The sequence below is a fragment of the Pollutimonas bauzanensis genome (genome assembly GCF_900129885.1).
Classification (GTDB): Bacteria; Pseudomonadota; Gammaproteobacteria; order Burkholderiales; family Burkholderiaceae_B; genus Pollutimonas; species Pollutimonas bauzanensis.
The window spans coordinates 114406-172076 of record NZ_FQXE01000011.1; the positions used below are offsets into that span (position 1 = coordinate 114406).

At 63.4% G+C, this 57671-nt stretch carries 46 protein-coding genes and 3 pseudogenes (2 of these 49 only partly in view); 29 read left to right on the forward strand and 20 right to left on the reverse strand.

Annotation, left to right across the window (positions count from 1 at the left end; translation table 11 throughout):
• The 7 genes from fba to BUB23_RS18505 all read right to left on the reverse strand — a co-directional run.
• A protein-coding gene (fba, locus tag BUB23_RS18475) for a class II fructose-bisphosphate aldolase (RefSeq protein WP_073105908.1) crosses the window boundary here: on the reverse strand, positions 1-180 show its 5' end (the start). The gene continues 888 nt to the left of window position 1, outside the view; only the first 180 of its 1068 coding nucleotides appear in the window; it begins with the start codon at positions 178-180; the stop codon falls past the left edge of the window.
• Positions 181-191: 11 nt separating this feature from the next.
• The gene (tkt, locus tag BUB23_RS18480) at positions 192-2246 is read right to left on the reverse strand and encodes a transketolase (protein ID WP_073105910.1); all 2055 of its coding nucleotides are present in this window, start codon (positions 2244-2246) and stop codon (positions 192-194) included.
• Positions 2246-3142 carry a phosphoribulokinase gene (locus BUB23_RS18485; protein ID WP_073105912.1) on the reverse strand — a complete coding sequence of 299 codons (897 nt, stop codon included), beginning with the start codon at positions 3140-3142 and terminating at the stop codon, positions 2246-2248. The genes tkt and BUB23_RS18485 overlap by 1 nt, the downstream gene beginning before the upstream one ends.
• Before the next feature lie 51 nt (positions 3143-3193).
• Positions 3194-4276: a class 1 fructose-bisphosphatase gene (locus BUB23_RS18490; RefSeq protein WP_073105914.1), complete on the reverse strand. Its 1083-nt coding sequence runs from the start codon at positions 4274-4276 to the stop codon at positions 3194-3196.
• Positions 4277-4295: 19 nt separating this feature from the next.
• Positions 4296-5210 (reverse strand): CbbX protein, encoded by a 915-nt coding sequence (gene cbbX / locus BUB23_RS18495; RefSeq protein ID WP_084136119.1) that lies wholly within the window; start codon positions 5208-5210, stop codon positions 4296-4298.
• Positions 5211-5271: 61 nt separating this feature from the next.
• The gene (locus BUB23_RS18500; protein ID WP_073105916.1) at positions 5272-5691 is read right to left on the reverse strand and encodes a ribulose bisphosphate carboxylase small subunit; all 420 of its coding nucleotides are present in this window, start codon (positions 5689-5691) and stop codon (positions 5272-5274) included.
• Positions 5692-5733: 42 nt separating this feature from the next.
• A complete protein-coding gene (locus BUB23_RS18505) occupies positions 5734-7197 on the reverse strand; it encodes a form I ribulose bisphosphate carboxylase large subunit (protein ID WP_073105918.1) in 1464 nt (487 codons plus the stop codon).
• A 153-nt stretch (positions 7198-7350) separates the two neighbouring features.
• On the opposite strand from BUB23_RS18505, the gene BUB23_RS18510 reads away from it, so the two are divergent.
• A complete protein-coding gene (locus BUB23_RS18510) occupies positions 7351-8262 on the forward strand; it encodes a LysR family transcriptional regulator (RefSeq protein WP_073105921.1) in 912 nt (303 codons plus the stop codon).
• On the opposite strand, the gene ligD is transcribed toward BUB23_RS18510, so the two are convergent.
• The 4 genes from ligD to BUB23_RS18530 form a co-directional block, all read right to left on the reverse strand.
• Complete coding sequence (gene ligD / locus BUB23_RS18515) at positions 8246-10843, reverse strand: DNA ligase D (protein WP_073105923.1); 2598 nt, start codon at positions 10841-10843, stop codon at positions 8246-8248. The two genes, BUB23_RS18510 and ligD, sit on opposite strands and share 17 nt — an antisense overlap.
• Positions 10844-10846: 3 nt before the next feature.
• Positions 10847-11887 (reverse strand): non-homologous end joining protein Ku, encoded by a 1041-nt coding sequence (ku, locus tag BUB23_RS18520; RefSeq protein ID WP_073105925.1) that lies wholly within the window; start codon positions 11885-11887, stop codon positions 10847-10849.
• A gap of 88 nt (positions 11888-11975) precedes the next feature.
• Positions 11976-12887, reverse strand: coding sequence for a 5-dehydro-4-deoxyglucarate dehydratase (gene kdgD, locus BUB23_RS18525; protein WP_073105927.1), 912 nt, complete (start codon positions 12885-12887; stop codon positions 11976-11978).
• 79 nt (positions 12888-12966) lie between these two features.
• The gene (locus BUB23_RS18530) at positions 12967-13707 is read right to left on the reverse strand and encodes a FadR/GntR family transcriptional regulator (protein ID WP_073105929.1); all 741 of its coding nucleotides are present in this window, start codon (positions 13705-13707) and stop codon (positions 12967-12969) included.
• A gap of 327 nt (positions 13708-14034) precedes the next feature.
• Here BUB23_RS18530 and BUB23_RS18535 point away from each other — a divergent pair, with 327 nt between their 5' ends.
• From BUB23_RS18535 to BUB23_RS27865, 3 genes and pseudogenes are all read left to right on the forward strand, one after another.
• The gene (locus BUB23_RS18535) at positions 14035-15330 is read left to right on the forward strand and encodes an imelysin family protein (RefSeq protein WP_073105931.1); all 1296 of its coding nucleotides are present in this window, start codon (positions 14035-14037) and stop codon (positions 15328-15330) included.
• A gap of 30 nt (positions 15331-15360) precedes the next feature.
• Positions 15361-16848, forward strand: a complete 1488-nt coding sequence (locus BUB23_RS18540; protein WP_073105933.1) for a di-heme oxidoreductase family protein — start codon at positions 15361-15363, stop codon at positions 16846-16848.
• 352 nt (positions 16849-17200) lie between these two features.
• Positions 17201-17554: pseudogene (locus BUB23_RS27865) on the forward strand (imelysin family protein); the annotation flags it as partial.
• Here BUB23_RS27865 and BUB23_RS27870 read toward each other — a convergent pair.
• Entirely contained in the window at positions 17447-17977 is a 531-nt protein-coding gene (locus BUB23_RS27870; protein ID WP_178372344.1) for a pentapeptide repeat-containing protein, read from the reverse strand. The pseudogene BUB23_RS27865 and the gene BUB23_RS27870 sit on opposite strands and share 108 nt — an antisense overlap.
• Between BUB23_RS27870 and BUB23_RS27875 the strand changes: the two are divergent.
• The 19 genes and pseudogenes from BUB23_RS27875 to BUB23_RS27695 all read left to right on the forward strand — a co-directional run.
• Positions 17861-18517, forward strand: a pseudogene (locus BUB23_RS27875) (imelysin family protein); the annotation flags it as partial. The gene BUB23_RS27870 and the pseudogene BUB23_RS27875 overlap by 117 nt on opposite strands.
• Entirely contained in the window at positions 18507-19718 is a 1212-nt protein-coding gene (locus BUB23_RS18550) for a DUF1513 domain-containing protein (protein ID WP_084136124.1), read from the forward strand. The pseudogene BUB23_RS27875 and the gene BUB23_RS18550, both read left to right, overlap by 11 nt.
• A 488-nt stretch (positions 19719-20206) precedes the next feature.
• Positions 20207-21418 carry a porin gene (locus tag BUB23_RS18555; protein ID WP_073105937.1) on the forward strand — a complete coding sequence of 404 codons (1212 nt, stop codon included), beginning with the start codon at positions 20207-20209 and terminating at the stop codon, positions 21416-21418.
• A gap of 453 nt (positions 21419-21871) precedes the next feature.
• Entirely contained in the window at positions 21872-22231 is a 360-nt protein-coding gene (locus BUB23_RS18560) for an NADH-quinone oxidoreductase subunit A (protein WP_073105939.1), read from the forward strand.
• Positions 22232-22298: 67 nt separating this feature from the next.
• Positions 22299-22775 (forward strand): NuoB/complex I 20 kDa subunit family protein, encoded by a 477-nt coding sequence (locus BUB23_RS18565; RefSeq protein WP_073105941.1) that lies wholly within the window; start codon positions 22299-22301, stop codon positions 22773-22775.
• A gap of 41 nt (positions 22776-22816) precedes the next feature.
• Positions 22817-23428 carry an NADH-quinone oxidoreductase subunit C gene (locus BUB23_RS18570; RefSeq protein ID WP_073105943.1) on the forward strand — a complete coding sequence of 204 codons (612 nt, stop codon included), beginning with the start codon at positions 22817-22819 and terminating at the stop codon, positions 23426-23428.
• A gap of 2 nt (positions 23429-23430) precedes the next feature.
• On the forward strand, positions 23431-24687 hold the full coding sequence (locus BUB23_RS18575; RefSeq protein ID WP_073105945.1) for an NADH-quinone oxidoreductase subunit D: 1257 nt from the start codon (positions 23431-23433) through the stop codon (positions 24685-24687).
• Positions 24688-24722: 35 nt separating this feature from the next.
• On the forward strand, positions 24723-25217 hold the full coding sequence (nuoE, locus tag BUB23_RS18580) for an NADH-quinone oxidoreductase subunit NuoE (RefSeq protein WP_073105949.1): 495 nt from the start codon (positions 24723-24725) through the stop codon (positions 25215-25217).
• Positions 25214-26581 (forward strand): NADH-quinone oxidoreductase subunit NuoF, encoded by a 1368-nt coding sequence (gene nuoF, locus BUB23_RS18585; protein WP_073105953.1) that lies wholly within the window; start codon positions 25214-25216, stop codon positions 26579-26581. The genes nuoE and nuoF overlap by 4 nt, the downstream gene beginning before the upstream one ends.
• A gap of 15 nt (positions 26582-26596) precedes the next feature.
• The gene (nuoG, locus tag BUB23_RS18590; protein ID WP_073105958.1) at positions 26597-28924 is read left to right on the forward strand and encodes an NADH-quinone oxidoreductase subunit NuoG; all 2328 of its coding nucleotides are present in this window, start codon (positions 26597-26599) and stop codon (positions 28922-28924) included.
• A complete protein-coding gene (gene nuoH / locus BUB23_RS18595; RefSeq protein WP_073105963.1) occupies positions 28925-29998 on the forward strand; it encodes an NADH-quinone oxidoreductase subunit NuoH in 1074 nt (357 codons plus the stop codon).
• A 17-nt stretch (positions 29999-30015) separates the two neighbouring features.
• The gene (nuoI, locus tag BUB23_RS18600) at positions 30016-30504 is read left to right on the forward strand and encodes an NADH-quinone oxidoreductase subunit NuoI (protein WP_073105970.1); all 489 of its coding nucleotides are present in this window, start codon (positions 30016-30018) and stop codon (positions 30502-30504) included.
• An 18-nt stretch (positions 30505-30522) separates the two neighbouring features.
• On the forward strand, positions 30523-31152 hold the full coding sequence (locus BUB23_RS18605) for an NADH-quinone oxidoreductase subunit J (RefSeq protein WP_073105975.1): 630 nt from the start codon (positions 30523-30525) through the stop codon (positions 31150-31152).
• Complete coding sequence (nuoK, locus tag BUB23_RS18610; RefSeq protein WP_073105980.1) at positions 31149-31457, forward strand: NADH-quinone oxidoreductase subunit NuoK; 309 nt, start codon at positions 31149-31151, stop codon at positions 31455-31457. Before BUB23_RS18605 ends, nuoK begins: the two co-directional genes overlap by 4 nt.
• A 16-nt stretch (positions 31458-31473) precedes the next feature.
• On the forward strand, positions 31474-33474 hold the full coding sequence (gene nuoL / locus BUB23_RS18615) for an NADH-quinone oxidoreductase subunit L (RefSeq protein WP_073105984.1): 2001 nt from the start codon (positions 31474-31476) through the stop codon (positions 33472-33474).
• Positions 33471-34973, forward strand: a complete 1503-nt coding sequence (locus BUB23_RS18620) for an NADH-quinone oxidoreductase subunit M (protein ID WP_178372348.1) — start codon at positions 33471-33473, stop codon at positions 34971-34973. Before nuoL ends, BUB23_RS18620 begins: the two co-directional genes overlap by 4 nt.
• Positions 34974-34982: 9 nt before the next feature.
• Positions 34983-36470: an NADH-quinone oxidoreductase subunit NuoN gene (nuoN, locus tag BUB23_RS18625; protein ID WP_073105994.1), complete on the forward strand. Its 1488-nt coding sequence runs from the start codon at positions 34983-34985 to the stop codon at positions 36468-36470.
• Positions 36471-36624: 154 nt separating this feature from the next.
• Positions 36625-36714, forward strand: a pseudogene (locus tag BUB23_RS27690) (DUF2818 family protein); the annotation flags it as partial.
• 186 nt (positions 36715-36900) lie between these two features.
• A complete protein-coding gene (locus tag BUB23_RS27695) occupies positions 36901-37158 on the forward strand; it encodes a DUF2818 family protein (RefSeq protein WP_425439560.1) in 258 nt (85 codons plus the stop codon).
• Here the strand turns inward: BUB23_RS27695 and BUB23_RS18635 are convergent.
• The gene (locus tag BUB23_RS18635; RefSeq protein WP_084136120.1) at positions 37088-39592 is read right to left on the reverse strand and encodes a DUF3772 domain-containing protein; all 2505 of its coding nucleotides are present in this window, start codon (positions 39590-39592) and stop codon (positions 37088-37090) included. The genes BUB23_RS27695 and BUB23_RS18635 overlap by 71 nt on opposite strands.
• Before the next feature lie 159 nt (positions 39593-39751).
• On the opposite strand from BUB23_RS18635, the gene serB reads away from it, so the two are divergent.
• A complete protein-coding gene (gene serB, locus BUB23_RS18640) occupies positions 39752-40603 on the forward strand; it encodes a phosphoserine phosphatase SerB (protein WP_073106005.1) in 852 nt (283 codons plus the stop codon).
• A 72-nt stretch (positions 40604-40675) separates the two neighbouring features.
• Here serB and BUB23_RS18645 read toward each other — a convergent pair whose 3' ends face one another.
• Together BUB23_RS18645 and mfd are read right to left on the reverse strand one after the other, a co-directional pair.
• Positions 40676-42922: a TonB-dependent receptor gene (locus BUB23_RS18645; protein WP_073106008.1), complete on the reverse strand. Its 2247-nt coding sequence runs from the start codon at positions 42920-42922 to the stop codon at positions 40676-40678.
• Between the two features lie 251 nt (positions 42923-43173).
• Positions 43174-46632 carry a transcription-repair coupling factor gene (gene mfd / locus BUB23_RS18650; protein WP_143161040.1) on the reverse strand — a complete coding sequence of 1153 codons (3459 nt, stop codon included), beginning with the start codon at positions 46630-46632 and terminating at the stop codon, positions 43174-43176.
• A 29-nt stretch (positions 46633-46661) separates the two neighbouring features.
• Between mfd and BUB23_RS18655 the strand changes: the two genes are divergently transcribed.
• Together BUB23_RS18655 and ispF are read left to right on the forward strand one after the other, a co-directional pair.
• The gene (locus BUB23_RS18655) at positions 46662-47429 is read left to right on the forward strand and encodes an IspD/TarI family cytidylyltransferase (RefSeq protein ID WP_073106014.1); all 768 of its coding nucleotides are present in this window, start codon (positions 46662-46664) and stop codon (positions 47427-47429) included.
• On the forward strand, positions 47426-47911 hold the full coding sequence (ispF, locus tag BUB23_RS18660; protein WP_073106017.1) for a 2-C-methyl-D-erythritol 2,4-cyclodiphosphate synthase: 486 nt from the start codon (positions 47426-47428) through the stop codon (positions 47909-47911). The genes BUB23_RS18655 and ispF overlap by 4 nt, the downstream gene beginning before the upstream one ends.
• A 13-nt stretch (positions 47912-47924) precedes the next feature.
• Here the strand turns inward: ispF and BUB23_RS18665 are convergent, their stop codons facing one another.
• From BUB23_RS18665 to ompR, 4 genes are all read right to left on the reverse strand, one after another.
• A complete protein-coding gene (locus tag BUB23_RS18665; protein ID WP_073106020.1) occupies positions 47925-48443 on the reverse strand; it encodes a carboxymuconolactone decarboxylase family protein in 519 nt (172 codons plus the stop codon).
• A 72-nt stretch (positions 48444-48515) separates the two neighbouring features.
• Complete coding sequence (locus BUB23_RS18670; RefSeq protein ID WP_073106023.1) at positions 48516-49064, reverse strand: peroxiredoxin; 549 nt, start codon at positions 49062-49064, stop codon at positions 48516-48518.
• A 75-nt stretch (positions 49065-49139) separates the two neighbouring features.
• Complete coding sequence (locus BUB23_RS18675; RefSeq protein WP_073106025.1) at positions 49140-50537, reverse strand: sensor histidine kinase; 1398 nt, start codon at positions 50535-50537, stop codon at positions 49140-49142.
• A gap of 33 nt (positions 50538-50570) precedes the next feature.
• A complete protein-coding gene (gene ompR, locus BUB23_RS18680; protein WP_073106027.1) occupies positions 50571-51305 on the reverse strand; it encodes an osmolarity response regulator transcription factor OmpR in 735 nt (244 codons plus the stop codon).
• Between the two features lie 258 nt (positions 51306-51563).
• On the opposite strand from ompR, the gene tsaB reads away from it, so the two are divergent.
• A complete protein-coding gene (gene tsaB, locus BUB23_RS18685) occupies positions 51564-52808 on the forward strand; it encodes a tRNA (adenosine(37)-N6)-threonylcarbamoyltransferase complex dimerization subunit type 1 TsaB (protein WP_073106030.1) in 1245 nt (414 codons plus the stop codon).
• 8 nt (positions 52809-52816) lie between these two features.
• Positions 52817-53713 carry a uracil-DNA glycosylase gene (locus BUB23_RS18690; protein ID WP_143161041.1) on the forward strand — a complete coding sequence of 299 codons (897 nt, stop codon included), beginning with the start codon at positions 52817-52819 and terminating at the stop codon, positions 53711-53713.
• Positions 53714-53757: 44 nt separating this feature from the next.
• Here BUB23_RS18690 and lplT read toward each other — a convergent pair whose 3' ends face one another.
• Entirely contained in the window at positions 53758-55074 is a 1317-nt protein-coding gene (gene lplT, locus BUB23_RS18695) for a lysophospholipid transporter LplT (RefSeq protein ID WP_073106036.1), read from the reverse strand.
• A gap of 258 nt (positions 55075-55332) precedes the next feature.
• On the opposite strand from lplT, the gene smc reads away from it, so the two are divergent.
• Positions 55333-57671: the 5' portion of a chromosome segregation protein SMC gene (smc, locus tag BUB23_RS18700; RefSeq protein ID WP_073106039.1), read on the forward strand. The gene runs 1186 nt beyond the window's last position; only the first 2339 of its 3525 coding nucleotides appear in the window; its start codon is at positions 55333-55335; its stop codon lies off the right edge, out of view.

Genomic DNA, 57671 nt, shown 5'->3' on the forward strand with positions numbered 1-57671 from the left:
AGCTTCGCCCGCATAGCTGCGCGCGCCGGCCGATGCCTGCAGGATCACCGGGCTGTCCGTGCCTTTGGCCGCCCGCATGATGGCCTGGATCTGTTCCAGGTTGTTGACGTTGAATGCCGGAATGCCGTACTGGAATTCCGCCGCGTGGTCGAGCAGCTGCCGCAATGATACGAGGGCCATGAGAGCTTCCTTCAGGAGGTTGGTAAAGCGCGTGAATGCGGGTCCGGCAGGGCGGCGCGCAAGCGCATGCCGGCATCGGCCACGGCTTGCGGCGTGAGCTGGAAATGGGCGTACAGCTGGCCGGCCGGCGCCGATGCGCCGAAGCTGTCGATGCCCAGCGCAATGCCTTGGTCGCCGACCACGCCGCGCCAGAACCAGCTGACTCCGGCTTCGATGCTTATCCGCGGCAGGCCCGGCGGCAATACCCTGTCGCGATAGGCCTGGTCCTGCGCATGGAACAGTTCCACGCAAGGCATGGAGACCACGCGCGCATGCACGCCGCGCTCGGCCAGCAATTGCGCGGCCGCCGACGCGATGGCCACTTCCGAGCCGGTCGCGATCAGAACCAGTTGCGGGGCGCCGGTCTGCTCCAGCACATAGCCGCCGAGCGCGATCTGCTCCTGCTGCAGCGTGGTGCGCTGATAGGGCGTCAAGGCCTGGCGCGACAGCATCAGGCAGGTGGGGCCATCCGCCCGCCGCAGGGCCGCTTGCCAGGCAACCGCCGTTTCCACGCCGTCGCAAGGCCGCCAAAGCCGGTTGTTGGGAATCATGCGCAGGCTGGCGGCATGTTCTATGGGCTGATGGGTAGGGCCGTCTTCGCCCAAGCCTATGGAATCGTGCGTCAATACATGGATGACGCGCTGGCCCATCAGGGCCGCCATGCGGATGGCGTTGCGCGAATAATCGGAAAACGCCAGGAAGGTGCCGCCATACGGGATAAAGCCGCCATGCAGCGCCATCCCGTTCATCATTGCCGCCATGGCGAATTCGCGCACGCCATAGTTCAGGTAGTTGCCGGCGCCGTGGTGATTGACCCAGACCGATGCCTTTACGCTGGTCAGGTTGGAGCCGCTCAGGTCGGCCGACCCGCCGAAGAACTCCGGCAGGGCCGGGCTGATCGCCTCGAGCACGAGTTGCGATGCCTTGCGGGAGGCGATAGGCTGGTCCAGGCTCCCGTCGGCCAGCAGGCGGGCGAACGCGGCGGCCAGCGCCGGCGGCAGCTCGCCGCGGCTGCGGCGCAGGAGCTCGCGGGCCTCTTCGGGATAATCGGCCTGGTAGGCTGCGAAGCCCGCCTCCCATTGCCGCTGCAGCGCGGCGCCCCGCTCCCGGGCATTCCAGGCTTGGGCCATGTCCGCGGGCACTTCAAACGGCCCGGCCCGCCATTGCCTGGCGGCGCGCATCGCATCGATTTCGGCCTGGCCCAGCGGCGCGCCATGGACCTCATGGCTGCCGGACTTGCCGGGCGCGCCGTGGCCGATACGGGTCTTGCAGCAGATCAGGGTGGGCCCGGGCCGCCGCGCGTCCCGCGCCTTGGCCTGGCGGATGGCGGCGTCGATGGCCGCCGGGTCGTGGCCGTCGATGTCGCGGATCACATTCCAGCGATAGGCTTCGAAACGCTTGGGGGTGTCGTCGCTGAACCAGCCGGCGACATCGCCGTCGATCGAAATGCCGTTGTCGTCGTAAAAGCAGATCAGCTTGTCCAGGCCCAGCGTGCCGGCCAGCGAGCAGGCCTCGTGGCTGATGCCTTCCATCAGGCAGCCGTCGCCGGCAAACACATAGGTGTGGTGGTCGATGACGGTATGTCCCGGCCGGTTGAATTGCGCGGCCAGCAGCTTTTCGGCCAGGGCCATGCCGACGGCGTTGGCCAGGCCCTGGCCCAGCGGGCCGGTGGTGGTCTCCACTCCCGGCGTGAGATGGACTTCGGGATGGCCGGGAGTCCTCGAATGCAGCTGGCGGAACCTTTTGAGTTCATCGATAGGCAGGTCATAGCCGGTCAGGTGCAGCAGGGCGTACAACAGCATGGACCCATGGCCGTTGGACAGCACATAGCGGTCGCGGTCTATCCATTGCGGATCGGCGGGATTGTGGCGCAGGTGCCCGCGCCACAGCGCCGCGGCGATATCGGCCATGCCCAGGGGGGCGCCGGGATGGCCGGACTGCGCCTTTTCGACGGCGTCGGCGGCCAGGAAGCGTATGGCGTCGGCATAGGCGGGCGCGGCGCCCTGGATGGTTTCAGGCGCATTCATCAGGCTATCTCCAGGCTGGCTTGCGCCGCGCGTCTTTTCCGTTCCATCATGCGCCAGATGAATGGCGTGAAAATCAGCTGCATCGCCAATTCCATTTTTCCGCCGGGCACCACGATGGTGTTGGCCCGCGACATGAAGGAATCATTGATCATGTTCAGCAGATACTGGAAATCGATGCCCTTGGGGTTGGCGAAGCGGATCACCACAAAGCTTTCATCCGGCGCGGGAATATCGCGCGCGATAAAAGGATTGGAAGTGTCGACGCAGGGCACGCGCTGGAAATTGACGTGGGTGAGGGCGAATTGCGGGCATATGTAATTGACGTAGTCCGGCATGCGGCGCAGGATGGTGTCGGTCACCGCCTCGGTCGAATAGCCGCGCTTGGACTTGTCGCGCCACAGCTTTTGTATCCATTCCAGGTTTATGACCGGCACCACGCCTATCAACAGGTCGGGATGCTGCGCGATGTCGATGGCGCCGTGCGCCACGGCGCCATGCAGCCCCTCGTAGAACAATAGGTCGGTGTCTTGCGGCAGGCTTTCCCAAGGCGTGAAAGTCCCGGCTTCCTGCTGGTACAGCGCCGCTTCGTCCTGGTCGTGCAGATACTTGCGGCGCATGCCTGTGCCGGATGCGCCATAGCTGCGAAACAGCGCTTCGAGCTCGGCGAACAGATTGGTGCTGGGGCCGAAATGGCTGAAGCTGGTGTTGTGTTCTCGTTCGGCGGCGGCAAGGCGCTTATTCATTTCCTTGCGATCGTAGCGGTGGAAGCTGTCGCCCTCGACGATGGCCGCGGTGACTTTTTCGCGCCGGAAGATGTTTTCGAAAGTGCGGGTCACCGACGTCGTGCCGGCCCCGGACGAACCCGTGATGGCGATGATGGGAAAGCGTTCTGACATAGATAGAAGCCTCGTGGATTGAACAGGAATCGGGCGGCGGCCGGGCGGGCTTTACGCCCGGCTTTCGGTCGCGCGGAACAGGCTGCGCTCGTGGAATAGCGGGTCGGACGAGCGCCTGTCCAGCGGATGGTGGTGGTAGCGCTCGATCAGCTCGACCTCGTTCCTGGAGCCGAAAACCAGGCCGACGCGCTGGTGCAGCGCCGCCGGCTTTACCGTCATCACGGGGCGCGCGCCGCAGCTGGCGCGGCCGCCGGCCTGCTCGATGATGAAGCCTATGGAGTTGGCTTCGTACAATAGGCGCAAGCGGCCGGCCTTGGCGGGGTCCTTGTTGTCGCGCGGATAAAGGTAGACCCCGCCGCGCATCAGGATGCGGTGGGCGTCGGCCACCATCGAGGCTATCCAGCGCATATTGAAATCCTTGCCGCGCGCGCCGGTCTTGCCCGCCAGGCATTCATCCACATAGCGGCGCACCGGGTCGTCCCAGAAGCGGCTGTTGGAGGCGTTGATCGCAAACTCCTGTGTGTCGGCGGGCACTTTCAAGTCGTGGTGCGTGAGCATGAACTCGCCCAGCTGCGGGCATAGCGTAAAGCCGTGCACGCCGCTGCCTACGGTAAGCACGAACATGGTGGCCGGGCCGTAAAGCGCATAGCCGGCCGCGACCTGATTCACGCCCGGCTGCAGGAAGTCGTCGACTGTCACCGGACGGTCGGGCTCCGGCGCGCGCAATACGGAAAAAATGCTGCCTATCGAGACGTTGATGTCGATATTCGACGAGCCGTCGAGGGGATCGAACAACAGCAGATAGGGCCCTCTCGCATAGCTGTCGGGGATCTGGTAGGGATCTTCCATTTCTTCGGAAACCATGCCGGCGAGGTAGCCGCCCCAGTTGTTGCCCTCGAGGAAAAGCTCATTGCTCGCCACATCGAGCTTCTTCTGGTCCTCGCCCTGTATGTTGACCGCCGCCGCGCTGCCCATCAGGCCGCCGAGCTCCCCGGCGGCCACGTGGCGGGCGATGCGTTTGCACACCAGGGCGACATTCAGGATCAGGCTGTTGAAGTCGCCCGCGGCCAGCGGAAAGCGGCGCCGCTCTTCGATCAGGAACTGGGTCAGCGTGAGGCGTGTCGCGGGGTTCATTTGATGTCTCCATGCTTTTTTATAGATTCGATCGTTCCGGGCCGCCGCCGAACACGCGGCTGGCCAGCAGGTCGCCGGCCTCGATGGTGAGCAGGGCGTCGTCGCCGATGGCGTCTTGCGCGGACAGCAGGCGCGAAGCATGCCGCAGCCGGGCGCGATCCAGCGCGTTGCGCACGCTGCGGGCATTGGCGAAGTGCGGCAGGGCCATGCGGCGGGTGATGTAATCGGCAAAGACTTTTTCCGCCTGTTCGTCGAAGCGGTATTGCATCGCGCCCAGCATCAACCGGGCGATCTGCTGCAATTCGGCCGGCTGGTAGTCGGGAAAGTCGATGTGATGCGCGACCCGCGAGGACATGCCGGGATTGGAATTGAAAAAACTGTCCATCCGGTTCTTGTAGCCGGCAAAGATGACGACCAGGTCGTCGCGCTGGTTTTCCATGACCTGCAGCAGGATTTCTATGGCTTCCTGGCCGTAGTCGCGCTCGTTTTCCGGGCGATAAAGGTAGTATGCCTCGTCGATGAACAGCACGCCCCCCATCGCCTTCTTGAGTATTTCCTTGGTTTTGGGCGCGGTATGGCCTATGTATTGGCCGACCAGGTCATCGCGCGTGACCGCCACGAGATGGCCGCGGCGCAGGTAGCCCAGCCGCTGCAGGATTTCGGCCATGCGCATGGCGACAGTGGTTTTGCCCGTCCCGGGATTGCCGGTAAAGCTCATGTGCAGGCTGGGCGCGCCCGTGCTGTAGCCGCGTTCGGCCCGCAGCTTGTCGACCAGCAGCAGCGCCGCGACATCGCGTATGCGCGACTTGACGGGCGCCAGGCCTATCAGTTCGCGGTCGAGCTGGGCCAGCAGCCCGGCTATGCCGGATTCGACCAGCGCGGCGGCTACCGGGTTGGCGCAAGGGCGGGGCGGGTCGGGCAGGGCGTCTGGCATATGCGTCTCCTCGGTCTGGCCTGTTTGGGGCCGATGGCGCTCGGGCGGGAATGCCGCCGGCTCAGTAGCGCTGGCCTTCGGGCGCCCGGCTGGCCGCATAGCTTTCGATGCCATAGCGCATTCTGCGGCCGTCGGTTTCCTGCCGCAGCAGCCGGAAGCCGGGCTCGTCGCCGGGGCGGTTGACCAGGAACGAGATCACCACCGATTCCACCGTATGGGTCGAGTCAAAGGCCATGACGCGGATGTAATGCTGCGGGAAGGTGTTGCGGGCGTTTTCGATTTCGCGCAGGATGCCGGCGGCGTCGCGCAGGTCGAACATCGGCGCGCCGAACATTTCCCAATAGGTATTGCGGGGATGCGGATCGTCGGTGTATTCGATGCCGACCGCCCAGCCGTGGTCGAGGCAATACTGCAGCTGGCTGCTGATCTGGGCGTTGCTCAGGTCGGGCAGGAAAGAAAAAGTGCCTTGCGTGATGCGCATGATGGTCTCCTGGATGCGTTGCGGCGGGGAAAGGGCGCGGGTTCAGGCCAGCGATGGCAGCGGCGTGAAGTCCGAGGTATCCGTGGACTGGTAGTTGAAGCTGACCTCGCCCCAGGTATCGAGCGCGGCGCGCAAGGGGCTGCACCATTTGGCCGCGTCGCGCAGGATTTGCGGGCCTTCATTCTTGATGTCGCGCCCTTCGTTGCGCGCCAGGACCATGGCTTCCAGGGCGACGCGGTTGGCTGTCGCGCCGGCCTGTATTCCTTCGGGGTGGCCTATGGTGCCGCCGCCGAACTGCAGGATGGCGTCGTCGCCGAACAGGTCCAGCAGCTGGTGCATCTGGCCGGCGTGGATGCCGCCCGAGGCCACCGGCATCACCTTGCGCAGCGCGCCCCAGTCCTGGTCGAAGAAAATGCCGCGCGGCAGGTCGGCCACGGTCTGCGCATCGCGGCAAATGTTGTAATAGCCCTGCACCGTCATCGGGTCGCCTTCCAGCTTGCCCACCGCCGTGCCGGCATGCAGGTGGTCGACCCCGCACAGGCGCAGCCATTTGGCGATGACGCGGAATGAAATGCCGTGGTTTTTCTGGCGCGTGTAGGTGCCGTGGCCGGCGCGGTGCATATGCAGGATCATGTCGTTCTGCCGGCACCAGAACGACATGGACTGGATGGCGGTCCAGCCCACGACCAGGTCGACCATGATGACTACCGAGCCCAATTCCTTGGCGAATTCGGCGCGCCGGTACATTTCTTCCATGGTGCCGGCCGTCACGTTCAGATAGCTGCCTTTGACTTCGCCGCTTGCGGCCGAGGCCTTGTTGACGGCGTCCATGACGAACAGGAAGCGATCGCGCCAGTGCATGAATGGCTGCGAATTGATGTTTTCGTCGTCCTTCATGAAATCCAGCCCGCCTTTCAGCCCTTCGTAGACCACGCGGCCGTAGTTGCGGCCCGACAGGCCCAGCTTGGGCTTGGTCGTGGCGCCCAGCAGGGGGCGGCCGAACTTGTCCAGGCGCTCGCGTTCGACGATGATGCCGGTGGGCGGGCCGGCGAAAGTCTTGACGTAGGCGACGGGAAACCTCATGTCTTCCAGCCGCGCCGCCTTCAAGGGCTTGAAGCTGAACACATTGCCGATAAGGGAGGCCGCCACGTTGGCAATCGAGCCTTCTTCGAATAGCGACAGGTCGTAGGCGATATAGCAGAAATACTGGCCCGGATTATTGGGCACCGGATCGATGCGGTAGGCCTTGGCGCGATACATGTCGCAAGCGGTGAGGCGATCGGTCCACACCACGGTCCAGGTCGCGGTCGAGGATTCGCCCGCCACCGCCGCGGCCGCTTCGACCGGATCCACGCCGTCCTGCGGGGTGATCCTGAACAGGGCGAGGATGTCGGTCGCCCTGGGTTCGTAGTCGCCGTTCCAGTAGCCCATCTGGGCGTATTTCAATACGCCCGCGGCGTAGCGTTTTTTCTGGTCCGTGACCTGGACTGCGTCGATATCGCTCATGGCTTGGTCTCCTTTTGCCGCGCTCCGCATTCTTGGCATGGCCCGGCGCGCTGGCGGGGTCTGGGCGGGCATGGGTAAACTATACAAACGTAGATAGATAAGATCTAATAAGAAATCATCGTTTTCGTATCAGTTTCTGCTTATGGAAATGCCATGCGCCGATATACCGTTCGCCAGCTGGATACTTTCCTGGAAATCGCCCGCGCCGGTTCGGTGTCCAAAGCGGCCGCCAGGCTGCACGTGACCCAGCCCGCGGTATCGATGCAGTTGCGCCAGCTGGAAGAGGCGCTGGGCGTGCCTCTGGTCGAGACCGTCGGGCGCAATATCCGCCTGACGGACGCCGGCCGCGAGGTGGAGCAGATCGCCCTCGCCGCCGTCGCGCAATTGCGCCAGCTCGACGATACCGCGGCCGATTTGCGCGGCCTGCGGCGCGGCAAGATAGACTTGGGCATCGTGGGCACCGCCAAATATTTCGTGCCCATGCTGCTGGTGCACTTCCGCAAGCATTACCCGGGCATAGACATCGCTTTGCAGATACACAACCGCGAGCACATGCTGAACCTTTTGCAGCGCAACGAGCTGGACCTGGTCATCATGGGCAGCGTGCCCGCCACGCTGGATTGCGTGTCGGCGGTATTTGCCACCAATCCCCTGGGCATAGTCAGCGCGCCGGGCCATGTCCTGTCGCGGCGCAAGCAAGCGCCGCTGGACATCCTCAACGATGTCGATTTCGTCGTTCGCGAAAAGGGCTCGGGCACCCGGGTCGCCATGGAGCGCCTGCTCGCGGACAACCATATAACGCCGCGCATCGTGATGGAAATGCCCAGCAATGAATCCATCAAGCAGGCGGTCATGGCGGGCATGGGGCTGACCTTCCTGTCGCTGCGCACCGTGCGCCGCGAGCTGGCGGCGGGGCATCTGGCTTTGCTGGACATCAAAGGCCTGCCTCTGGTGCGCAACTGGCATGTCGCGCACTTGCGCTCCAAGCGGCTGGCGCCGGCCGCGCTGATGTTCAAGGAGTTCCTGGTTTCCAGCGCCGCGCCCCTGATCAATACTTGGGCTTGAACCCCAAGGCCTTCATGGCGCCGCCCAGGCTTTGCGCGGATGGCCCGTACTCTTTCCATGGCTCGTTGCCCTGGTCCAGGCGCTCGTGGATATTGCCCACATGCCATTGCGCCGAGCTTTTCAGGCTGTCGATTTCTTCCCATGAAACCGGCACGGACACACCCATGCCGGGGCGCGCGCGGGCCGACCAGGCGGCAACCGTGGTGGCGCCGAAGCCATTGCGCAGATAGTCGATGAAGATTTTCCCTATCCGGTTGCGTGGGCCGCTTTTCGCGGCATAGCGCTTGGGCAGGGTTTGGGCCAGGTGCAGGACGATGGCGTGCGAGAAATCCTTGACCGTGTCCCAGTCGTGGCGCCGCTTGAGCGGCACGACCACATGCAAGCCCTTGCCGCCGCTGGTTTTCGCGAACCCGACCAGGCCGAGCTCTTTCAGGAAAGCCCGCATGACCAGCGCCGCCTCCTGCATCGCGGGCCATTCGACGCCTTTGCCCGGGTCCAGGTCGAAGGTCATGCGGTCCGGCTTGCCTATGGACGTCTTGACGGCGTTCCAGGTGTGGAATTCGATGACATTCATCTGCGCGGCGCTCAGCAGGCCCTGGGCGCTGGCCACTTCCATCAAGGGCTCATGGCCAGGATCGAGTTCGGCCGGCAATAACCTGACTCCCGTCATTTTTGCCGTCTCCAGATGCTTCTGAAAGAATATCTGCCCCTTGACGCCATCGGGCGCGCGCACCAGCGACACGGGCCGGCCTTTCAGGTGTTCCAGCATCAGCGGCGCAACCAGGGCGTAGTAGCGGATCAGGTCGATCTTGGTGATGCCCGTGGATTCATCTATCACCCGCTCCGGATGGGTCACCTTCAGCTTGCCCAGGGGCGAGGCGATTCCGGAAGGCTGTCCGATGGCGCCGGGCTGCGCGCCGCCGGCCCGGCCTTGGGCGGCGGCCGCCGTCCTGCTGGTCTTGGCGGGGCGTTCTTTGCTGGCGGTGGCAGGCATGCTGGTCTCCCGGATGATGGATCGAGCCGGCTTGTCGCTGCGCAAGCCATGGAATACGGAATGGCGTATGCGGCCGGTATTTGTCCATTGGCCGAACGAAACTTCGGCCAGCAGGACCGGTCGCACCCAATGCGCCTTGCGGTCGATGCCGGTGGGCGCCGAGAACGGATTTTCCGGGGCGTGCAAGGCGGCCAGCTTCTGCTTGATGTCGTCCAGCATCCTGGCGTCGAAGCCCGTCCCGACGTTGCCGGCATAGCGCAATGCGCCGCTGTCGTCGTGCACGCCCAGCAGCAGCGAGCCTATCCCCGAGCGCGAGCCCTGCGGCTCGGTGTAGCCCCCGATCACGAATTCCTGGCGCAGGCCGCATTTGAGCTTGATCCAGTCGGGCGAGCGGCGCGACACATAATGGGATGTCTTCTTTTTGCCGATGACGCCTTCCAGCCCCAGCTTGCAGGCCGACGCCACGATATCGCGCGCGGGCACGTCGAAGGTATCGCTGAAGCGTATGGAATCGGGAAGGCGCGGCCTGGAGGCGCCTTGTGCTTTGCCTGTCCCTCCAGACAGCAGGGATTCCAGCTTCCCGCGGCGCTCGATGAGCGGCAGTCCGCGCAAATCGTAGCCATCGCAAAAGGGCAGGTCGAACAGGTAGTAGACGATATCCTTGGCCTTGCTCCCCTCGAAAGCGCTTTGCAGGGCCTGGAAATCCGGCACGCCCTGGGCGTTGGCGACGACGATTTCCCCGTCGTACCAGCCATCGGGCAGCCCTGCCTTCGCCAGGTCGCGCGCAAGGCCGGCGAGCTTGCCGGTCCAGTCATTGCCGTTGCGCGTGAACAGCTGGACCTCGCCGCCCTGGATGCGCGCCAGCAGGCGATAGCCGTCGAACTTGATTTCATAAAGCCATTGGCCGGGGTCGGCGGGCGGCGCGTCCACCAGCGTCGCGAGCTCGGGCTTGAGCGCCGCGGGCAGGGCGGCCTTGCGGCCGGCGGCGGGCCGGTCCCGCTTGCGCCCGGGCGCGGCGGCTGCGGCCGGCCTGTCGTCCAGCCGGGCGACGCTGTCCGGCATTTCGTCCACCACGCTGAATTCGGCCGCGGGCCGCGCAAAGTCGTCTTTTTCCTTGATCAGCAGCCACGCATCCTGCTTTTCCGTCTTGCCCTTCATGCGCACCAGGGTCCAGCGTCCGCGCAGCTTGTGGCCATGCAGCTCGAATTTCAGCTTGCCTTCGCGATAGCCTTGCCGCGCATCGCCCACGGCTTCCCATATTCCCTTGTCCCAGATGATGACTTTGCCGGCGCCGTATTGCCCGGGCGGAATGACGCCTTCGAAAGCATTGTAGGAAATGGGATGGTCTTCGACGTGCACGGCCATGCGTTTGTCGGCCGGGTCGAAGCTCGGGCCCTTGGGCACCGCCCAGCTTTTCATGGCGCCGTCCAGCTCCAGCCGGAAATCATAGTGCAGCCGGCTGGCCCAGTGTTTCTGGACGACGAAGGAGGGCGTTGCATCATTGGCCGCCCCGCCTTCGGCGGGCTCGCCGGTAAGTGTAAAGTCGCGCTTGGATTTATAGCGTTCCAGGGGGTCGGATCTGGCCATGGGCTATGCCGCCTTGCGCCCTTTGGGCGGTGTCGGCTTGGCGCTCTTTTTCGCGGCCGGCGCCTTTTTGGCGGTTTTCCCGCCGCTGGAAGGCGCGCCGGATTTGGCGGCCGGAGACTTTGCGGCGGGCGCCGGTCTGGCGGATTTTCCCGAAGCCCGGGCGGCGGCTTTCGCGGCGGGTTTGGCCGCCGGCTTCCTGGGCGTCCTGGCGCCGTCCGCCTTGGCCGGCGTGCGCGTCCCCTTGTTGAGGCTGCGCTGCAGCATTTCCGTCAAGTCGTAAATCTTGGCGCCGGCGGCATCTTCGCCTTGCTCCTCGGGCTGCGACACGGCCTCTGTCTCGCCGGCCTCCACCTTCTCTTTCACGAGCTGCAGAATCTGGTCCTTGAACGAATCGGTGAAGGCTTGCGGTTGCCATTTGGCGCTCATGTCGGCGACCAGTTGCTCCCCCATCGCCATTTCCTTGTCGGTCAGTCCGGCGGCGCGGGCTCCCTCCGCGGGCAGACTCAGTTCGTCCCAGGAACGGATTTCGTCGTCCCAGCGCAGCAGGTTCAGGATCAGCGCCGGGCCGCAAGGCATGAGGATGGCAAGGTGCTGCTTGGTCTGGATGACGACTTTGGCGATGCCCACCTTCCTGGTCTTGTGCAGCACTTCGCGCAGCAGCGCATACACCTTGCCGCCCTTGTTGATCGGCGACATGTAGTAGGGCCGTTCCAGGTAGATGAAGGGAATGGAGCTTAGCGGCACAAAGGCCTCGATTTCCACTGTCTGGGTTGTCTTGGGGTAGGCGGCCTGGATCTCTTCCTGCGATAGCACCACGTACTGGCCGTCCTGGTATTCTATACCCTTGACGATGTTCTCCCGGGCGATTTCCTTGCCTGTCGCCTTGTTGATGCGCTTGTACCCCACCGGGTCCATGCTGCGCTTGTCCAGCCAGTCGAAATCCAGGCCCTGCTCCTGTGTGGCCGAATGCAGGGCAATGGGAATGTGCACCAGCCCGAATGAAATGGCGCCTTTCCATAGCGCGCGTTTACTTGTCGTTGCCACGGCAGCCTCTTGCGGAATGGGGCGCCGCCATGGGCGCCGGTATGGGGGCAATCAGCAAGCGGCATGCCGCGGCGCGCAGCCTGCGCGCCTACTGGGGCCCCGCCTGGTCGATCAGCACTCGCAACATTTCGACTTCATCCGGTTTCAGGTCGGTCAATGGCGCGCGCACGGGCCCGGCATCGTGTCCCGCCAGGGCCGCCCCCGCCTTGACGATGCTGACGGCATAGCCCGCCGCCCTGTTCCTGATGTCCAGGTAGGGCATGAAGAATTCTTTCAGTATCTTGTGCTGCAGCGCGGTGTCGTCCTTGGCCACGGCTTCATAGAAGGTCATCGCCGTGCGGGGTATGAAATTGAACACCGCCGACGAATACACCGGTGTGCCCAGCGCCTTGTAGGCGGCGGCATACACTTCCGCCGTGGGCAGGCCGCCCAGGTAGGAAAAGCGCTCGCCCATGCGCAGATGGATGGCGGACATCAGCTCGATGTTGCCGATGCCGTCCTTGAAGCCGATCAGGTTGGGGCACCTGCCCGCCAGGTATTCCAGGGTGTCGGGGCTCAAGCGGCAGTTGGCCCGGTTGTAGACGATGACGCCTATCCTGGTGCTGCGGCATATTTCCTCGACATGGGCGGCCAGGCCTTCCTGGCTCGCCTCGGTCAGATAATGAGGCAGCAGCAGCAGGCCGTCGGCGCCCGCTTGCTCGGCGGCCTGCGCGCATTCGACGGCAAAGCGCGTGGGGCCGCCGGCGCCCGCGATTATGGGCACCTGGCCTTGGCAGGTCTGGACCGCCGCCCTGATGATTTGCGGATACTCATGGCCGGTCAGGGAAAAGAATTCGCCGGTGCCGCCCGCGGCGAACAGGGCGGTGGGGCCATAAGGCATGAGCCATTCGAGCCGGCCGCGGTAGCCCGGTTCGTGAAAATCCCCTTTGCTGTCGAAATCCGTGAGAGGGAAAGACAGCAGTCCGGAACTGATGATTGCCTTGAGTTGTTGTGGATCCATCTGTTTGCTCCAGTGTATCGCCTTGCAGGCGAACTTGTCGGTTGTCGTATGACTAGGGTGAAAAAAAGGCCAGGCAACTTCAGGCCGCGAGCGTCGACCTCAGGCGTTCGGCGCTTTTGCTCAGGTGCATGTGCATGGCGCCGCTGGCCGCCAGCGGGTTCTGCAGCGCTATGGCCTGGTAGATTTCCTCGTGTTCATGGTGAACGCGCTCCAGATAGCGCATTTGGGTTTCTTTGCCCAGCGATGCCGTGTTGATGCGGGTGCGCGGAATGACGGTCTGCCCCAGGTAGGACATGAATTCGACAAAATAGCGGTTGCCGGTGGCTTGGGCGATGGCCAGGTGGAAGCGGAAATCGGCATCCACGGTTTCCTTGCCTTCCCCCAGCAATTGCTTGAACTCCCGCAGGATCGCCTGCAACTTTTCCAGGTCGTCCTGGCTGCGCTTGAGCGCGGCGATGCCCGCGGCGGCCGATTCCATGCTTTGCCGCAATTCGAGGACATTCAGGATGTCATGGATAGTGACCAGATCCTTGGGATCGATGCGGAAATTCCTGCTGTTTTCCGCATCCAGCACGAACGAGCCTATCCCATGCCTGGTTTCCACCACGCCGCCGGCCTGCAGGCGCGAAATGGCCTCGCGTATCACGGTCCGGCTGACGCCTTGCGTAAGCATCAGCTCGGACTCGGTCGGCAATTTATCGCCCCGCCGCAATGCGCCGCTCTCGATCTGGCTCAGCAAATCATCGACGACCTCCTGCGCGAGGCTGCGGGAACGGCGCCGTGGCAATTGGGGCAGCGATGATTTCGTAGTGGCTGTCATGGATACTGGAGCTTCAGGTAAATGCATGCGATCGGACCAGTATTGTAGGGGGGACTCGGCATCAACACCTCATTGTCGCCGCAAACCCCCGCCAGACGGTCGACCGCCGCCTTGCCGGCCAAGCCGCGGGCCAGCATTCCAGTACTCATTGTTATCGGTTGTCGTATGACTTGATATTGCTGATTACCCTAGGGCCGTGCCTCTCACCGCAAATGCAAATCGTTTACACTTACGGCAAGCTGAACGATGCGGTCAGCTTAAGCTTGCGACCGGCTGAATTACGCCGGCCGATCAATTTCAGGGCGGGGCGGGGCCCCGGGAGTGGATATGCGTAAATTGTTGTTGGGGGCCGTGTTGGCCGTCTCGATGAGCACGGGGGCTTATGCGGCCGTCGAACCCAAGGCTGTGGTCAAAGCCTATGCGGATGTGGCGCAGGCCGGGTATGAAGACGCCCTGTCGACCGCGCGCGCCTTGCAGGCCGCGGTGGATGCCTTGCTGGCCCGGCCCGGCGCCGACACCCTGAACGCCGCCCGCCGCGCCTGGCTGGACGCCCGGGTTCCCTATCAGCAAACCGAAGCCTTGCGCTTTGGCAACCCCATCGTCGATGACTGGGAGGGGCGCGTGAACGCCTGGCCTCTGGATGAAGGCATGATCGATTATGTGGATGCGTCTTATGGCAGCGATTCGCCAGCCAACGCTTATTACGTGGTCAATGTGATCGCCAATGAAAAGCTGAGCGTGGGCGGCAAGGCCGTTGACGCCACGGATATTACCGCCACGCTGCTGCGCGATGTCCTGCAAGAGGCCGACGGCAACGAGGCCAACGTGGCGACGGGCTATCACGCCATAGAATTCCTGCTTTGGGGACAGGACCTCAACGGCACCGGCCCGGCGCCGGCGGATCGCAAGGGCACGCCCCAGGAGCGCCACGCCGGCAATCGGCCGCATACCGATTTCGATGCCGCCAACTGCACCGGCGGCAATTGCGAGCGGCGCGGCCGGTTCCTGAAAGTGGCTACCGATCTGCTGGTCGCCGACCTGGAGGAAATGGTGGGCCATTGGCAGGCCAAGGGCGCGGCGCGGGCCGCCGTGCAGGACGACCCCAAGGCCGGCCTGATAGCCATGCTGACCGGTCTGGGCAGCCTGTCGTATGGGGAGCTCGCCGGCGAGCGCATCAAGCTGGGCCTGATGCTGCATGACCCCGAAGAAGAGCACGACTGCTTTTCCGACAATACGCACAATTCGCATTTTTATAATCAGCTTGGCATGATGAATGTATATATGGGACAGTACAAACGAACCGATGGGTCCGTGGTCCGCGGCGCGAGCCTGTCGGAATTGGTCCGGGCGCGCGATGCCGGGCTGGATGCGGAAATGCGCGCCAAGCTGGACGCCACCTTCGAGGCCATGCAGGCCATGAAGCGCCATGCGGAAACGGTGGAGACCTACGACCAGATGATCGCCCAGGGCAATGACAAGGGCAATGCCGTGGTGCAGGCCGCGATCGACGGCCTGGTGGCGCAAACGCGCAGCATAGAGCGCGTGATTGCGGCCCTGGAGCTGGGCGATATCCAGTTGGAAGGTTCCGACAGCCTGGACAAGCCCGACGCCGTTTTCCAATAGCGTGCAACAGTGAGATTCGCTGCTGCCATCATGCTGCTGGGGCTGTTCCCGGCCGCGTGGGCCGGTGGGCCGGCGCCGCGCGCCGACCTCAGCGCCACGGACCGCGCCCGCGTCAAAGACATTACCCGGCCTGCGACGGATTTCTCGCGGGCCGAGCCGTTCGAGACTATGCAGGGCGGCGCGGGCACCATCAAAAAGCTCATCAACCCGGATATTTTCTCGCACCCGGCCGCCAATCTCAGCTTCGAGGGACGCCAGGAATTCATGGTCGGCAATGGGCTGTTCCGCAAGGATTGGGTTTCGTCGCCGTCGTCCACGCAGGCCTCCGATGGCTTGGGTCCTTTGTTCAATGCCAGGTCTTGCCAAGCCTGTCATGTCAAAGACGGCAGGGGCACGGTGCCGGGCTTCGACCCCTTGGAACGCAGCGATGTCGTGGCGCTGCTGCTGCGCCTTTCGATACCGGGCAGCGCCGATGAGGCGCGCCAGCGGCTGGGCCAGGGCGAGGTGGCGTCCCTGCCCGACCCGGTTTATGGGCATCAGCTGCAGCCTTTTGCGGTGCCGGGCCTGCCCGCGGAAGGCCGCATCAACATCCAGTACCGCGAAATCGCCGTTGCGCTTGCCGGCGGCGCATCGGCGGTATTGATGGAGCCCGCCTATAGCGTCGAAGACCTGGGCTACGGCCCCCTGCATCCGGATGTGCGCTACTCGCCGCGGCTGGCGCCGCCCATGCTGGGCCTGGGTTTGCTGGAGGCCATCCACGAAGACGACATCCTGGCCCATGCCGCCGGCGATCACGGCGACGGCATCTCGGGGCGCCCCAACTGGATACATGACGCGCGCAGCGGCAAGCGCGTGCTGGGCCGCTTCAACTGGAAAGCCGGCCAGCCCACGGTCGAGCGCCAGTCCGCCAATGCGTTTTCCGGCGACATGGGCTTGTCCACGCCCCTGTTTCCCAGCCACTATGGCGATTGCACGCCCGCCCAGCAAGCTTGCCTGGACATGCCGCATGGGGCGCAAGCGCATCTGGGCGAACACGAGGTGCCGGCCCGCCTGATGGACTTCGTGACCATGTACTCGCAGAACCTGGCGCTGCCGCAGCGGCGCGACGCGGACGACGAACGCGTGCTGGCCGGCAAAAAGCTGTTCTATGAATCCAACTGCATTGCCTGTCACGTGCCCAAGTACGTGACCCGGCGCGACGCCAAGCGGCCGGAACACCGCTTTCAACTGATATGGCCTTATACCGATCTGCTGCTGCACGATATGGGCGCGGGCCTGGCCGACGGCCAGGACGAGGGCGATGCCGGCGGCCGCGAATGGCGCACGCCGCCGCTGTGGGGCATAGGCCTGACCAAGACCGTCAATCCCAATGCCACCTGGCTGCATGACGGCAGGGCGCGCACGCTGCTGGAAGCCATCTTGTGGCATGGCGGCGAAGCCCAGGCGCCGCGCGACCGCGTCGTAGCCATGACGCCGGCCCAGCGCGCCGACCTCATCCGCTTCCTGGAATCCCTTTGATGGAATCCCTTAAATGCTCAAATGGAATCCCTGAAGTGGAATCCCTGAAGTGGAATCCTTTAGTGGAATCCTTTAGTGTTCCCCGTAGTGACCCCCTTTAGTGGACTGTCTTTAGTGACCCCCGTTAGTGGCCTGCCTTCAGTGGGATCCCTCAAGTTTGCGAAATGAATTTCAAAACGCCAGACAATATGTATATCAAATGACGAAGACGCTCTTTCTTAGCCCGGTATTCCATCTTATGAAGCCGCGTATGCTGGCGCTGGTTTTGCTGCTGCCAGCCGCCATTTCCAACGCCGGCGAGCTGCCTCCCGATCTTGGCAAGCGGCTCGTGCAGGGCTATATCGCGCCCGCCATGCGGGACTTCCAGCAATCGGCCAGCCAGTTGCACACGGCTTTGCAAGGCTGGTGCGCCGCCCCGGGCACGGCGGGGCAGCAGGGCCTGCGGGATGGCTACGCGCAATTGGTCAAATCCTGGTCCGGCATAGAATTCCTGCGTTTCGGGCCGCTGGTGGCGGCGAACCGCTACGAGAAAATAAATTTCTGGCCCGATCCGCGCGGCATCACTTTGCGGCAAGCGCAGGGCCTGCTGGCGCAGCCCTCAGCCGTGCCCGACGCCATTGCATTGGCGTCGCACAGCGTGGCGGCGCAAGGCTTGCCCGCTCTGGAATACCTGCTGTACCGCGATGGCGGTTTGCTGGCCGGACAGCCGGCCGAAGAGGAATCCGCTGCCCAAGCCCGGGCGGGAGCGGCCGCGCAAGCCGGCGCCCAAACGGCAGACTCCAAAATGGCAGACGCCAAAACGACAACCGCCAAAACGACAACCGCCAAAACGACAACCGCCAAAACGACAACCGCCAAAACGACAACCGCTAAAACGACAACCGCTAAAACGACAGACGCTAAAACGACAGACGCTAAAACGACAGACGCTAAAACGACAGACGCCAAAACGACAGACGCCAAAACGACAGCCGCCAAAACGACAGCCGCCAAAACGACAGCCGCCAAAACGACAGCCGCCGCCTTTGCGCCGGCTTGCGCTTACGCCGTCGCCATCGCGGGAAATCTTGCGCGCCTGGGGACGCAACTGGTGGACGAGTGGAATCCGGCGGGCGGCTACGCGCGGCAATTCTCCCATCCCTCGCCATCCAATCCGCTATACCGCAATCAGCAGGAAGTGGCGGGCGAAGCCATCAAGGCCTTGTCCACGGGCCTGCAGTTCGCCCGCGATGTCAAGCTGCTGCCGGTACTGGGCGCGGATATCAAGGCAGCCAGGCCAGCGGATATCAAGGCAGCTAGACCCAGGCGCGCCGCCTTCTGGCGCAGCGGGCTGGCCATTCCGTCCATGGCCGCGGCAGCCGCGGGCATGCTGCGCTTCTATAAGGCGGGCGGCTATCAGTTCGGCGGCGGCGAGGCATGGATAGACGCCAGTCTGCAGGATGAACTGCGGCGCATCGTGGAGAATTTCAACGCCCTCCCGGCTGGCGGAGGACAACCGGGCCAAGCGGGGCCAGGTTCTGAATGGATATCTATTGTCGATACAGAAGAAGGCTACCGCCAGTTGACGCTGGCCGCTCTCTTGATAAAAAACGCCAAGAGCCTGGTCGATGAGGATCTCGCCCCGGCCTTGGGCGTGAGGATAGGTTTCAATGCGCTCGATGGAGATTGACCGCCGCCGCTTCCTGGCCCTTCTGGCCGCCTATGGCGCCGGCCCTTGGGCGGCCGGCCCCGCATTGGCTGGCGAGCCTGCATGGACTGATGGGTCTGCATGGACTGATGGTTCCGCACTGGCTGATGGCTCCGCGGCGCTCGAGCCGTCGACTTCATCCATGGATGCTGATTCGAGCGCCGCGGGCCTGCTCTACCTGGCCGCCCGCAAGAACGCGGGCCGCTACGAGGCCGCGCTTATCGACGAGTTCGGGCGGGACAGGCTGGTGATCCCCATGCCGTACCGCGGACACAGCTTCGCCATCGACCCGGCTCGCGGGCGCGCAGTCGTGTTCGGCAGGCAGCCGGGGTTCTTTGCGGTGGCCTTCGACCTGGCGGGCAAGCGTCCGCCGCAGGCGCTGGAGGCTGCGCCGGGGCGCCATTTCTTCGGCCACGGGGTTTTTTCGGCGGACGGCAGGCTCATGGTCGCGACCGAAAACGACTACGAAGCCGGACGCGGCGTATTGGGCGTGTACGACGCGAGCGAAGGCGGCGCCTGCCGCCGCGTCGACGAATTCCCGAGCGCCGGCATCGGGCCGCATGAAGTCGTGCTGATGCCGGATGGACGCACCCTCTGCGTCGCCAACGGCGGCATCCTCACGCATCCCGATTATGGCAAGCTGGAGCTCAATCCCGATACCATGCGGCCCTCGCTCGCCTACCTGGACCTGCATACCGGCGATTTGCTGGAGCAAGTGTTCCTCGAGCCGCGGTTGCGCAAGCTCTCCATCCGGCACCTGGCGGTCGACGCCTCGGGCGCGGTGTGGTTCGGCTGCCAGTACACGGGGCCGGCGCAGGACCGTCCGCCTTTGGTGGGCAGGCATCGCCGTGGCGCGCAGCCCGGATTATTCGGCGCGCCTGACGAAACCCTGCGCGGCATGAAGAATTATGTCGGCTCGCTGGCCGCCAATGCCGCGGGCACCATAATTGCTGGATCGAGCCCGGTGGGCGGCAAGCTGGTGCTTTGGGACGCCGCCAGCGGCGATTGCCTGGGCAGCGCCGGGATCTTCGATGGCTGCGGCGTGGCGCCCGCGGCGGGCAAGGGCTTTATCGTCAGCAGCGGGCAGGGCGCGCTGGCGCGCTTGCTGCCGGGCGCTGAAACGCAAGCCATTCAGATGGCCGTTGCCGGTCTGGCCTGGGACAACCACCTGCGCCGTGTTTGAGCGCTGCCGTCGCCGCCGCCGGTGGGCGGAGCGACTGGCAGTTGCCGGCCGTCCGTCCGCGGCGAAACTCTCTTATATTTAGCACGGAGGAGGCATCGCCCCTGGTTTTTACCTCGCCGGATGAATGCAAACGTTTGAAAACATGGCAATAAACCGGCATGCGCCAACTCCTTAAAGCGTCAATAAAAACAATCGATTGCGCGGTTTACTTAAAATTAAAATCAAGCTCTTGCGGGGCGCGGGTATGTCGCCGTAGCGCAACACTGAAACCAAGGGTAAACCCTTACGCAAATAGAGGGAAAGCAGCCCTTTGTTGTTGTCACCCAACACAAAACAATAAAACAAGGACATTTGCGAACAGGATCATAGCCAGCGGCCCGGAATTTTGATGCAATAGCTCCAACTTCCCATCGCGGAGTTAGAAAGAGCAGCAGCACTCGTTTTGGTAGTCGCTGCTCTGTTTACTCAAATCTACGGAGATTTCTTACATGAAAAAGACTCTGCTCGCTGCTGCTCTAATTGCTGGCTTCGCTGGCGTTGCTCAGGCAGAAACATCGGTTACCCTGTACGGTATCCTGGATGGTGGTATCGGTTACCAAAAAGTTAGCGGCAGCTCCAGCCGTTCCGGTGCGGCTAATACAAGTATCGATGGCAAACGCGTTGGCCTCATCAACGGCATTCAGTCCGGCAACCGCTGGGGCCTGAAGGGTTCGGAAGATCTGGGCAGCGGCTTGCGCGCTGTGTTCGTGTTGGAAAGCGGCTTCACCTTGGCTGATGGCCGGCACGCTCAAAACGACCGCCTGTTCGGTCGTCAAGCTACTTTGGGCCTGGCTGGCGATTCCTGGGGTCAATTGGACTTCGGTCGTCAAACCAACATCTCTTCCAAGTACCTGGCCGCAGCCGATCCGTTCGGTGAAGGCTTCGACCAAGCGAATATCGGCGTTGCGTTCACCACCTCGAACACGACCCGCTACGACAACATGGTCATGTATCAAACCCCGAATTTCTCGGGCTTCCAACTCGGCGTCGGCTACTCGTTCAACGTTGACGGCAGCCAGTCGTGGGATCGTGATACCACCGTCGGTGGCATTGACCTAAACACCAAGGACAGCAACAAGAAAGCCCTCACCACCGGCTTGCGTTATGCCAACGGTCCCCTGGCCGTCGCTTTGACCTATGACCAAGTCAAATCGGGCAGTTCTGTTACTGGCGGTACATACACGCTCAACCCGACAACCGGTGCCATCACCCTGTCGCCTGCTGCGGTTAGCGATAACGTCACCATCAAATCGCTCAACTTGGGCGGCAGCTTCGACTTCGAAGTCGCCAAGCTGCACTTGGCCATCGGCCAAACCCGCGACGGTTTGTTCCAGTCTCAAACGTTTGGCGACAACGCAACCATCAGGCCCTTCACTGGTCTTGACGGCTTGAAAGTCAATTCCTACCTGGTTGGCGCAACCGTGCCCCTGGGCAACGGCAGCCTGTTGGCTTCGTGGACCATGGCCGATCCTACCGACAAGCCTGACAGCGCCGGTGTGAACGACGAGTGGGACAAACAGCAAACATACAGCGTTGGCTACACCTACGGCTTGTCCAAGCGCACCAACCTGTACGCAATCGGCTCCTATGCCAAGCACATTCACTTCCTGCCTGACGCAAAATCGACTTTGGTCGGTGTTGGTGTCCGTCACCAGTTCTAATCGGACTGCATAGCTAGCCTATGCGCCGAGGCGGCCCGGCTTGCCGGGCCGCTGAATGAAGTGAAGCAGACGCAAGTTTGCAAAAAAGGCCACCCCTCGGGGTGGCCTTTTCCATGGTGCGTTCAGGCTGGATTCAGCGCGCTGCTTTATAACAGTCGGCTGGTCCTGCAAGAAGCTCGCGCTCAACGCGGCGAGGCGGCGGATCAGGCCCGCACACTTGCGGATACGCAAAGCGCGCCGGGGGCGTCGCAGGCACAATAAGCGCCGATCAAATCGCTTTGTTTATGGCGCCGGGCGGCGCCTGGCGGCAAGTTGCCAAGCCATGGCGCAGGCGCTTGCGTCCGCGGTTTTGATCTAGATCACCAACATGTTTCAGGGTAGGGGTATTGGTCCGATGGGGTTTCTCAAAATGCTACAATCCGAGGGTTTACTTATCGTGATTGGTTGCTTGGCATGAATCTGCAAGAGTACTTTCCCGTTCTGCTGTTTATTATCGTCGCGACCGTCATAGGTTTCGCCCTGCTGGGCGCGGGACGTCTGCTGGGGCCGCACCGCCCCTATGCTGAAAAGCTCTCGCCCTACGAGTGCGGCTTCGACGCCTTCAGCGACTCGCGCATGAAATTCGATGTGCGCTATTACCTCGTGGCGATCCTGTTCATTATGTTCGATCTGGAAATCGCCTTCCTGTTTCCGTGGGCGATCGCCAACGGCGCTATCGGCATGGTCGGCTTCTGGACGGTTCTCGTGTTCCTGGCGATTCTTACCGTGGGTTTCATCTACGAATGGAAGAAAGGCGCGCTCGATTGGGAGTAGCGCGGATCGGTGATTGGGTGTTAAGTCAGCCGGTATTAAGACAGCTCGGTATTAAATAGGCAAGATTATGGCTATCGACGGCATTATGAAAGAAGGTTTTATAACCACCAGCGCAGACAAGTTCCTGAACTGGGCCAAGACGGGTTCTTTGTGGCCCATGACCTTTGGCCTGGCCTGTTGCGCGGTCGAAATGATGCACGCGGGCGCGGCTCGTTACGACCTTGATCAGTTCGGCATCATTTTTCGCCCCAGCCCGCGCCAGTCCGATCTGATGATCGTGGCCGGCACCTTGTGCAACAAGATGGCGCCGGCCCTGCGCAAGGTGTATGACCAGATGGCCGAGCCTCGCTGGGTGGTTTCCATGGGTTCCTGTGCCAACGGGGGCGGCTACTATCATTATTCGTATTCGGTGGTGCGCGGCTGCGATCGCATTGTGCCTGTCGATGTCTATGTGCCCGGGTGCCCGCCCACGGCCGAAGCGCTGGTGTACGGCCTGCTGCAATTGCAGAACAAGATTCGTTTGACGAACACTATTGCGCGCTAAGCCGGCTTGGCCGTCACCCTTAACGTTGAACTGCTTGAAATATGACTCGGCTCGAAACGCTACAAACTAATTTGCTGGCCGCCTTCGGCGAATCCATGCCGCTGAAACTGGCCCTGAACGAGCTTACGCTCGAGGTCCCGGCCAAAGGCTGGATCGATGCCTGTACCGCCCTGCGCGACAACGCGTCGCTGGGCTTCGATACCTGCATAGACTTGTGCGGCATCGATTACTCCGGATGGGGGGCTCCCACCTTTGCGGTCGAGCCCGGCCTGCATCCTCAGCGCTTCGCGGTGGTGCTGCACCTGCTGTCGGTCAAGCACAACTGGCGGCTGCGGGTCCGCGCCTACGTGCCCAACGATGAATTCCCGGTGTTGCCCACGCTGGTCGACGTCTGGCCCACGGCCAACTGGTACGAGCGCGAAGCCTTCGATCTGTATGGCATCGTGTTCGAAGGCCACCCGGACTTGCGCCGCATCCTCACCGATTACGGCTTCATCGGGCATCCGTTCCGCAAAGACTTTCCCCTGTCCGGCAACGTTGAAATGCGCTACGACACGGAACAGCAGCGGGTCATTTACCAGCCGGTCACGATCGAGCCGCGTGAAATCACCCCGCGTGTCGTGCGTGAAGAAGGCTACGGAGCAGGGCGCTAAACATGGCTGAAATCAAAAACTACACACTGAACTTTGGTCCCCAGCATCCGGCCGCGCACGGCGTGCTGCGCCTGGTGCTGGAACTCGACGGCGAAGTCATCCAGCGGGCCGACCCGCATATCGGCTTGCTGCACCGGGCCACCGAAAAGCTGGCCGAGCATAAAACCTATCTGCAGGCGCTGCCGTACATGGATCGCCTGGACTACGTGTCCATGATGTGCAACGAGCACGCGTATGTCATGGCGGTCGAAAACCTGCTGGGCATCCAGGTGCCCTTGCGCGCGCAGTACATCCGCGTCATGTTCGACGAGATCACGCGCCTGCTCAATCACCTGATGTCGCTGGGCTCGCACGCCCTGGATGTCGGCGCCATGGCGGTATTCCTGTACGCGTTCCGCGAACGCGAGGACCTGATGGATTGCTACGAGGCGGTGTCGGGCGCGCGCATGCATGCGGCCTACTACCGCCCGGGCGGCGTGTACCGCGACTTGCCGGATGCCATGCCGCGGTACGGCGAATCCAGCAAGTATCGCGGCGAAAAGGAAATGCGCGCCATGAACGACGCCCGTTCCGGTTCGCTGCTGGACTTCATCGAGGACTTCACCAACCGCTTTCCGACCTGCGTGGACGAGTACGAAGACCTGCTGACCGATAACCGCATCTGGAAGCAGCGGCTGGTGGGCATAGGCGTGGTCGATCCCGACCGGGCCAAGGCGCTGGGCTTTACCGGCCCCATGTTGCGCGGTTCCGGCATCGAATGGGACTTGCGCAAGATGCAGCCCTACGAAGTCTACGACCGCCTCGATTTCGATATCCCCGTGGGCGTCAACGGCGACTGCTATGACCGCTACCTGGTGCGCATCGGCGAAATGCGCGAGAGCAACCGCATCATCCGCCAGTGCGTGGAATGGCTGCGCAACAATCCCGGCCCGGTCATTGTCGACAACCACAAAGTGGCCCCGCCTCCGCGCGAACACATGAAAACCGGCATGGAAGACCTGATCCACCATTTCAAGCTCTTTACCGAAGGCATGCACGTGCCCGCCGGCGAAACCTACGCCGCCGTCGAACATCCCAAGGGCGAGTTCGGCATCTATATGGTGTCCGATGGCGCCAACAAGCCCTATCGCATGAAGATACGCGCGCCGGGGTTCCCGCACTTGCAGTCTCTGGATGAAATGTCGCGCGGCCACATGATTGCCGACGCCGTTACCATTATCGGCACTCAAGACATTGTGTTTGGCGAAATCGACCGTTAACCGGCGCTAGCCAAGGTAAAAACCGGATTCAAACTATGCTGCTTTCCGAACAAGCCTATCAGAAAATCGACCGGGAGCTCACCAAGTTCCCTGGCGACCAGCAACAGTCCGCCATCATGGCGGCGCTGACCATCGCCCAAGACGAAAAAGGGTGGGTATCGGCCGAAGTCATCACCGACATCGCCGCCTACCTGCACGTGCCGCCCATCGCCGTGCAGGAAGTCGCCACTTTCTACAATATGTTCAATACGCATCCGACCGGCCGCTACAAGATCACGGTATGCACCAACCTTCCCTGTGCGCTGCGCGATGGCGTCAAGGCGGCCGATTACCTCAAGGAAAAACTGGGCATCGACTTCCATGAAACCACGCCCGACGGCCTGTTCACGCTGATGGAAGGCGAATGCATGGGCGCTTGCGGCGATTCGCCCGTCATGCTCATGAACAACAAACACATGTGTGTACGCATGTCGTCCGAAAAGATCGACGCGATGATCCAAGAACTCAAACAGCACGGGGAGTCGGCATGAACGCGCCGGGCCTATTGCAGCAGTTTTCCCAGGGCTTGGCGCCGGATCCGGCCAATGACCTGGCCAGAAGCATGATTTTCCACGACCGCCACCTCAGTCCGCAAATCGTCGCGGGCCTGGACGGCACGAACTGGGGCCTCGCGGATTACGTCAAGCGCGGCGGCTACGAGGCCTTGCGCAAGATCATCGCCACGGGCATGACGCCCGAGGACGTGATCGCCACGGTCAAGGCCTCGGGCTTGCGCGGCCGCGGCGGCGCGGGCTTTCCGACGGGCCTCAAGTGGAGCTTCATGCCGCGCACGCTGCCGGGCCAGAAATACCTGGTGTGCAATTCCGACGAAGGCGAGCCGGGCACATTCAAAGACCGCGATATCCTGCGCTTCAATCCGCACATCGTGATCGAAGGCATGGCCATCGCCGCCTATGCGATGGGCATCACCGTGGGTTACAACTATATCCACGGCGAGATCTTCGAAATCTACGAGCGCTTCGAACAGGCGCTCGAAGAGGCGCGCGCCGCCGGTTTCCTGGGCGAGAAAATCCTGGGCTCGGAATTCAATTTCCAGCTGCACGCTTTCCACGGCTACGGCGCCTATATCTGCGGCGAAGAAACCGCCTTGCTGGAATCGCTGGAAGGCAAGAAAGGGCAGCCGCGCTTCAAGCCGCCTTTTCCCGCCAGCTTCGGCCTGTATGGCAAGCCCACCACCATCAACAACACCGAGACCTTCGCCGCGGTGCCCTGGATCTTCCGCAACAGCGCCCAGGAATACCTGGAGATCGGCCTGCCCAACAATGGCGGCACCAAGCTGTTTTCGATTTCAGGCGACGTTGAATTGCCGGGCAATTACGAAATTCCCCTGGGCACGCCTTTCAGCAAATTGCTGGAGCTCGCGGGCGGCATGCGCGGCGGGCGCAAGCTCAAGGCGGTCATTCCCGGCGGCTCCAGCGCGCCGGTATTGCCCGCCGACATCATGATGCAGACCACGATGGACTACGATTCCATCGCCAAGGCGGGCTCCATGCTGGGTTCCGGCGCGGTGATCGTCATGGACGAAACCCGCTGCATGGTCAAGTCGCTGCTGCGCCTGTCCTATTTCTATTTCGAAGAAAGCTGCGGCCAGTGCACGCCCTGCCGCGAAGGCACGGGCTGGCTGTATCGCATGGTCGAACGGATAGAAAACGGCCAGGGCCGTCCGGAGGACCTGGACGTCCTTGATTCGGTTGCCCATAACATCATGGGCCGCACGATTTGCGCGCTGGGCGATGCTGCGGCTATGCCGGTGCGCAGCTTTATCAAGCATTTCCGCGACGAGTTCGCACACCACATCGAGCATAAAAGCTGTGTGGTGCCCAAATATTTGTAGGGTCAGGATACGCTAATGGTTGAACTCACCATCGACGGCATTAAAGTAGAAGCCCCCGAGGGCAGCATGGTCATACAGGCCGCGCACAAGCTCGGGGTGTACGTGCCGCATTTCTGCTACCACAAGAAACTGTCCATCGCGGCCAACTGCCGCATGTGCCTGGTCGACGTGGAAAAAGCGCCCAAGGCGCTGCCTGCCTGTGCCACTCCCGTGACCAACGGCATGGTGGTGCACACGCGTTCTGACAAGGCCATCGCCGCCCAGAAGAGCGTCATGGAATTCCTGCTGATCAATCACCCCCTGGATTGCCCGGTGTGCGACCAGGGCGGCGAATGCCAGCTGCAGGACCTGGCCGTGGGCTATGGCGCTTCGGCGTCGCGCTACCAAGAACCCAAGCGGGTGGTGGTCGGCAAGTCCATGGGGCCGCTGATCTCCACCGACGCCATGCAGCGCTGCATACATTGCACCCGCTGCGTGCGCTTCGGCGAGGAAATCGGCGGCATCATGGAAATCGGCATGCTCAACCGCGGCGAGTTCGCCGAGATCACCACCTTCGTGGGCCAGGCGGTCGAGTCCGAATTGTCGGGCAACATGATAGACATCTGCCCGGTGGGCGCCTTGTTGTCCAAGCCCTTCAAGTTCACGGCCCGCAGCTGGGAGCTGGCGCGCCGCCGCAGCGTGAGTCCGCACGACAGCCTGGGCGCCAACCTGGTGGTGCAGGCCAAGATGGACCGCGTCATGCGCGTGGTGCCCTTCGAGAACGAAGACGTGAACGAATGCTGGATCAGTGACCGCGACCGTTTTTCCTACGAGGGCCTGTACACCGAAGACCGCTTGGCTCATCCCATGATCCGGGGCGAAGACGGCCAGTGGCGCGAAGCCTCCTGGAGCGACGCGCTGCAGGTCGTGGTGCATGGCTTGAACACGGTCCGCGACCAGTTCGGCGCCGAGCAGATCGGCGGCATCGGCAGCCACAACGCAACGGTCGAGGAACTGGCCTTGCTGGCGCGCCTGGTGCGCGCCCTCGGTTCGGAAAACGTGGATTTCCGCTTGCGCACCATAGACCCGGCTTTCGGCAAGGCCGTGGCCGGCGTGCCATGGCTGGGCATGCCCATCGCCGATCTCGGCACGCTGGATCGCGTGCTGGTCGTGGGTTCCTTCATGCGCAAGGATCATCCCCTGATGGCGCAACGCCTGCGCCAGGCCGCCAAGCACGGCACGCAAATCTCATTCATCGATTCTGCCGCCGAGGACCCGCTATTCCCGGTCACGGCCCGCATGACGGTTGCGCCCAGCGTGCTGCCCAATGCCCTGGCCGAGGTGCAGGCCGCTCTGGCCAAGGCCAAGGGCCTGGCCATCCCGCAGGCTTACGCCGGCGTGGAGCCTTCCCTGGCGGCCCAGCAGATAGCCGCCAGCCTGTCGTCCGGCGAGCGCGTGGCGGTGCTGCTGGGCAATATGGCGGTGGCCTCGGATCAGGCCAGCCTGATCGCGGCCAATGCTTCGGCGCTGGCCCAAGCCGCCGGCGCGAAGTTCGGCTTCCTGACGCCCGGCGCCAATACGGTGGGCGGTTACCTGGCCGGCGCCACGCCTGGCGAGGGCGGCCTCAGCGCCGAGCAAATGCTTGCCCAGCCGCTCAAGGCCTACCTGGTACTGCATGCCGAACCCGCCCTGGACAGCGACAACGGCGCTCGCGCCATTGAAGTGCTCAAGGCCGCCGGCTTCGCGGTCGCGCTCACTTCCTTCAAGTCCGCCGCCCAGGACTGGGCCGATGTCATGCTGCCGATTGCGCCCTTTACCGAAACCTCCGGCACTTTCATCAATGCCGAAGGGCGCGCGCAAAGCTTCAAGGGCGTGGCCGCGCCGTTTGCCGATACGCGCCCGGCCTGGAAGGTCTTGCGCGTGCTGGGCAATTTGTTCCAGCTGCAGGGCTTCGATGACGAAACCTCGGAATCGGTGCGCGAGACCGTGATGGTGGGCGGCACCGACGGGCGGCTGTCCAACGACATCACCGCCGCCATAGGCCTGGCCGGCAAGCGGGAGGGGCTGGAACGGGTCGCCGATGTGCCCATTTACCGCAGCGACGCCCTGGTGCGGCGTTCGCAGCCTTTGCAGGAAACGGCCGCGTCGCAGGCGCCGCGCGCGCGCATGGCGGCAAGCACGCTCGCCGGGCTGGGCGTGGAATCGGGCGACGCCCTGCGTATCGGCTCCGCGCAAGGCCAGGCAACCCTGGCGGCGCTGCTGGACGATACCGTGGCGCCTGGATGTGTACGGATAGCCACTGCGTTCAATGAAACGCTGGCGCTGGGTAGCGGCTTTGGCCAACTTACGGTGGAGCGTGCCTAAATGGAGTGGCTGAATCTCATAAAAAACTACGGCACCGACCTTATCGGCCCGACCGCCTGGCTGGTGGTGTGGTCGCTGGTCAAGATCGTGGTGATCGCCGTGCCCATCATTCTGTGCGTTGCCTACCTCACTTACTGGGAACGCAAGATGATAGGCGCCATGCATGCCCGCAAGGGTCCGAACCGCGTGGGCTACCGCGGCCTGCTGCAGCCTTTCGCCGACGTGTTCAAGCTTCTCACCAAAGAAGTCATCATGCCGGCCAAGGCCAACAAGGTGCTGTACGTGCTGGCGCCGGTCGTTACGCTGATGCCGGCGCTGGCCGCCTGGGCCGTGATACCTTTCGGCCCGGAAATCGTGCTGGCCAATGTCAACGCCGGCCTGCTGTACGTCATGGCGATCACCTCGATCGGCGTGTACGGCGTGATCGTCGCCGGCTGGGCGTCCAACTCCAAGTATGCCTTCCTGGGCGCGCTGCGCGCCGCGGCGCAAATGGTGTCATATGAACTGGCCATCGGCTTCGTGTTCATTACCGTGCTGCTGGTGTCGGGCACGCTCAACCTGAGCGGCATCGTCAACGGGCAGGGCGCCGGCTGGTTCGCCGACAAGGGCATCAATTTCATGTCCTGGAACTGGCTGCCGCTATTGCCTTTGTTCGTCATCTACGTCGTGTCGGCGGTCGCGGAAACCAACCGCCACCCCTTCGATGTGGTCGAAGGCGAATCCGAGATCGTGGCGGGCCACATGGTCGAATACTCGGGCATGGGGTTCGCGCTGTTTTTCCTCGGCGAATACGCCAACATGATTCTGCTGTCGGCGCTGGCCTCCATCATGTTCCTGGGCGGCTGGATGCCCCCCCTCGAAATCGCGCCGCTTACCTGGATACCAGGCTGGCTGTGGCTGGGGCTTAAAACGTTTGTTGTGGTTTCAATGTTTGTGTGGTTCCGTGCGACGTTCCCGCGCTATCGCTACGACCAAATTATGCGTCTGGGCTGGAAAGTATTCATTCCGTTCACCGGCATATGGTTGCTGGTGGTGGCGATCTGGATGCAAACGCCCTGGAATATATGGCAATAGGACACAGGGGCTAGATTATGGAAGCTATTAAAGATTTCTTCGGCAGTTTGATGCTGTCCGAGATGTTGAAGGGCATGCGCCTGACGGGCAAGTACTTCTTCAAGCGCAAGGTCACTTTGCGCTATCCCCAGGAAAAGACGCCGGCGTCGCCGCGTTTCCGCGGCCTGCACGCCCTGCGCCGCTATCCCAATGGGGAAGAGCGCTGCATCGCTTGCAAGCTGTGCGAAGCGGTGTGCCCGGCGCTGGCCATCACCATAGAATCGGAAGAGCGCGACGACGGCACGCGCCGCACCACGCGCTATGACATCGACCTGGCCAAATGCATATTCTGCGGCTTCTGTGAGGAAAGCTGTCCGGTGGACTCCATCGTGGAAACGCATCTCTCCGAATACCATGGCGAGAAGCGCGGCGATCTGTACTACACCAAAGACATGCTGCTGGCGATCGGCGATCGCTACGAGCCTGAAATCGCACGACGTCGTTCCGAAGACGCCCCTTATCGTTGATGCCCGGACCCGACTCTTATGATTTTTTCTACTGTCCTGTTTTATTTGCTGGCGCTGGTGCTGGTGGTGGCCGCGTTTCGCGTCATCACCGCGACCAGTCCCGTTACCGGTGTCCTGCACCTCATCCTGACCTTCTTTACCGCGTCCATGATCTGGATGCTGTTGGGCGCCGAATTCCTCGCGCTGCTGCTGGTGGTGGTCTATGTCGGCGCGGTCATGGTGCTGTTCCTGTTCGTGGTCATGATGCTGGACGTGCGGATGGAAACGCTGCGCTCCGGCCTCAAGACCTATCTGCCCCTGGGCATCGTCATCGGCCTGGTCATGGTGCTGGAAATGGCCTTCGTGCTGGCCAGGACCTGGTTCGCCGCCGGGCCGCAGGCGCCGGTGGCCGACAACTACGACAATACGCGAGCCCTGGGCGTGGCCATGTACACGGACTATGTGTTCGCTGTGCAGGTGGGCGGCGTGATCCTGCTGGTCGGCATGATTTCCGCCATCGCGCTGACTTTGCGCCGCCGCACGGACGTCAAGCGCAACCGTCCGTCCGACCAGATCAAGGTGCGCGCCCGGGACCGCGTGCGCATGGTAAGCATTCCCTCGCAAACCGAGGCGCCCGATGCCCATCAAGCTCCAGGGGATAAAAAATGACATTGACTCTTGCCCATTACCTGATACTTGGCGCGATCCTCTTCGCCATCGGGATCTTCGGGTTTTTTCTGAATCGCCGCAACCTGATCATCCTGTTGATGTCCATCGAGCTCATGCTGCTGGCGGTCAACATGAATTTCGTGGCGTTTTCAACCTGGTTCGGGGATACCGCCGGCCAGGTCTTCGTCTTTTTCATTCTTACGGTGGCCGCCGCTGAAGCCGCCATCGGCCTGGCGATTTTGGTGTTGCTGTTCCGCAACCTGAATACGATCAACGTTGAAGAACTTGACCAGCTCAAGGGTTGATGGGATTGCACATACTATGAATTCACCAAGTCTTTACCTACTGATCGCATTGGCCCCGCTAGCCGGCGCCATACTGGCCGGCCTTTTCGGCACGGGCTTCCTGGGCAATTTCGTCAGCCGCCGCGGGTCCCACCTGATCACCATCCTGGGCGTGCTGATCTCCTTCATCGGCTCGGTCATCGTGCTTTTCCAGGTGCTCGACGGGCATACCTACGACGGGGCGCTTTATACCTGGAGCGTCATCGGCACGACCAAGCTGGAACTGGGTTTCCTGATCGACTCGCTGTCGGCCCTGATGATGGTGGTGGTCACTTCCGTGTCGCTGATGGTGCATATCTACACCATAGGCTACATGGCCGACGATCCCGGCTATGAGCGCTTCTTTTCGTATATCTCGCTGTTCACCTTTTCCATGCTGATGCTGGTCATGTCCAACAACATGGTTCAGCTGTTTTTCGGCTGGGAGGCGGTGGGGCTGGTGTCCTACCTGCTGATCGGCTTCTGGTATACGCGCCCCACGGCGATTTTCGCCAATATGAAGGCCTTCCTGGTCAACCGCGTGGGCGACTTTGGCTTCATCCTGGGCATAGGCCTGCTGTTCGCCTATACCGGCAGCATGCATTATGGCGACGTGTTCGCCCAGACCGGCAAGCTGGCCGGCATGGCTTTCCCCGGCACCGACTGGCAGTTGCTGACGGTGGCCTGCATATGCCTGTTCATTGGCGCCATGGGTAAATCGGCGCAAGTGCCTCTGCATACCTGGCTGCCCGACTCGATGGAAGGCCCCACGCCGATTTCCGCCCTCATCCATGCCGCGACCATGGTGACCGCCGGCATCTTCATGGTGGCGCGCTTTTCGCCCGTGTTCGAACAGTCCACGACGGCGCTCTCGGTAATGATAGTCATAGGCGCCATCGGCGCGCTGTTCCTGGGCATCCTGGGCATAGTCCAGACCGATATCAAACGCGTGATCGCCTACTCGACGCTGTCGCAGCTGGGCTATATGACGGTCGCCCTGGGCGCCTCGGCCTATTCGGCCGCCATCTTCCACCTGATGACGCACGCCTTCTTCAAGGCTTTGCTGTTCCTGGGCGCGGGCTCGGTGATCATCGGCATGCACCACGACCAGGACATCCGCAATATGGGCGGCCTGCGCAAGTACATGCCCATTACGTGGATCACCTTCCTGGTGGGCACGCTGGCCCTGGTGGGCACGCCGTTCTTCTCGGGCTTTTATTCCAAGGAACACATCATCGAGGCGGCGGGCGCGGCCAATGTCTGGGGCGCGGGCTTTGCCCACTACGCGACCCTGATCGGCGTCTTCGTCACGTCCCTGTATTCCTTCCGGGTGTACTTCCTGGTCTTCCACGGCAAAGAGCGCTTCCACGCCGATGCGCATGCGGGCCACGCCCACGACGACCACGGCCATCACGGCGGCGCCCCGCATGAATCGCCCTGGGTGGTGACGCTGCCGCTGGTGCTGCTGGCCATCCCGTCGGTGATCGCCGGGGCCTGGTTCATCGACCCCTTGCTGTTTGGCGGCTTCTTCGATGGCGTGATTGCCGTTGCGCCGGCCCACCCCGCCATGGCCGAGCTCGCCCATCATTGGCACGACTGGCTCGCCTTCGCCTTGCACGGCTTCATGACGCTGCCTTTCTGGCTGATGATCGCCGGCCTGGTCGTGGCCTGGTACTGCTATCTGATCAATCCCAAAGTGCCCGCCGCCATACACGGCAAGCTCTCGGTCATCAATCGCATACTCGACAACAAGTACTATGCCGACTGGTTCAACGAACAGGTCATCGCGCGTTGCGTGCGCGGCCTGGGCCGCGGCTTCTGGCAGGCGGGTGACCGCGGCCTGATCGATGGCATCATGGTCAACGGCAGCGCCCGCGTGGTGGGCTGGGTGGCGGCTGTCAGCCGGCATCTGCAATCCGGCTACATCTATCACTACGCCTTTGCGATGATCATCGGAATCATGGCTCTATTAACCTTTTTTGTGGTGACGGTTCACTGATGGCTAGCGATATGGCGTCTTCTACTCTTCCCTGGTTAACGCTGGCGATTTTCGTCCCGATCGTTGCCGGCCTGATCGTGCTGCTGCTGGGCCGCGACGACCGGCCGGGCCTCACGCGCGTGCTTGCCCTGGCGGGCTCGGTGGCGGGCTTTCTTGTCACCTTGCCGCTGTACAGTGGCTTCAACTCCGCCACGGCCGACATGCAGTTCGTCGAAAAGACGCCCTGGATCAAGACCTTCGCGGTCAACTACCATCTCGGCATCGACGGTATTTCGATCTGGTTCGTGCTGCTGACAGCCTTCATCACGGTGATCGTGGTGCTTGCCGGCTGGCGCGTCATCACCAGCCGCGTGGCGCAGTACATGGCGGCTTTCCTGATCCTGTCGGGCCTGATGGTCGGGGTGTTCGTGGCGCTGGACGGCATGCTGTTCTATGTGTTCTTCGAAGCCACGCTGATACCGATGTATTTGATCATAGGCGTATGGGGCGGCCCGAATCGCGTCTACGCCGCGTTCAAGTTCTTCCTGTACACGCTGATGGGCTCCCTGCTGACCCTGGTCGCCTTCATCTACCTGTGGCACGCATCGGGCGGCTCATTCGACATCCTCGCCTGGCACCAGCTCAAGCTGGACTATACGCCGCAGATCTTCATCTTCATCGCCTTGCTGGCCGCCTTCGCCGTCAAGGTGCCGATGTGGCCGGTGCATACCTGGCTGCCGGACGCCCACGTGGAAGCGCCCACCGGCGGTTCCGTGGTGCTGGCCGCCATCATGCTCAAGCTCGGCGCCTACGGTTTTCTTCGGTTTTCGCTGCCTATCGCGCCCGATGCCTCGCACAGCCTGGCCGCCATGATGATAGCCTTGTCGCTGATCGCCGTGATCTACATCGGCCTGGTCGCCATTGTCCAGGACGACATGAAAAAGCTGGTGGCGTATTCGTCGGTCGCCCACATGGGCTTCGTGACGCTGGGCTTTTTCATCTTCAACACGGCCGGCCTGGAAGGCGCCATCGTGCAGATGATTTCCCACGGTTTCGTTTCGGGCGCGATGTTCCTGTGCATAGGCGTCCTCTATGACCGCATGCATACCCGGCGCATCGACGACTACGGCGGCGTGGTCAACGTGATGCCGCGCTTCGTCACCTTTTTCGTGCTGTTCTCCATGGCCAACAGCGGCTTGCCCGCCACCAGCGGTTTCGTGGGCGAGTTCACGGTGATCATGGGCGCCGTCCAATACAACTTCTGGATAGGCCTGCTGGCCGCGCTGGCATTGATCCTGGGCGCCTCGTATTCCTTGTGGATGCTCAAGCGCGTGGCGTTCGGCCCGGTCGCCAACGACAATGTGCGCGCCATGACCGATCTCAGCGGGCGCGAATTCCTCATCATGGGGCTCATGGCGATAGCGGTGCTGTACATGGGCATTTATCCCAAGCCGTTTACAGATGTCATGCACGTGTCGGTGGAAGCCTTGTTGCAGCACGTCTCTATCTCGAAACTGTAGACCAGAAATATTATGCAAAATCCTTTTGACTTCGCCTTGGCCACGCCCGAGATTCTGCTTTTGATTCTGGCTGCGGCGACGCTGCTGATCGATGCCTTCAACAAAGCGGAATCGCGCCACGCGACTTTTACGGTCAGCATCATCACGCTGCTGATCCTGACGGCGGTGTCCCTGTGGCAATGGAAGGAAGGCGTGGAGGGCAGCTCCTTCGGCGGCCTGTATGTGGTCGATACGCTGTCCCACTTCCTGAAGGTGCTTTCCTATCTGGCGGTCGGCGCCACCCTGATCTACGGGCGGGGCTACGCCGAAGAGCGCGACATGATGAAGACCGGCGGCGAGATGTATTCGCTGACGCTGTTCGCCTTGCTGGGCCAGATGGTGATGATTTCCGCCGGCAGCATGCTGACGGTCTACCTGGGCGTCGAGCTGATGTCCTTCGCGCTCTACGCCCTGGTCGCGCTGCGCCGCGACGACGTCAAGGCGACCGAAGCGGCCATGAAGTATTTCGTGCTGGGCGCCCTGGCTTCCGGGGTGCTGCTGTACGGCATGTCGATGATATACGGCGCGACCGGCCAGCTCGACCTGAGCCAGATCGCGCAGGTCATAGGCAGCGGCAAGGCCGAGCGCCTGCCGCTGGTGTTCGGCGTGGTGTTCATCGTGGCCGGCCTGGCATTCAAGCTGGCGGCGGCTCCTTTCCATATGTGGACGCCCGATGTCTACCAGGGCGCGCCTACGGCGGTCACGCTGATCCTGGGCGCCGCGCCCAAGCTGGCGGCGTTCGCCATCACCCTGCGCCTGCTCATCGAAGGCCTGCACGGCATAGCCGTCGACTGGCAGCCCATGCTGCTGGTGCTGGCGGTGCTGTCGCTGGCGATAGGCAATATCGCCGCCATAGCGCAAACCAATTTCAAGCGCATGCTGGCCTACTCGACCATCTCGCACATGGGCTTCGTGTTCCTGGGCCTGCTCTCGGGCGTGGTGCAGGGCCAGCCCGGCGCCGCCGGCTCGGCCTACGGCGCCGCCTTGTTCTACATGGTCATCTATGTGCTGACGACGCTGGTCACCTTCGGGCTTATCCTCCTGCTCAGCCGCAAGGGTTTCGAGTGCGAGGAAATTTCCGACCTCAAAGGCCTGAATCGCCGCAACCCCATCCTGGCGGGTCTTCTGCTGCTGGCCATGTTCTCGCTCACCGGCATTCCGCCCATGGCCGGTTTCTATGCCAAGCTGGCCGTATTGCAGGCTCTCGTGGGTTCCGGCCATGTCGCCATCGCCGTGGTCGCCGTGATGTTCTCGCTGATCGGCGCTTTCTATTATCTGCGCGTGGTCAAGATGGCTTATTTCGACGAGCCCGAGGGCGAGTCCATGCCGCTGGCCAACGGCATCGTCACCAGCGGGCTGATGTCCATAAACGGCCTGCTCATCATCGCTCTCGGTATTCTGCCCGGCGGCCTGATGGCGCTGTGCGTCAGCGTCATCCAGGACTCGCTGAAGTTCTAGCCTGGCCTTTGCTCCTGCGCCGCCCTCCTGCGCCGCCGGCGGGCCGCGCAGGAGGGCGGCGCAGGAGAGCTGCGCTGATCCGGCCTGCCGATGGGCCAATGCAGGAAGCCCTGTACCCATTGTTTCTTGGCTCAGTCCATGCCTTAGGATGTACATGAATCAGTCATTTGCCGTCTGGCTTCTTATCGGGCTTTCCCTGGTAACGGCCAATCTTCCCTTTATCGCCGAACGGCCTTTCCTGGTCTTGCCGTGGACGCAAAAAGGCGAGGCCGCCGCGCCGGCATGGATGCAGTGGCTCTTTTCCCTGCTGTTCTTCTGCCTGCTGGCGGGCTGGGCCTATGGGGCCTACACACTGATAGGCGGCGCATTCGTGGTGGCGTCCGACCCTGGCTCGGTGGCCCTGTTCCTTGCCAAGATCGCCGGCGCCGCCCTGGTGGCGGCCTTGCTGCTGGCCTATCCGGGCTGGCGCAATCGCGCCCGCGCCGTGGAGAAGTCATTTTTCGCGCGGCTGCTGGAGCTCCTGGCTTTTTACGGACTGGTCGGGATTGCCGGCTTCGCCTTCGAAACCAATATGGGCAACAGCTTTGCGCAGACCTGGGAGTTCTACGCCGTCACCTTCAGTCTTTTTCTGGTGCTGGCTTATCCGGGCTTTGTGTACCGCTATCTGCTGCGCCGCCGAAAGCGCTGATGTCGGGCGCCGCGGTGTCGGCGCGGTCCTGCTCCTTGAGCACCATGGTGGGCGGATTGACCAGCGGCAGCCCGGCTTCGCGCAATTGCTTCAGTATCTCGAACAGCAAGGCGCTGCGCACCCGGTAGGCGGCGCGCGGCGAACCCACATAGCCCGTGGCGTTGAATACCAGGCCGGTGGCGTCTATGCCGTCCAGCATGACATCGGGCGCGGGCTCGTCCAGGACTTCGCCATTCTCCTGAAGCGCCGCCAGCATCAGGCCGTGCACTTTTTCGGCGTGGGTGTTCACCGGCAAGGCCAGCTTTATCTGCACTCTGCCCAGGGGATTGGCATGGGTCACATTGCGCACGACCTTGGTGATGAATTCGGAATTGGGAACGATCACGGTAGAGCGGTCGCCCATCTGGATTTCGGTGGCGCGCACATTGATGCGGCGGATGTCGCCTTCGACGCCGCCCAGGGCCACCCAATCGCCGACTTTTACCGGCCGTTCAGCCAGCAGAATCAGGCCCGAGACGAAGTTCTGCACCACGGCCTGCAAGCCAAAGCCTATGCCGACAGATAAGGCGCTGGCGATCCACGCGACGCGTTCCAGGCTGATGCCGACGGCCGACAGCGCCAGCGATATGGCCACGACATAGCCTGCGTAGCCGAACAGGGTGGCGGCCGACAGGCGCATGCCGGGGTCCAGCCCGGTGGTGGGCAGGTACTGGTCGGCCAGCCAGTGCTGCAGCTGCCTGACGACCCCGAAGCCCAGCAGCAGTACCAGTATCGCCGTCAGGACCGCGGTGGGGCGGATCTGTACTTCGCCTATGGCGATGCCGGTATGCAGGTGGTCGAGCTGGCGCAGCCATTCCGCGGCGCCCCCGCCGAACGGGGACAGCAGCAGGGTCAGGGCGAACAGCACCACCAGCAGGCGCGCGACCCCCGACAGCAGGACGATGGCCTGGCTGCGGGCGCGCGACATCGGGCGAGCATTGCTTTCGTCCCCGCCATGGCGCTTGGCCGAGGCCAGCAGGCTGGCGCAAGCATCATCGATCAGGCCGGTGATCAGATAGGTGGAACCCGCCACCAGCGCGAACCATACCAGCTGCTTGGCGATGAAGCTGCCCAGCGCGACGTAGCCCACCAGCAGGCTGGCGATGCTGAAGATCACCGCCAGCCACAGCGCGCCCAGCACGATGGCCAGCCAGATAGGCGTGGACGGCGCCGGCGCCTTCTGCGCATCGTCTGCTGCGGGGCGGCTGGCGCGGCGCACGCGCAGCATGGCCAGGACGATGATGATGCCCAGGGCCAGGGCCATGATGCAGTCCTGCGCCACGGTGGCGACCAGGCTGGCGTTGACCAGAATGGAGAGGCGCTGGGCTGCCCAGCCCAGCGAAATCACGATGGCCAGCGCCAGGGGAAACCAGCGCAGCCGCAATGCCAGTTGGTCGTCGATGCGCGGCAGCCGCCACGAAGGCCGGTCCGGCGCCAGCAAGGCTTTGCCCAGGCCCGCCACGAAGCCGCCGAAGCAGGCGATGCCGACCCACTGGTTCAGCAGGGACGCGAGGGAGCCCGACAAGGAGGCGCTCAGACCGATGCCCAGGCACAGGACCCCGGCGACCAGGCCGGGCGTGGCGGTGCCCAGCAGCACGAGCACCAGCGCGTGCAAGGACCGGCGCAATCGCCCCGGGGCGATGCGCGTGGTGCTCATCCGCATCAGAGCCCGGCCGGCCAGGGCGCGCAGGGTGAAGATCAGGGCCACGCCCAGCAGCGCGCCGATATAGGCGACGAGGCCGGCGGCGCCCAGCGCCGCTTCCAGTTCCTCGCGCAGCGGCGCCAGGCGCCGCAAGTCCCGGGGCGATTCGTCCAGCAAGTCCTCCCAGAACGTGGCGGCCAGGATCGATGAGGTGCGTTCTCCCAGTTGCGCCTGGAATTGGGTGCGCCGCAGCTTCAGAAGCTGCTCGGCCGTCTGTCCTGCCTCGACGGCGATCAGCCTGGCCAGTTTTACCTGGGCGTCCAGTGTGCTGCTGTTCTTGGTCAGCTGCTTGCGCTGCACCGCCACGTCGGGGGCTTCGGGCGCGCCCTCGGCCGGGACGCCGAGTTCGGCCAGACGGGCATTGACGCTGGTCAGCTGGGGCCCGATGGCCGCCGCGACGGTCTCGGCCTGGGCTTGCGCGTCCAGGGCCGTGGTGCGCAGTTCGGCCAGCTGGGTATCGTCCAGCGCTTTGTCGGGCAAGGCGTCCAGCTTCTTTTGCACCGCATTGATCTGCGCGCGCGCGGCGTCCAGCACCTTGTCGGGCTCGATCTTCGTGTCCGCATCCGCCGCGTGGGCGCAGGCCAGCGTAAACCCGGCGAGGAGCAGAAGCGCGGCGAGGGCCAGCGCTTTATGCAATCGATGGAGGATGGTTTTGACTGGCGCGGGGCGGGTCGGACGGCGGGGCGGTAGCATGAGGGGGCGTGGCGAAAGGACCCATCATAACGCCGAATCGGCGGGGAATCACGGCCGATACGTAAGCAGTTAAAATGGCCGGCAACATTTATATCGCCAGGGCGCGCGGCATGCCGCCGGCGCCTGTAACGGCTCTTCACCTTTTGATCGAATACCTTCATGACCCACCTCATTCTGCAAGCCCCGAATCTTGTCGCCGCCCATATTGAAAAGGTGGCCGCCATCGCGAGCGCGGGAGGGGTGCAGGAGCTTGGCGGCACGGCCGTGCGCCTGCTCGACGTGGACGGCGCCGAACGCGCCGCCGTCGAGGATTGCTGCGCCGAATTCGGCATGGACTACGCCTTCTTCGAACAGATCGCGCGCCTGCGCGATTGCAGGATACTGGCGATGGACATGGACTCGACCCTGGTCAATATCGAATGCATAGACGAGATCGCCGATATGGCCGGACGCAAGGCCGAAGTGGCGGCCATCACCGAAGCGGCCATGCGCGGCGAAATCGCCGATTTCGCGGAAAGCCTGACGCGGCGCGTGGCCTTGCTGGAAGGCGTGCCGGTGAGCGCCCTGGAACAGGTATATGAGCAGCGCCTGCGGCTGAATCCCGGCGCCGAGCATTTGATCGCGGTGGCCAGGAAAACCGGCTTGAAAACCCTGCTGGTGTCGGGTGGCTTCACTTTCTTTACGCAGCGCCTGCAAGAGCGGCTGGGGCTGGACGCCAGCCACGCCAATTTGCTGGACGTGGACAATGGCAAGCTGACCGGGAAGGTGCTGGGCGATATCGTCGATGCGCAGGGCAAGGCCGACCGCTTGCGGGAACTGGCCGAGCAACTGGGCGCCGGCGCCGAACAGATCATCGCCGTCGGCGATGGGGCCAACGATCTGAAAATGATGGCGCTGGCCCGCTATTCGGTGGCGTATCGCGCCAAGCCGGTGGTGCGCCGCCAGGCCAACTACGCCCTCGACGTCAGCCCGCTCGATGGCATCCTGAACTGGTTCCGCCTGAGCCACTGAGGCCGGCGCGATCTTGCGGCATCCTTGAGCCGATGGCCCGGGGACGCCGCAAGAAAAACCGGCGCCCGGCGGTCAGTACTTGAGGTTGGCGCTGAGGATGACCTGCCGGCCGGCCCCGAAGTCGGCATGGTGCACGCCGTTGGTGCGCGTGTAGTAGTCCTTGTCCGTCAGGTTGAGCGCGTTCAGCTGCAAGGCCAGTGTCTTGTTGACCTGGTACGCCGCCATCGCGTCGAAGCGCCAGTATGCGGGCATATGGACCGCATTGGCGCCGCCGCCGGCGCCGCCCTGGTTGCCGCCGAATGTCTTGCCGACATAATAGGCGCCCGCGCCCACTGTCAGCGGATTCAGCAGTTTATAGGTGGACCAGAGGCTGAAGCTGTGCCGCGGCGTATTGGCCAGCGGGTCGCCTTCGTTGACGCCGCTGTAGGCGCCCTTGACCAGTTCGCTGTCCATATAGGTATAGCCGCCGTAGACATTCCATTTGGGCGTCAATTCGCCCGATGCGCCCAGTTCCAGGCCGCGCACCCTGGTTTTCCCCGCCTGCGCGAAGATGCCCGGGTCGACCTCGATCTGCGCATCGCGCCTGTCGTTCTGGAAGATGGCCGCGGTCAGGTTCAAGCGCTCGTTGAGCACATTCCACTTCGTGCCCAGCTCTATCGTGCGGCTCTTTTCCGGCTTGAGGTCGCCCATGCCGGCGGCTATGCTTTCCTGGTCCCCGCCGCTGACGCTGGGCGGCGTCGAGGCGGTCGAGTAGGAAACATAGACGCTGCCGTTCTTGCTCGGCTTGTAGACGAAGCCCAGCTGATAGTTGAAATTGTTCCAGCTGCCGCTGTCGGTCTCCATCACCGTGGCGCCGCGCGGCAGGAATCCGCCCGATATCCGGTAGTTGTCGAAGCGCACGCCGGCGTTGACCTGGAAGCGCTCGGACAGCTCGATGGTATCGAAGAGATAGGCGGCGCGGGTGGTCGACGTCGAATCCACGCTCAGGGGGCCGCGCGTGACCGAGCCCGTCCAGGGATCGCTGGGATTGGGGCTGTAGAACGGCGTGCAATCGAACTGGCGGGCGCCATAAACCGTGGGGCACGCCGTGCCGCTGCTGGTCGCCACGTTATAGCTGGCGTTTTTGTTGGTTTCGCGCGAGAACTCCACGCCCAGATTGAAGCGGTGCTTGAGGCTGCCGGTATCCAGTTGCCCATACAGCTCGGTCACGTTCGTCAGCATCGCGCTCTTCTGCCAGCGCGATTTGGTTCCGCGCTGCATCCAATATTGGCTGGTCAAGGGATCGAACAGGACCTTGCCATCGCCCGGGTTGGTCACCACATAGTCGTTGATCGTCTCGCCATAGCGGGTGGCATTGCGCAGCGTGAGCCTGTCGTTGAGGTCATGCTCGACTTCCACCGTGCCGATATCGGCCTTGGTCTTCTGGTAATCGCGGTCATACAGGCCGTAGAAGGTATCGCGATCGACGCCCACAATGCCGGTGCCGGTACGCAGCCCGGGAATCTTGGCGGCCAGGGGCACGCCGTAGTCGGGCATGCCGTCGGTTTTCAAATGGTAATAGCTGAGTGTCACGCGGGTGGGCGTCCCTATGCCCAGCGACAATGACGGCGCGATGCCGAACTTCTCGTAATCGACCTGATTGCGGCCGGGTATATTGCCTTTTGCCTCCAGCACATTCAAGCGGAACGCGGAGTGCTCGCCGAACTGCCAATTGCCGTCGGCCGTGCCGCGCAGGTAGCCGTCGTTGCCATACCCGAAATTGCCTTCGGCGGAGTTGCCCAGGCGCGCGCGCTTGCTGACCAGATTGATGCTGCCGCCGCCCGAGCCGCGTCCGCCATAGGCCGAATCCGCCCCCTTGATGACCTCGACGCTTTCCAGATTGAAGATTTCCCGCGTCTGGCCGCCCGGATCGCGCACGCCATCGACATACACGTTGTTGCCCGATACGGCGCCCCGGATGACGGGGCGGTCGGCCAGTGGCTGGCCGCCTTCGCCGGCGCCGAAGGTAATGCCGGGCGAATTGCGCAGCACATCCTGCAGGGAAGTCGCGGCGCTGTCCTGGATGACCGCTTTGGGGATGACCTGGACCGACTTGGGCGTATCCAGCAGCGGCGCGGTGAATTTGGTTTGCGCCGCCTCGGGTATCTGATAGGAATTGTCGCTGGCGGTCCCCGTCACCTTCACGGGAGCCAGCATGGTCGCGCTCCCCGAGGCGGTCTGCGCATGGGCATGAGGCGACAGGAACATACCCGGGCTCACCAGCGCCAAAGCCAGGGATGAACCCAATAAGGTGTGTGGCGACGAGGTCTTGCTAGTCAACGGCTTCTCCAATTGAATATAAATGCGAATGATTGTTATTAGAAGTTTGAATTCTAAAATTTTTAAGCTGAATTTAAGCTGAAATAGCTTGAGGCTTGAACAAAAGGGCGGCCTGGCGTTGCAGCCTGTCCACGAATGCCACCCGGGGAGGGGCGGCAGCCCCGGACCGGGGAGAAACCGGCGGCGGACGCAAAACAGCGCCGCCCGGCTGGCTAGCCAACCGGACGGCGCTGTTTTGGGAGGGGCCTGCTTCAGCTGAGCGCGCGCAATACCTTGCGGACGACGTCGATGCGGGCGCCGAGCAGCTGGCCCTGCCTGATTTCTATCCTGAGCTTGTCCTGGCCGGCCAGCTTCACTTCGCGCTGCTTCTGCACCAGTTCGATGACGCGCATGGGCTCGACGCTGGGCTTGGCCGAGAACTGGATCATGGCCTGGGTTTCGCTGGCGTCGATCTTGATGATGCCCAGGGGTTCGGCATTCAGGCGCAGGCGATGGGTGGCGAGCAGAGTCTGGGCCGCCTCGGGCAGCTTGCCGTAGCGGTCTATGAGTTCTTCCTGGATCATGATGAGGTCGTCTTCATGCTTGGCATGGGACAGCTTCTTGTACAGGCCCAGCCGCGCATGGACGTCGGGGCAGTAGTCCGAAGGCAGCAGGGCCGAGGCGTGCAGATTGACTTCGCAAAGCGCGGAAAAGGGCGAGTCCAGGTCGGGCTCTTCGCCCGATTTCAGGGCGCGCACGGCGGCATTGAGCATGTCGGAATACATCGAGAAGCCGATTTCCTGGATATTGCCGGACTGGGATTCGCCCAGCACTTCGCCCGTGCCGCGTATTTCGAGGTCGTGCATGGCCAGGAAAAATCCCGCGCCCAGCTCTTCCATGGCCTGGATGGCCTCGAGGCGCTTTTTGGCGTTGGGCGTGATGGCGTCCTCGCCGGGGGTCATCAGGTAGGCATAGGCCTGGTGGTGCGAACGGCCCACCCGCCCGCGCAATTGGTGCAGCTGCGCCAGGCCCAGCCTGTCGGCGCGATGGATGACTATGGTGTTGGCCGTCGGCACGTCGATGCCGGTTTCGATGATGGTGGTGCACAGCAGCACGTTGTAGCGCTGCTGGTAGAAGCCTTTCATGACTTCTTCCAGCTCGCGTTCGGGCATCTGGCCGTGGGCGACCGCGATGCGCGCTTCGGGCACCAGTTCTTCGAGGCTGGCGCGCCGGTTCTGGATGGTGTCGACTTCGTTATGCAGGAAATAGACCTGGCCGCCGCGCTTGAGTTCGCGCAGCAAGGCCTCGCGCACCGTGCTTTTGTCCTCGCGCCGCACGAAGGTCTTGATCGCCAGGCGCTTTTGCGGCGCGGTGGCGATGACGGAAAAATCCCGTATGCCTTCCAGCGACATGCCCAGCGTGCGGGGTATGGGCGTGGCGGTCAGGGTCAGCACATCGACCTCGGCGCGCAGCGTCTTCAAGGCTTCTTTCTGGCGCACGCCAAAACGGTGCTCTTCGTCGATGATGACCAGCCCCAGCCGCTTGAAGATGACATCCTTGGACAATATCTTGTGGGTGCCGATGACGATGTCGACCCGGCCGTCGTTGAGGCCCTGGATGGCGGCGCTGACCTCTTTGCCTGAACGGAAGCGCGAGAGTTCCACCACTTTCACGGGCCAGTCGGCGAAGCGGTCGGAGAAGGTCTGGGCGTGCTGTTCGGCCAGCAAGGTGGTCGGGCACAGCAGCGCCACCTGTTTGCCGTTGAGCACCGCCAGGAAGGCGGCGCGCAGCGCCACCTCGGTCTTGCCGAAGCCGACATCGCCGCACACCAGGCGGTCCATGGGCCGGCCCGAGGTCATGTCGCCGATGACGGCTTCGATGGCGGCGGCCTGGTCCGGGGTTTCCTCGAAGCCGAAGCCTTCGGCAAAGGCCTGGTAGTCGCTGACGGGAAGCTTGAACCGGTAGCCTTCGCGCGCCGCTCGCTGGGCGTACAGGGCCAGCAGTTCGGCCGCCGCGTCGCGCACTTGCCTGGCGGCCTTGCGGCGCGCCTTGTCCCATTGGCCCGATCCCAATTGATGCAAGGGGGCGTGATCGGGGTCGGACCCGCTGTAGCGGGCAATGACGTGCAATTGCGCCACGGGCACATACAGGGTGCTGCCGTTGGCGTATTCCAGGTGCAGCAGTTCCATCTGGCCTTCGCCCAGGTCCATTTCGATCAGGCCGCGATAGCGCCCGATGCCGTGCTGCGCATGCACGACGGGGTCGCCCTCGCGCAGTTCGGACAGGTCGCGCACCATGGCTTCCACGTCGCTGGCGTGTTCCTGCGCGCGCTTGCCGCGCCGGGTGGGGCGGGCCTGGCTGGGATAGAGGTCGTTCTCCGTCAGCAGGGTGAGGGCATGGTCGACCAGGCCGAAGCCATTGGAAAGCGGCGCGATGACCAGCGCGAAACGGCTTTCCGAACCGAGGAAATCCTGCAGGGTTTCGCTGGCGAAATCGGGCCTGATGCCGAGTTCCGCCAGCATCTGCAGCAGCGTTTCGCGCCGTCCGGCGGAATCGGCGCACAGCGCGATACGCCCTTCGTGCCGGTCCAGCAGCAGGCGCAGATTCGCCGCCGGGTCTTCGGCGCGCCGCGCGATGGCGACGTTGGGCGCCGCCTGGAAGTCGGGATGGACGCCGTCGCCCACCAGCGCGAGCCGGGCAAATGACTTCAGCCGCGAGAACAGGCCCTCTTCGTCCAGGAACAACTGCTCGGGCGGCAGCACGGGGCGTTCGCGGTCGCTTTTCAGGAACTGGTAGCGGCTGTGCGTGTCCTGGGCGAAGCGCTGCACGGCCTGGTTGATGTCGCCCAGCGTTACCGTGAACGATTGCTCGGGCAGGTAGTCGAACAGGGTCGCCGTATGCGTGAAGAACAGCGGCAGGTAATATTCGATGCCGGCGAACGCGATGCCGTTGCCGATATCTTTGTAGGGCAGGGCGCGCGAGGGATCGCCTTCGAAGATCTCGCGAAAACGGGCGCGGAACTGGTTGCGCGCCGTTTCGTCCATGGGAAACTCGCGCCCCGGCAATAGCTGCACTTCCTTGACCGGATACAGGCTGCGCTGCGTGTCGATATCGAAACTTCGTATCGACTCGATTTCATTGTCGAACAGGTCGAGCCGGTAAGGCAGCACCGAACCCATGGGGAACAGGTCGATGAGGCCGCCGCGTATGCAGAACTCGCCGGGGGCGGTCACCTGGGTGACGTGGGCGTAATTGGCCAGCGTCAGCTGGCGGCGCAGCCCTTCCTCGTCTAGCGGATCCCCCTGCCGGAATGAAAAGGTATAGGCGGCCATGAACTCGGGCGGCGCAAGCCGGTACAGCGCCGTCGTGACGGGGACCGTCAGGATATCCACGCTTTCCTGCATCAGAGCGTGCAAGGTGCGCAGGCGCTCCGAGATCAGGTCCTGGTGCGGCGAAAAACTGTCGTAGGGCAGCGTTTCCCAGTCGGGCAGCTGCCGCACGCGCAATTCCGGCGCGAATAATAGTATTTCCTCGGCCAGGCGCTGGGCCGCCAGGGGCTCCGCGCACAGCACGACCAGGGTCTGCCGTGATGCGCGCGCCAGGTCGGCGAGCATCCATGCGTCGCCCGATCCCGGAGGAACGGGCTGCGCGTGCCGGCGCCCGGGCTTCAAGGCGGCCAGCACAGATTTGGTGGAGGGAAGGGAAGGGGGAGGGGTTGTTTCTATATTCATGTAGAGTGTCATTATAAAATGTCTTTCCTATGCACAAGAAACTGATTGCAATCGTCCCCGCCGCCGGCATCGGCGCGCGAGCCCTGGAGGCCGGTTCCGCCCGGGGCGGCGATGCCGGCGCCGCGCTCGCGGGCGCGCCTGACGGCGGCTCCTGGTCGCAGTCCATGCCCAAGCAATATCGGCTGCTGAAGGGCGAGCCCATGCTGCGCTGGGCCGTCAGGGCGCTGCTGGCCGATGAGCGCATCGCCCAGGTCAGGGTGGCGGTGGCGGCGCATGACGCCTGGGCGGAACAGGCATTGGCGGGCCTGCCGCGGACGGTATGGCGGCCCTGCGGCGGGCCCAGCCGCGCCCTGACCGTGCTTGCGGCCCTGCAGGACGCCGGGCTGGGCGCCGGCGACTGGGTGCTGGTCCATGACGCGGCCCGTCCGGGCCTGCCGGCCGATGCCTTGCGGCGTCTTATCGACAGCTGCTGGCTATCGAATTCGGGGGGGCTGCTGGCGCAGCCGGTGGCCGACACCGTAAAGCTCGCGGCGGCGGCGCGGGCCGTCGAACCGCTATCGCTCGTCCAGCATTCCGTGGCGCGCGAGCGGCTTTGGCTGGCGCAGACGCCGCAGATGTTCCAGGCCGGCCGTCTGCGGGATGCCTTGCTGGCGGCCGGCGCCTCCAGCGCGGCGATTACCGACGAGGCCTCGGCCATGGAGCTGGCGGGCTATGCGCCTTGCCTGGTGCGCGGTTCGGCGCGCAATTTCAAGGTAACCTGGCCCGAGGATTTTGAATTGATGGAGAGGTGGCTATGAGTTTCCCATTCCGCATAGGGCAGGGGTTTGACGTGCATGCGCTGGTGGAGGGCAGGCCCTTGATCATCGGCGGGGTCGCCATCCCGCACACGCATGGCCTGCTGGGCCATTCCGATGCCGATGTGCTGCTGCACGCGGTAACCGACGCCATCCTGGGCGCCGCCGGCCTGGGCGACATCGGCCGCCATTTTCCGGATACCGACCCGGACTACAAAGGCGCCGACAGCCGCATGCTGTTGCGGGCGGCCATGCAAAAAGTGAGCGGCGCGGGCTGGAGGGTGGTGAATATCGACGCGACCGTGCATGCCCAGGCGCCCAAAATAGGCCCGCACGCCGGCGCGATGGTGGCCAATATTGCCGCCGACCTCGGCGTGCCCGGGCGGGACATCAACATCAAGGCCAAAACCAATGAAAGCCTGGGCTACCTGGGCCGCAAGGAAGGCATAGCCGCGACGGTCGTGGCTTTGCTGGCGGCCGCTTAGCGCTTGCGGCTTTCTACCCGCCTTCGGCGGCGATCACCAGCGCCGCCGCGTTGACCACCGAGGCGATGCGGCCCACGTCGCGCAGTTGTTCGGAGGTATATCCGGCCTTCTTCAGGTTGCCGTAGTGCGAGCTGACGCAGAAATGGCATTTTCCCACGATGGACGCGGCCAGGGCGAAGAGTTCGAAGCGCGCCTGGTCGATGCCGCCGTGCGTGGCGTAGGCGTTCATGCGCAGTTGCGCCGGCAGGGTTTTCAATTGGGGGTCGCCGGCCATTTCGACGTAGGGATAATAGGTGTTGTTCATGCCCATGAGCGCGGCGGCCGTCAGGACGCCGGTCACGTCGGCCTCGGACAAGCCCGTCTTGAACGCCATGACCAGGGCGGGGCTGCGCGCGGCATAGGCTGCCGCCAGCGCCGCGCCCACCGCGTCTTCGGGTTTGAGGCATGAACGGGCAATGGTGCCGTCCAGGTTCAGGCGGATGTCCTTGGCCCAGTCGGGGATCATGGCCTTGATGGCAGCTAGGAATTCCATGTGCGTCAACCTATGGGTGGATGGAAGAAAGCCCGGATGAACCGGGCCTGGTGGTCTTGCGGCGCGTTCGGCCTAGAGTGTGTCGCCGCCTACCACGCGGTTGCAAGGGCACAGCTCGTCGGTTTGCAGGCCGTCGAGCAGCCGCAGGATTTCCTCGGGATTGCGCCCGACATTCAGATTGTTGACCGATACGTGCTGGATGACGTTGTCGGGGTCGACAATAAAGGTGGCGCGCAGGGCGACGCCTTCGCTTTTTTCGCGCACGCCGAGCTGGTCGACCAGGGCGCCGGCGGTATCGCCAAACTGATAATGGCCCAGCTTGCTAAGGTCGGGATGCTCGCGGCGCCACGCCAGCTTGACGAATTCATTGTCGACCGAGCCGCCCATCAGGATCGCGTCGCGGTCTTCGAAGTCCTGGACCAGGGCATTGAAACCGACGATTTCGGTGGGGCAGACAAAGGTGAAATCCTTGGGATAGAAATAGATGACTTTCCACTTGCCCGGGAACGAGCTTTCGGTGATCTCTTCGAATGCGGACACACCGTTTTCTTCGTGGTGGTTGAATCCGGGCTTGACGCCGGCAACTTTGAAGGGTTCGAGTTTATCGCCTACTGTTTTCATCTGAGCTCCTGTGAGTAAGTCTAGAATAAACAGGCATACGGAAACACATACGCCCAATGTCCAAATTTTACGCTATTAGGTATCAGTGTCTAATTGAAAATTCCTAACCCGTACCTTGGGTATTTCGATGCGGGCCACCAGCCCTCCGGGAGGGTGGGATATCAATTCCAGCTGCCCGCCCACCTGGCCCAGGAGGCGTTCCACGATGGCCAGGCCCAGCCCCGCGCCGCTGACGCCGGTGCGGGCGGATTCGCCGCGCGAGAATGGGCGCAGCAGGCGCTGGATGTCGGTCGGCGCGATGCCGGTGCCGTGATCCTTGACCTCGATGGCCAGTATATTGCCCTGCTGCCTGGCGGCCAGTTCGATGTGGGCGCGGTCGTCGGCGGGCGTGCGCCCGTAGCGGCGGGCGTTTTCGATAAGGTTGCTGACGATGCGCTTGAGGTCGTGCGCGCTGATCTTGGCGTACAGGTTGGGCTCGATGGACGCGGTGAGCGCCCCGCCCAGCGATTCGGTATGGCTGCGCTCGCGTTCATACAGATCGCGCAGCACGGATGATACGTCTATTCCCTGTTCCGGCACGGCGCCCGCGGGGCGGGCGTATTCCATGAGCTGGCCTATGCTGTGGTCGATCTGGCCGAGGTCCTCGTCTATGGCCTGGCGGGTTTCGTCGGTGACATTGCTCATTTCTATTTCGAGGCGCATGCGCGCCAGCGGCGTGCGCAGGTCGTGCGAAATCCCCGCCAGCATGATTTCCCGGTCGGCCTCGGTCTGGCGGATGTCGCGCGCCATGCGGTTGAAAGCCATATTCATGTCGCGGATCTCGGCCGGGCCTTTTTCGGGCAGCAGCGAAGGCGTTTCGCCGCGCGCCAGCTGCTGGGCGACCTTGGCCAGCTGAGCCAGCGGCCGGTTGACGAAGCGCACGCTGACCGCGGCGCCGATGAGGGCCAGCAGCAAGGCGGTGGCGCCCCATCCGAACCATTCGGCGCCCGCAGTCAGGCCTAATTGCTCGCGGTCGAATACCAGCCAGTACTGGTCATTGTTGATTTCAAAACTGACCCAGACGCCCGGCGCCTGGTTGACCGCCCACATGATATGAGTTTCGGGACCCAGCCTGTCCTTGATTTCGGCCGCCACATGATTCCAGTAATTGGAATTGGGCAAGGGCTCGAGGACGTCGGTCTTTTCGCGCGGCTGCACCCGCAGGCTTTCCTTGGTGGCGAGGTCGAGCAGCAGGGCGGGCCGGACGCTGCGCGGCGCATACACCAGGGCCGAGCGCGTAATGCTGACGGCGGTGGTGACGCGCTGCGCCATTTGCGTGGCGCGCGGGCCTTCCTCCATGCTGAAGAAAACCTGCAGCCACGCGCCCAGGCTGACCAGCATCAGCCCTGCCAGGAGCAGGAATGAGCGGCTGAACAGACCCAGCCGGAAGCGAGACTTGTTGGGTTTTCTTTGTTTGGGAGCGGGGATGGCCATAACCTTACCCTGCCAGGTCACGCCCGTCCTGCCTTAATGACCGCCATCAGGCACGAATACATAGCCCAGGCCCCATACCGTCTGGATGAAGACAGGCTTGGAAGGGTTGGGTTCCACCAGCTTGCGCAGACGCGAGATTTGCACGTCCAGGCTGCGGTCGAAAGCTTCGTATTCGCGGCCGCGGGCCAGTTCCATGAGCTTGTCGCGCGACAGGGGGATTTTCGGATGCCGCGCAAACACCTTGAGCACCGAAAATTCGCCCGTGGTGATGGGCACCTGTTCGTTGTTGCGGGTAAGCGTGCGCGTCGACAGATTCAGCACGTACGGCCCGAATTCGATGGATTCGTTTTCCTGGCTGGGGGCGCCGGGATGTTCTTCCGTGCCGCGGCGGCGCAAGATGGCATTGACGCGCGCCAGGAGCTCGCGCGGGTTGAAGGGCTTGGACAGGTAGTCGTCGGCGCCCATTTCGAGGCCCACGATACGGTCGATTTCTTCCGCCTTGGCGGTAAGGATGATGATGGGGGTGTTGTCGTGCCCGCCGCGCAGGCGCCGACAGATGGAAAGCCCATCTTCACCAGGCAGCATCAGATCCAGTACGAGCAGGTCGAAATGCTCGCGCTGCCATAGCTTGCCCATTTCTTTGGCATCTTCGGCTACGAAAACATTAAAACCCTGTTCCGACAAATACCGGCGCAGCAAGTCACGCAGCCGGGGGTCGTCGTCCACGACGAGAATTTTGCGAGATAGAGATTGGTTTTGTGTATTCATGGGGAAAATGTAACAGGGCTGGGTTAGCCCGTATAGGCCTCGTAGCAAGATATTACACATTAAGTGTTTGGTAGAAAACGCCAGGGCATTTGCTCTCAAACTTTTATATATCGGCAAGTAACAACTGCGTATTCTAGCCTCAAGAAGCCCGGAACGATACTAGTGTAGGCCCGCAGAATTAAGGCGTCTGCCCGCCGAATGTCTTACGCAGCCAATTGCCGCGCGCAATGATTTGCGCGGCATGTTTAAAATGGCGCCATGACTCTACATATTCTAGCGCTCGAGACCTCGTCCAGTCTTTGCGGGGTGGCTTTGCTGACCCAGGCGGACGGCCGGCTGCAGGTGCGCACGCTCGAGCATGACGCCACGGGCGAGCACGCCGAGCGCCTGCTGCCGATGGCGGACGATTTGCTGGCGCAGGCCGGCATCGGGCGGTCCGAACTGGCGGCCGTGGCCTTCGGCCAGGGGCCGGGCGGTTTCACCGGCTTGCGGGTAGCCTGCGGGGTGGCGCAAGGGATGGCATACGCTCTGGATATTCCGGTCATCCCGGTGGTTTCCCTGCTGGCCGTCGCGGCGCGCGACCATCCCGCCGCGGCGCCATCGGCGCCGATATCGGTGGTGGTGCAGGACGCCCGCATGGGCGAGGTATATCTGGCGGCCTATCTGGCGGACGCCGACGCGGCTTCGGGTTGGCGCGTGCTCCAGGAGCCGCTGCTGCTGAATGCCGAACACGTCGGCCACTGGCTGGAGCAAACCCTGGCCGGATGGCAGGCCGTCCTGGGCGGGGCGCCGCCGGTACGCTTGTCCGGCGATGCCTTGCTGGCTTATCCCGCGCTCGCCCGGCTGCGCCTGGCGCAGTCCCGGGTCGAATTGGGGGCGCCTTTGCGGCCCGATGCGGAAACCATCGCCCGCCTGGCCCTGATAGGCTGGCATACCGGCGGCGGCATCGCGCCGGAATTCGCGGCCCCCCTGTATGTGCGCGACAAGGTGGCCTACACCACGCTGGAGCGCGAGCATGGCCTGGGGGGCAACCCCAAGGCCGCGGAATTCGCGGTGTCGATCCAGGACATGGCTGGCGAGCACCTTGACGACGTGGTGGCCATCGAGCAGTCGGTGCAGTCTTTTCCATGGACGCGCGGCAATTTCGCCGATGGCCTGCGGGCCGGCTACGGGGCCTGGGTGGCGCGGCAGTCGGGCCGCATTGTCGGTTTCTGCATGGTCATGTTCGCGCCCGATGTCGCCCATGTGCTGGTCATCGCGGTATCGCCTTCATGCCAGAAAAAAGGCATAGGCACTTTGCTGCTGCGCCATTGCGAGCGCGAGGCGCGCGCGCGCGGCCTGCCCTCCATCGTCCTGGAGGTCAGGCCGTCGAACGAAAATGCGCTGAATTTCTATCGCCGCCATGGTTTCATGACCCTGGCCGTGCGCAAGGACTACTATCCCGCCGCGCACGACACCCGGGAAGACGCCTGTGTCATGGAAAAAAGGCTGGCTGCGCTATGACGGCGGGCATGCAATCGAAGGCGCCCGAGCTTAGCGCGCTGCAGATGGCCTGGCTGCAGGAAATCGGCATGGACAAACGCATGCTGGCCCGCTACGCGGCGGATGCCGGACCCTTCCCGGAGGCCGCCGGGCGGCCGGCGGCGCGGCAGCGTGACACCCCGCCGATACGCGGCGACAAGCCCACGCCCGCGGCGGGCGCGCAGCCCGCGGCGCCCGGCCTGGTGCGCGCCGCCGCCGTGCTGGCGGGACAGCAGGGGACAGCTGGCGCGCCCGGGCCGGCCGGGGCCGCCGTGAAAAAGCCGGCTGCCGATGTATCGGCCCCGCCTGCCGCCGCGCCCCGGGATTGGGAGGCCTTGCAGGCGCATATTGCGTCCTGCGAGGTTTGCGGCTTGCATGCCGGGCGCAGCCAGGCGGTATTCGGCACGGGCGCCGTGCAGTCGCCCGAATGGATGGTGGTGGGCGAAGCGCCGGGCGAGCACGACGACAGGGTCGGCCTGCCATTCCAGGGCAAGCCCGGGCTGCTGCTGCAGGCCATGCTGGCTTCGATAGGCGTACTGCCGGAATCCGCGGTGTTTTTCACCAATCTGATCAAGTGCCGGCCTTTGGGCAATCGCACGCCCAAGCCCGAGGAAATCGCCGCCTGCCTGCCTTATTTGCAGCGCCAGATTGCCTTGCTGAAACCGCGCCGCATCCTGGTCCTGGGCAAGCTGGCGGCCCAGGCGCTGCTGGGCAGCGACGCCGACCTGGAGCAGCTGCGCGGCCGCGTGCACCATATACGCAGCGAGACGGGGGAGGACATCGCCCTGGTGGCCACCTACCACCCGGCATCGCTGTTATTGCGTCCGCAGCACAAGGCCGATGCCTGGCAGGACCTGAATCTGGCCCGCTCGATCGCCCCCGCCTAGCGCCGCGGCGGCGGCCGTTGCCGCGGCGCTAGGCGGGGGAGGTTTTAGGCGTCGCTGTGCTTGAGGGCCTGGCCATGCCCGTGCTGGCCTATGGTATGTTCCAGGCCCGGGTCGGCGCGGTGATTGCGGCGGTTCCAGTGCATGAATATCAGCATCAGGGCGGCGACCAGCAGGCCGAAGATGACGATAATGGCATTGATGGGCAGGTCCAGCCACAGCATGAGGCTGTAGAGCGCCAGCATCAGCAGGATGTTCAATTGTTCGTTGAAGTTCTGCACGGCAATGGAGTGCCCGGCCGACAGCAGTACATGGCCGCGGTGCTGCAGCAGCGCATTCATGGGCACGACGAAAAAGCCCGACAGCCCGCCTATCAGCAGCAGGACGCTGTAGACCGCCCATCGCTCATGGACAATAGGCATGAGCATCACGGCAAAGCCCATGACCACGCCCACGGGCAGGACCGACAAGGCGCGCTTGAGCGGCACGCGGCCGGCCAGTATGGACCCGGCCACGGTTCCCAGGGCCGCCACGCCCATCAGCACCGAAGCCTGGTCCAGGCGATAGCCCAGGTGCCGCGCGCCCCATTCTATGACGATGAATTGCAGCGTGGCGCCCGCGCCCCAGAACAGGGTGGTCACCGCCAGCGATATCTGGCCGATCTTGTCGCGCCACAGTATCCGTACGTATCCGGTGAAGTCGCGCACGAGCTTGACGGGGTTGGTTTGCTGCCTGGGATAGCGCACATTGGTGCGCGGTATCAGCAAATTGGAGGCGGCGGCCAGTAAATACACCACGCCGATGACCAGGATGGCCGCTTCGGTGCGGGTCTGCACCAGATGGCTGATCCAGGGCTGGGCCAGCAAGACGTCGGATACGGCGGGGTTGATCAGCACGCCGCCCAGGACCGTGCCCACGATAATGGACAGCACCGTAAGCCCTTCTATCCAGCTATTGCCCTTGACCAGAAGTTCGGGCGGCAGCATTTCGGTGACAATGCCGTACTTGGCCGGGGAATAGGCCGCCGCGCCGATGCCGACCAGGGTATAGGCGCAGAACACCAGGAACAGCTGTTCAGGGTGATCCAGCCCGAAGCTTTGACAGCCGAACATCAGCAGACAGCCGCACACCTTGATGGCATTGGTGATGAACATGACCCGGCCTTTCGGGAAGGCGTCGGCAAAGGCCCCCACGAACGCCGCCAGGGCCACATAAGCCAGGGCGAACCACCACTTCATCATGGGCGCCATCCAGTCGGGCCCCTGCAAATCGGCTATCAGCGCTATGGCGGCTATAAGCAATGCATTGTCCGCCACGGACGAAAGCGCCTGGGCTACCATGACCAGATAAAAGCCTTTTTTCAATGGGAAGTCTCGATTGGGTGGTTAGTTGAGAGCCGAAGCAAGCCGATAGCGAAAAATGTTAGTGAGTATAACTTCGGCGCAGCACTGAAACAAAAAATGATAGCGCAGTTTTATTTTGGGGCATCGGCCCCCCGGCGGGTGCGTTATCATACGAGAAGATTGCAGCCGGGAATTCCAGGCCCGGTTTCCGGGCCGTTTTGATAGCCGCGTCCATGCCGTCGGCGTGTCGCCCCATCCCCTTTCTATTGCTCGCTTATTGTGCGTCTGACCCAAATAAAACTTGCCGGTTTCAAATCTTTTGTCGAACCGACGGTGATTCCCACGCCCAGCCAATTGGTCGGCGTGGTGGGGCCCAATGGCTGCGGCAAGTCCAATATCATCGACGCGGTGCGCTGGGTGCTGGGCGAAACCAAGGCTTCGGAACTGCGCGGCGAGTCCATGCAGGACGTCATCTTCAATGGCTCGGGCCATCGCAAGCCCGCGGCCAGGGCCTCGGTCGAACTGGTTTTCGACAACACCGATGGCCGCGCGGTCGGCCAATGGAGCACCTACGCCGAAATCGCCGTCAGGCGCGTGCTGACGCGCGATGGCGCCAGCAGCTACTACGTCAACAACCAGCAGGTGCGCCGGCGGGATATCCACGACATCTTCCTGGGCACGGGGCTGGGGTCGCGCGGCTACGCCATCATCGGCCAGGGCATGATCAATCGCCTGATCGAGGCGCGGCCTGAAGAACTGCGTGTTTTCCTCGAAGAGGCCGCCGGCGTGTCGCGCTATAAAGAGCGGCGGCGCGAAACCGAGAGCCGTCTGGGCGACACCCGTGAGAATCTGCTGCGCGTCGAAGACATCTTGCGCGAACTGGGCAGCCAGCTCGAGAAACTGGAAGCGCAGGCCCAGGTCGCCCAGCAATATCGCGCCCTGCAGGAAGAGGGCGAGCAGAAGCAGCATGCCCTGTGGCTGCTGAAGGAAAGCAACGCCCGGCAGGAACAGCAAAGCCGGTCTCTGGCGATAGAACAGGCCCAGACCGAGCTCGAGGCGGCCACGGCCAGCCTGCGCGCCGGCGAGTCGGCCCTGGAATCGCGGCGCCAGGCCCATTACGCGGCCGGCGACGCCGTGCACGCGGCCCAGGGCCTGCTGTTCGAGGCGGGCGCGCAAGTCAGCCGCCTGGAAGCCGAGATCCGCCACGTGGTGGATTCGCGCAACCGCCTGCAGGCGCGGCGCACGCAGTTGCAGGGGCAGTTGCAGGAATGGGGCGACCAGCAGGCCCATTGCACCGAGCAGATCGCCCAGGCCGAGGCCGACCTCGAAGCCGCCGCCGCGCGCACCGAAGAATTCCGCGCCACCGCCGAAGACGCCCAGGCACGCCTGCCCGATATCGAAAGCCAGGTGAGGCTGGCCGCGGCCTCGCGCGACGAAATGCGCGGCGTGCTTGCCCGCGTCGAACAGGAACTGGCGCTGGCGGCCCAGACCCAGCGCGACGCCGACCGCCAGATGCAGGCCCTCGAGCTGCGCAAAGAGCGGCTGGACCAGGAACTGCGCAGCCTGAATGCGCCCGATCCCGAAAACATCGCCCGCCTTGCCGGCGATAGCGCCGCGATGCAGGAACAGTTGCAGGAGGCTCAGGGCCAGCTGATCGAACTCGAGGACCGGCTGCCGGAACTGGATGAGCAGCGCCGCAAGGCGCAGGCGGCTTCGCAGGAAGAGTCGCAGGCGGTGGCGCGGCTGGATGCGCGCCTCGCCGCCTTGAGCAAGCTGCAGGACGATGTGCAGAAGCAGGGGGCCCTCGAACCCTGGCTGGCGCGCCATGAATTATCGCGCCTGGGCCGCTTGTGGCAAAAGCTGCATATCGAGGAGGGCTGGGAAACGGCGCTTGAAGCCGTGCTGCGTGAACGCATGGCCGGCCTCGAAGTGCGCCAGCTCGAACATGCCCGGGCGTTCGCCGGCGATGCCCCGCCGGCGCGCCTGGCGTTCTACCAGGTGCCGCCGGCGGCCGCCGCCAGTCCGCCGCCGGCGGGTTTCGAGCCCTTGGCCGCCCTGCTGCGCCTGACCGATCCCGACCTGCGCACTCTGCTGAACGACTGGCTGCGCGATGTATACGTCTGCGCCGATATCGCCAAGGCCTTGTCCTTGCGGGCCGGACTCCCGCCGGGCGGCCTCTATGTGGTCAAGGAAGGGCATATGGTGGATGCGCACAGCGTGCGCTTCTATGCCGCCGACTCCGAGCAATCCGGCCTGCTGGCCCGCCAGCAGGAAATCGAGAACCTGAAGCGCGACCTGAAAGGGCGGCAATTGGTCGCCGACCAGGCGCTGGCGGCGGTAAGCCGCGCCGAAAGCGCGTGGCAGCAGGTATCCCAGGCCCTGGCCCCGGCCCGCCAGCGGGTGTCCGAGCTGACCAGGCGCCTGCATGACGTGCAACTGGAGCATTCCCGGCTGCAGCAGCAGGCCGAGCAATCCGGCGAGCGCGCCGCGCGCATCCGCGAAGACCTCGCCGAAATCGCGCTGCATGGCGAAGAGCTGCTGGCCGGCAAGGAAGAGGCCGAAGCGCGCTTCGAAGCGCTGGATATGCAATTGGGCGAACATCAGACGCTTTTTTCCGA

Excerpts from the sequence above, each read along its gene's own strand:
- tkt (WP_073105910.1), bottom strand. The coding sequence starts at position 2,246 with ATGAATGCGCCTGAAACCATCCAGGGCGCCGCGCCCGCCTATGCCGAC.
- BUB23_RS18485 (WP_073105912.1), bottom strand. The coding sequence starts at position 3,142 with ATGTCAGAACGCTTTCCCATCATCGCCATCACGGGTTCGTCCGGGGCC.
- BUB23_RS18490 (WP_073105914.1), bottom strand. The coding sequence starts at position 4,276 with ATGAACCCCGCGACACGCCTCACGCTGACCCAGTTCCTGATCGAAGAG.
- cbbX (WP_084136119.1), bottom strand. The coding sequence starts at position 5,210 with ATGCCAGACGCCCTGCCCGACCCGCCCCGCCCTTGCGCCAACCCGGTA.
- BUB23_RS18500 (WP_073105916.1), bottom strand. The coding sequence starts at position 5,691 with ATGCGCATCACGCAAGGCACTTTTTCTTTCCTGCCCGACCTGAGCAAC.
- BUB23_RS18505 (WP_073105918.1), bottom strand. The coding sequence starts at position 7,197 with ATGAGCGATATCGACGCAGTCCAGGTCACGGACCAGAAAAAACGCTAC.
- BUB23_RS18510 (WP_073105921.1), top strand. The coding sequence starts at position 7,351 with ATGCGCCGATATACCGTTCGCCAGCTGGATACTTTCCTGGAAATCGCC.
- ligD (WP_073105923.1), bottom strand. The coding sequence starts at position 10,843 with ATGGCCAGATCCGACCCCCTGGAACGCTATAAATCCAAGCGCGACTTT.
- kdgD (WP_073105927.1), bottom strand. The coding sequence starts at position 12,887 with ATGGATCCACAACAACTCAAGGCAATCATCAGTTCCGGACTGCTGTCT.
- BUB23_RS18530 (WP_073105929.1), bottom strand. The coding sequence starts at position 13,707 with ATGACAGCCACTACGAAATCATCGCTGCCCCAATTGCCACGGCGCCGT.
- BUB23_RS18535 (WP_073105931.1), top strand. The coding sequence starts at position 14,035 with ATGCGTAAATTGTTGTTGGGGGCCGTGTTGGCCGTCTCGATGAGCACG.
- BUB23_RS18540 (WP_073105933.1), top strand. The coding sequence starts at position 15,361 with ATGCTGCTGGGGCTGTTCCCGGCCGCGTGGGCCGGTGGGCCGGCGCCG.
- BUB23_RS18550 (WP_084136124.1), top strand. The coding sequence starts at position 18,507 with ATGGAGATTGACCGCCGCCGCTTCCTGGCCCTTCTGGCCGCCTATGGC.
- BUB23_RS18555 (WP_073105937.1), top strand. The coding sequence starts at position 20,207 with ATGAAAAAGACTCTGCTCGCTGCTGCTCTAATTGCTGGCTTCGCTGGC.
- BUB23_RS18560 (WP_073105939.1), top strand. The coding sequence starts at position 21,872 with ATGAATCTGCAAGAGTACTTTCCCGTTCTGCTGTTTATTATCGTCGCG.
- BUB23_RS18565 (WP_073105941.1), top strand. The coding sequence starts at position 22,299 with ATGGCTATCGACGGCATTATGAAAGAAGGTTTTATAACCACCAGCGCA.
- BUB23_RS18570 (WP_073105943.1), top strand. The coding sequence starts at position 22,817 with ATGACTCGGCTCGAAACGCTACAAACTAATTTGCTGGCCGCCTTCGGC.
- BUB23_RS18575 (WP_073105945.1), top strand. The coding sequence starts at position 23,431 with ATGGCTGAAATCAAAAACTACACACTGAACTTTGGTCCCCAGCATCCG.
- nuoE (WP_073105949.1), top strand. The coding sequence starts at position 24,723 with ATGCTGCTTTCCGAACAAGCCTATCAGAAAATCGACCGGGAGCTCACC.
- nuoF (WP_073105953.1), top strand. The coding sequence starts at position 25,214 with ATGAACGCGCCGGGCCTATTGCAGCAGTTTTCCCAGGGCTTGGCGCCG.
- nuoG (WP_073105958.1), top strand. The coding sequence starts at position 26,597 with ATGGTTGAACTCACCATCGACGGCATTAAAGTAGAAGCCCCCGAGGGC.
- nuoH (WP_073105963.1), top strand. The coding sequence starts at position 28,925 with ATGGAGTGGCTGAATCTCATAAAAAACTACGGCACCGACCTTATCGGC.
- nuoI (WP_073105970.1), top strand. The coding sequence starts at position 30,016 with ATGGAAGCTATTAAAGATTTCTTCGGCAGTTTGATGCTGTCCGAGATG.
- BUB23_RS18605 (WP_073105975.1), top strand. The coding sequence starts at position 30,523 with ATGATTTTTTCTACTGTCCTGTTTTATTTGCTGGCGCTGGTGCTGGTG.
- nuoK (WP_073105980.1), top strand. The coding sequence starts at position 31,149 with ATGACATTGACTCTTGCCCATTACCTGATACTTGGCGCGATCCTCTTC.
- nuoL (WP_073105984.1), top strand. The coding sequence starts at position 31,474 with ATGAATTCACCAAGTCTTTACCTACTGATCGCATTGGCCCCGCTAGCC.
- BUB23_RS18635 (WP_084136120.1), bottom strand. The coding sequence starts at position 39,592 with ATGCTACCGCCCCGCCGTCCGACCCGCCCCGCGCCAGTCAAAACCATC.
- serB (WP_073106005.1), top strand. The coding sequence starts at position 39,752 with ATGACCCACCTCATTCTGCAAGCCCCGAATCTTGTCGCCGCCCATATT.
- mfd (WP_143161040.1), bottom strand. The coding sequence starts at position 46,632 with ATGAATATAGAAACAACCCCTCCCCCTTCCCTTCCCTCCACCAAATCT.
- BUB23_RS18655 (WP_073106014.1), top strand. The coding sequence starts at position 46,662 with ATGCACAAGAAACTGATTGCAATCGTCCCCGCCGCCGGCATCGGCGCG.
- ispF (WP_073106017.1), top strand. The coding sequence starts at position 47,426 with ATGAGTTTCCCATTCCGCATAGGGCAGGGGTTTGACGTGCATGCGCTG.
- BUB23_RS18665 (WP_073106020.1), bottom strand. The coding sequence starts at position 48,443 with ATGGAATTCCTAGCTGCCATCAAGGCCATGATCCCCGACTGGGCCAAG.
- BUB23_RS18670 (WP_073106023.1), bottom strand. The coding sequence starts at position 49,064 with ATGAAAACAGTAGGCGATAAACTCGAACCCTTCAAAGTTGCCGGCGTC.
- BUB23_RS18675 (WP_073106025.1), bottom strand. The coding sequence starts at position 50,537 with ATGGCCATCCCCGCTCCCAAACAAAGAAAACCCAACAAGTCTCGCTTC.
- ompR (WP_073106027.1), bottom strand. The coding sequence starts at position 51,305 with ATGAATACACAAAACCAATCTCTATCTCGCAAAATTCTCGTCGTGGAC.
- tsaB (WP_073106030.1), top strand. The coding sequence starts at position 51,564 with ATGACTCTACATATTCTAGCGCTCGAGACCTCGTCCAGTCTTTGCGGG.
- BUB23_RS18690 (WP_143161041.1), top strand. The coding sequence starts at position 52,817 with ATGCAATCGAAGGCGCCCGAGCTTAGCGCGCTGCAGATGGCCTGGCTG.